This window comes from Bacillus sp. ISL-39, from assembly GCF_018613295.1.
In the GTDB taxonomy this organism is placed as follows: Bacteria; Bacillota; Bacilli; order Bacillales; family Cytobacillaceae; genus Mesobacillus.
In genome coordinates this window covers 1-57671 of record NZ_JAGGQM010000002.1, presented here as the reverse complement: position 1 = coordinate 57671, position 57671 = coordinate 1, and the positions used below count along the sequence as shown (strand labels likewise).

The window sequence follows — 57671 nt, the reverse complement described above, 5'->3', positions numbered from 1 at the left end:
TTTCAAATCTATTTAACTGTGTCAAAAGGATTGATGCTGCAGGGGAAGCTGTACCGAATGTCGGTGAAGGATGTTGCCACTCTCTATGAATATTGGACTTTCTTGAAGCTCGGACAGATTCTTGACCGCAAGTATAAACTCATCAGCCAGGATATTGTTCAGGTTAACAGGGAGGGTTTGTTTGTAAACCTGGAAGCAAATAAAACCGCAAGAAGAATATTCAGGCACCCTGTCACAAATGAAGAAATCATTTTAGCGTATCAAAAACGGGAGACCAGCTTGCCGACTGTTTCGCAAATACCTGATACAATGCTGAGCATTGAGAAAAAGGGAAAGGGATACAAATACCATTATATTTTTGATGCTAAGTATCGAATTGATTATGCTCAGGAAGACAGCTATTATCAGAAACGATATAAGACACCCGGTCCGATGGAAGATGACATTAATACAATGCATCGCTATCGGGATTCGATTGTTGCGACAAATGGGGGTCCATTTGAAAGAACCGCTTTTGGAGCTTATGTATTATTCCCATGGTTTGACGAAACAGTCTATGAAGAGCACCATTTTTACAAGAGTATCGATAAAGTGAATATAGGCGGACTGCCTTTTCTTCCGAATGCCACGAATATGGTTGAACGGTTTGTAGAAAGATTGATCGATAAGAGCCCGGAGGAGATTCAAAAGGAAGGGATCCTGCCAAGGGGTGCACATGAAGAATGGAAGTCGAGCTTGGATCAAATGGTTTTGGTAGGGCTTGTTTCCGATCAAGAGAGTTATGATCAATTCACCAAGGAAACCTATTATCAAATTCCTGTAAAGCAATTAAGGAAAGGCTGGAAGGATGCTGAGTATATAGCCTTGTATGTTAAAAGTAGCTTAAATACTGATAATGGCGTTCAGCTTTATGGGAAGATTTTAGATCTCCGGCCTTCTCATGATGGTACTGATGAATATATGCGTTTTCAGGTAGCACCGTGGTCTAGGCTAAAGCAGAAAATAAGGCCCGTTAATTATGGCATATCAACTTATATGATGACGACCTTAAATACTCTAAGGGAAGCGCAGGAACTTCCTGAATTATTCATGAAGTCCAAGGAAGAGCTGAGCATTTGGCGAATGCTTAGAAGGGTATCTGATCAAATTAGGGTTGACCTGGATCATGAGAATCTTGACCGGGCTTCTAGAATTTTAGATTATAAGATTAAGGATATCAAAGTAATCATGGATAAGCAGGAGAGAGAAATCCGGTTTATTCGAAATAACGCAGAAGAAGCAGTTTTGATTGATCAATTAGAGAAAAATCCTTCAGGAGTTTTTAAAAAATTGATGGAGATGCTTCAACAAATAGGGTTATTGAAGGCAGACTAATGGGTCTGCCTTTTGCGTTATATTAGCTTTATAACTTATGACGAAGTGCCAAATGGGTTACCTGTGAGCGTCAAGTTAAAATGAACAATTTCGCTGATTATTTTTGAACACTTTCTCCATCAAAAATCCTTTGTCTGTTCTTCATTCTATGACTATCGTCTACGAAACTTACTATCTCAGCCCGATGAATTAATCTGTCTAAAATAGCTGTTGCTACTCCTACATCCCCAAGCAGTTCTGTCCATTCCTTTGGAGATCGGTTAGATGTTAGAATGATTGAGGAATGGTTATATAAATCGTTGACCAGCTGAAAGAAGAGGTTGGCTTCTCTTGGATCCATTGCTGCGTACATTAAGTCGTCAATGATAACTAAATGTGAATCCTTAATCCTTTTTATCCTGGTTTGCGATTTCCGCGTTATATCCAGCGTTTTCAGGGTGTGAACCAATTCCCCCATGGAAATAAATGAAACCTTATAGCCCTTTTGAATGGCCTCCAACCCTAGACCGACTGCTAAGTGAGTTTTACCGACACCTGGGGGTCCCAAGAGTATTACGTTGAAAAGCTGTTCAACCCATGTTAACTCCTTCAGTTGATTGAATTCCTTTCGGCTCAATGACTCTTGCTCTTCCAAATTAAACGTTTCTAAAGGAGTAATAGATGGAAAAGAGGCCAGCTTAAGCCTTTTTTCCATGTTCTTTTCATCTCGTTTTTCCCGTTCATGATTAACCAAAGTTTGAAGGAAGGAAAGGTAGCTGACTTCTTCCTTTTCGGCTTTGGCAAGTATGGCCGGAAGCTCTTTTGAAACCTCGGAAAGACGGAGGGATACTAGGGCATCCTGAAGCTGCTGGAGCTGTTTCATTTGACTCCCTCCATGATTTCGACATATTGGTCAAGTGGACGGTGTTTCGCTTCTGCGCTTAGTAATGGCAATGTCTCCACATCGGCAGATGTTGATTGGGATTCAGCGATAGCACTTGGACTGTTCATGTTCACTTGGCGTTGGCGTTTTAATAACTGGACTACATCTCGGAAATCATTAGCACTAAATAGTTTCCTTTCCATACATAACACTAGGGAATCATCCAAAACGTCGACAGAACTCACATCTATACACTTTTTTATGATGCTTAGCTGGTCACGAAGATATCTAGGATATTTTCTTTGCAGCTCCTGAATATACATCTTTGCTCTCTCAGGATCGGTGAAATGACTGCTTATAGATTCTTGCAATTCCGTAAGTCCCTTGGATCGATCCCGTTGATGGGAAGTATTACGAATCAACTTACCTTTAACTGCCAAAATCTCTCCAGTTTCTTTAACAAAAATGATTAGTTTGTTTTCCTTACTAGGCTTTAACTGCACTTCGGGGTATTTATGGAAAGTGCCTAGTGGCACTGTATAACGGTTCGAATGAAACAACACTGTGTTGTCCTTCCTTACACTTCTTGTTATACTTGATTTAATGTTTTGTTTTAAAAGGTTGACCTGTCTCATGTGTTGCTTTTCCAGGAGAAACACATCGGCGGGTCTTCTTTTTGTTCCATTATGAACTTTTCCATTGCCAGTCCTATCCAACCAGTGCTGGCATTGCTCGTTCCAGGAGTCAATATTATGATAGATTCTGTGTTGAACGAAGTTCTTCTTGACGAAACCTACTACGTTTTCTACTCTTCCCTTACTTTCAGGGTCTGCCTTTCGGCATAAAACTACTTTAAACTCCACCCCGTTGACAAACTGCTGAAATTCCTCGGTAAGAAGAATATCTCCTTCATTTTCTGCTACTACCAGTAGCCGATCCTGGTCGTACACAATTTCTTTGGAAACTCCGCTGAAAGCAATAAACGCTTTTTTATGTGCCTCTACTACATCCTTAGTCGTAAATGGCCTATTTTGGAACCAAACATATTTGAACCTCGAGTGCGCTAACACAAATACGATGAACATGAGTTTGACTGGCTTACCAGCTTTATTCCTTACTGTCACGAAACCGAAATCTGCTTGTATTTGTTCACCCATTGGCGGATCAGGAATGGCTTCGTATTCCCTTTTGTTAACCTCTTTAGGGATTGCGAACTCTTCCCGAATATCTTTTACATAATTTCTTACTGTACTTTCTCCCACTTTGAAAGTAGGAAACTTTTCTTTCAGCCAATCATATACTTGGGCTGCCGTCATGTCTGGATATTCCCTCAACCAATCCAATATCAACTCTTTATGTACATCTAATTTTTTTGTTCTAGCCATCGTAGATGCCGTCCATTCTGCCATTTCATCAGGTGTCTTCTGTAGGTACTTATAAACTGTATTTCTTGATAAATTCATCTTTCTTGCAATAGCTGAAACGCTGTACTTCTGCTTGATCAGTCCCCTAATCTCTATATACATTTCAAACTTATCCACCTTTCAATTCCTCCTGCCTATATCTAAGAAGCTAATAATCTATGATATAGCCAAGGGTCTCTGTAGTAAATAAGTGTTCATTTTTATTTTTAGCGGAAACTGTTCACTTTATTCTAGCAGTCACATTACCACGTGTTCTAGTAATTTTTACCAGTTACAGCCAGGAAGTTTACCACCGAATGCCAGAGGTTTTACCATGATTTTGGTCAGACTTGATCGTCAATCTTATTAATTGCAATCAGGTTTGCACACTTTGCATGGTTTAACGGATGGATCATTGAGTTCTTTAAGGTGTTCCAGAGGCAGATAGTAACCGTTCTTCTCCTGATTAATGATCACTTTCAGATCAAAATTCTTTTTTGTGATATAGGAACAGGTTGTCTTATGAAGCTTGTTTCCATTAGCTGTGTCATAAACGATTACATATGGAAATTTCAGTATTTCAGCATACATCTTTATAGCCATAAATAACACTTCCTTTTTCTATGAATATATCACTTAGAATAGCTGAATGGTATAATTTAACTAAAATATATTCTGAATTGAGGGAAAAAGACATGGCATCTTTTACTCAGGAAAAATTTGATTTGCCAGGAAACTTAAGAGGCAGAAGTATTCATCTAAATGTCATTCCAACTGTGTCCAATTTGAAGAATGTGATTGATAAATTGATTGTAGTTGAAGGGGATGTAAGTCAATTAAAGCAATGGGAAAAGAGGAGTTATGCAGCTTATCAGATTAGTAAAATCAAAAGAGAAGTGATGAATGCACCGACAAAGGAGCGCAGAACGAATCTTGTGAAACAGCATATTTTAAACCAGGACCCAAATGATTTAGGTGCCAGCTGTATTGATATATATTTAGTTGCCTACGTTGCGGAGAGCGTTAAACCAGGAAAACAAGCATTTATAGAATATGTAATGCATCACGGAATCACGGATAAGCCCAACTCGGCTCAGGCGATTTGGCAGGTAGGAAAAGGGGATGGAACGTATCTGGGAGTTTTACATGAAGATGGTTCAGTCCGGGATTGGCACTTTTTCAGGAAGTGGGTTAATGGTCCAAGTATGGGCAAATCAAAGATGTATAACAAGCTAGTCCGAGACAGAATACCTGAAATCATTCACCAGTCTGGAAAATCATTTAATACGAGAAAATTAGTACATGAGGATTATATCAAAGAGTTGAAAAATAAAGCATTTGAAGAACTGAACGAGTATGTTCAGAGTAATAGCAATCAAGAAGCAGCTGAGGAATTGGCGGATTTATTAGAAGTAATGCATTCATTAGCAGAAGTTCAAGGTTATACAATTGATCAGATTGAGGAAATACGTAAACGGAAAGCAGAGGTTAGAGGCGGGTTTAGGGAAAGGATTTATTTGATTAATGTAGAAGAATAGTTAAAGATAATTAGGGAGAAAAAATGATGGATAAAAAGACATTTAAGATAACCTTTAATAGACTGCTGGAAGCGTCAGTAGATGGACTTACAAATAAACAAAAGATCAAGTATATGAAAAAATGGATAAGAGATCACGAGAAGATGGAAGGAATCCAACCCGAAAAATCCATTTCACTGCCAAACTCTATACATGTTAAAAGCAGTGAGAAGATAGGTGAATTGGTAAGAACAAAATTAGCCCAAATAATACGAAACGACTTACTAAGTCCCGAAAAGATAAGAGTTTTACAGGATGCAAGACACTGCAAGAATTTATTTGACATAAATTATCCGATGCTTAAAAAGGTTACATATGACCGTCCGTTAATAGAACAAAGAACAGTGAATGGATATTTCCGTTATTGGGCAAAGCCGGTTACTATACATAATGAAAAATATCTTGTGTGCAATGATTGGTATGAGAGGAATAGAACCAAGTTCATTTCATGGTTAGAGAGTCTGAATTAAGTTTTTTTTCTTAGAAATCTCTAATACTTGTATAAAGATTTTAAAAGGGCGCTTAAGTGAAACAATTAATTCGAGTCATCTACTTATCGTTCGGCCTACTTATTATTTGAGATAGAACCGGTTTTGCTTGAAGCCAAAAATGAGAGTGAAAAAATTGAATTATAGCAAATTCATACAATTTATTACTCCTCTCGACATTATTTGTGTATAATTAAAACCAGCGGAAAATTTAATACATAAAGAATCTGGTGTCTTCTAAACCAATTAGTAGTTTAGAGACTTAATAGGGAAGTTGGTGAAATTCCAACGCGGTCCCGCCACTGTAACTGGGAGCTTCAAGCCTGATGCCACTGTACTTTTTGTATGGGAAGGCGCTTGATTGCAATGACCAGAAGCCAGGAGACCTGCCTGATTCTTCGCGCCACAACCTACGAGGATAGGAGGTGTTTGGGAACGATTCTGGCTTTTTATAAGAGGAACCGACACAAACATCTCCATGAGTAAAATGGAGGTGTTTTTTTAGTTTTATAGACAGGTTTTGTTTTGTTATGCAAAAAGTGAGGACTATTACAAAAGATAATTCGGAGGAATGAAAGATGAAGAAATTGAATGCATTTTTATTTGCTTTATTATTAACGATTGGTGCGCTGGCTGGGTGTGGCAGCGACAATGCTGATAAGACTAAACAAGAAGATACAAAGAAAACGGAAACAGCCCAGCAGGCAGAAGCGAAATTCCCTGTCAGCATAACGGATGGAACAGGACAGGAAGTGACCATTGAATCGAAACCGGAAAAAATCGTTTCCCTGATTCCGAGCAATACGGAAATTGCCTACGGATTGGGTCTTGATGAGCAAATTGTCGGAGTTTCTGATTTTGATAATTTCCCAGAAGAAGTGGCGGAGAAAGAGAAAATTGGCGGCATGGAGTTCAATGTCGAGAAAATCATTTCTTTAAAGCCTGATTTGGTTCTTGCGCATGCTTCAAGTGCTCATTCCTCTGAAGCTGGACTTCAGCAGCTTAGAGATGCGGGTATTACTGTGCTTGTCGTTAATGATGCGACGACATTCGATCAAGTTTATGAGTCAATCAGCATGGTTGGTACTGCGTCAGGCGAAAAGGAAAAAGCAGATGCTTTGATTGCGGACATGAAGGAAAAAATTGAAGTGGTCAAAACAAAAGCCCAGGAAATAAAAGAGGAAGATAGAAAGTCAGTATTCGTTGAAGTTTCGCCGGCGCCTGAAGTTTATGCTGCTGGGAAAAATACTTTCATTGACGAAATGCTGCAGATCATTAATGCGGAAAACACCGTTAAAGAAGAGGGATGGCCTAAGCTGGATTCAGAGGCCATTATTGAAAGCAATCCTGAGGTAATTGTCACGACCCACGGTTACTATACACCTGAGCCGGTGAAAAATGTAACAAGCCGTGAAGGATGGGACAAGATTACGGCGGTCAAAGAGAACCGTGTAGTCGATGTTCATTCAGACAAGGTGACGCGAACAGGCCCGAGGCTGACAGAAGGAGTAGAAGAGCTTGCAAAAGCGGTTTACCCGGATGTTTTTAAATAATAAGGTGATTTCCCGTGTCTTGCGGAGGAGCAATAAAAAACAGCCTCAATATAAGGGAGCGTCGCAGGAAACAAGTTTGTTTCCTGCTGCCCACCCATACAATGCAACACCAGTGGAAATAGGAGAAAGCTATCTGAAAATGACAGAAGACTTCGTTGTCCTGCATTCTCCTATTCCTTTAAGAACGATGTCTTCGGGAGTTGTCGGAGCGGGCACCGGCTGGCACAGCACCTTCGTGAACCGGCATGTGGATAAGAGTTATGATTGCAGTGATCACCGGGAAGAAATGATCCATTATTTGAAGGAACAGGGATTCGAGCCTGGGGAAACGGTCGGGATGATGACTGCCGTGATGGTGGAGGATGTATATTATAAGCACTATCAGGATGAAGAGTTTTCAGTGTTTATCGTCGTTACGGCAGGTACCGGCAATGCGGTGGACGCCTCGAAAAGCAGCAAGTATTATTCCTATGACATCTCACCTGGCACCATTAACATTTGGATATTTGTCAACGGAGAAATGACGGAGGAAGCTTTCATCCAGAGCATTATGACAGCTACTGAAGCGAAGACAAAGGCTCTGCACGATCTGGAAATAAGGGATAGTCTGTCAGGTTCAGTGGCAACGGGTACATCCACCGACAGTATCTTGGTTGCTTCAACCCAGCGGGGACAAATGCTGGAATACGCTGGCACGATTACTCCTCTTGGGCGGACTATTGGCAAGGGTGTCCATGAATGTACAGTTGAAGCAATCACGAACAGCAAGAAAAGGGTGAAGATATGATTCTGAACCACCTTATCGCGGTGACACTTGCAGTCATCCTTGATTGGTTTGTTGGTGATCCGCCGGACTGGCCGCACCCTGTGAAGTGGATGGGCACGCTTATTTCGAAGTTGGACAGGCGAATGAATAAAGGAAGCGGCAGAAAAGCAAAGGGAATTGCAATGGTCGCTTCCGTCCTGCTGACTGTCGGAAGCATCGCTATCCTTATCACATCATTATTTTACTTCCTGCATCCAGTAGCGGGAATCCTGATGGAAGCAGTGCTGATTTCGACTGCGATTGCCCAAAAAAGCCTTAAGGAAGCCGGGCTATCCGTCTATGAGCCGCTTGAAGACAATGATTTGGGAGAGGCGAGACACAAGCTGTCCTGGATTGTTGGCCGCGATACAGAGCAGCTTCAGGAACCAGAGATTGTCCGGGCTGCTGTCGAAACGGTAGCAGAGAACACGAGCGATGGCATTACTGCCCCGCTTTTCTGGGCAGTGATAGGAGGAGCTCCGCTTGCGCTTTTATATCGGGCTATCAATACCTGTGATTCGATGGTCGGCTATAAAAACGATAAGTATTTTGACTTTGGCTGGGCGTCAGCAAAACTTGATGATCTGGTAAACTGGGTGCCAAGCCGGATTACTTCGCTTTGTATGGTAGTGATGAACCGCCCGCTTTACACTACAAGAATTGCCGCCTGGAAAATGGTCAGACGCGATGCTAAAAAGCACCCGAGCCCAAACAGCGGATGGGGAGAGGCTGCTGTGGCGGCGATACTGGGTGTCCAGCTCGGAGGCATAAATTATTATAAAGGTGTCATTTCTAAACGCGCCACGATGGGTGAAGCACTTGTTACCCTCGAGAGAAATCATATTCTAGCAGCAAACAAAATCGTGACAGCGACTGTTCCGCTCTTTTTGGCAGTGCTGTGGCTTGGGGGGATTTTCATTGAAATGGCCGGCTCATGGTGCCAATCCACATTATTTATATGAAGCAATGAATCTGCCAGTTCCGGAAGAAAAGCTGGATTTCAGTGCCAATATTAATCCACTGGGTCCGCCTCTTGTGTTAAAAGAGAATTGGGGCCAGCTCCTTGAGTCGGTCACTGAATATCCGGATCCTAACGGAACGATTTTAAAAAGAAAGATCGCTGAAACGGTAGGATTGCAGGAAAACCAGATCCTCCTGGGGAACGGGGGCGCTGAAATCATTTCCCTGATTGGCCGGATGCTTGCTGGAAAACAGGCGGTGATTGTCCAGCCTGCTTTTTCGGAATATGAAGAAGCTTGCAGGGTAAACGGCTGCCAGGTACTGCACCACCACCTGCAAGCCAGCTGGGCATGGATGGAAGAGGGTTTAAGTGACAAGCTCCAGAAAGCGGATGCTTTATTCCTTTGCAATCCTAATAATCCCACCGGTGCCTACTATCCAAAATCGATCATTGTTCATTTGCTGGAGGAGTGCAGAAGGCATCAATGCTTGCTGATTGTCGATGAGGCATTTTACGACTTCCTCGCAGAATACGAATCGATCACCCATTACATAAAGGAATATCCGAATTTACTTATCATCAGGTCGATGACAAAAATGTTTGCTATACCTGGCTTGAGGCTTGGCTATTTGCTCGCAGACCCAGCAGTCATCAGGGAGATTGCAGCCTTCCAGCCGCATTGGAGCACAAATGCGATTGCCTTGAAGGCAGGTGAATGGTGCCTCGATAGTGAATCATACATAAAAGAAACCATTGCCTTAATCGAACAGGAAAGACAACGTCTTTTCCGTTTTTACAAAAAACGGGACCTGCTGGTTTCTCCATCCCGTATTAATTTTTATCTTCTAAAGGACCCGTCTCTTAAAGGCCAGTATCCATTCCTGCAATACCTTCTTAATAGGGGAATCATCCCAAGACATACTTTGAACTTTCCTCGACTTGAGGGTGAATGGCTGCGATTTGCCATCAAGGGACCTGAAGCCAATGACAAATTGATGGGGGCGGTGGCTGAATGGCTGGACAGTCGTCTTTGATTTTTATCAGCGGTGGTGTCCGCAGCGGCAAAAGTCGTTTTGCCGAGATCCTCGCGGGGAAATCGGAAGCAAAATATTCCGGACAGCTCCACTACGTCGCTGCAGGACAGCCAAGCGATCATGAAATGAAAGAGAGAATCATGCGCCACCAGCAGGACCGGGAACTCAGCGGGCTGAATTGGAGAACCTGGAAATCCCCAGGAATCTTTCCCCGTTTTCTACCGTTCTGACAAAAAATGATATCGTCCTGCTGGATTGCCTGACCACGCTGTTGAATAATGAATTTTTTCATGAAGATGGGCAGTGGGAAAGTGATGGTTTCCCAGAAATGATCGTAACTAAGATCATGAATGAGCTGAATCAAGTGGCTCAACAAGCAAGAACATTTATCGTTGTCAGCAATGAGGTCCATGGGGAAGCGATAGCGGATGAAGCGCTTGTATTTACTTATGCTAAAGTGCTCGGCCAGCTTCATCAAGCTATTGTAAAAGAGGCGGATTATGCTTATTTAGTTGAAGCTGGGGTGCCGATTATGATGAAGGGGGAGGGTTCTCCGTGAATGGAATCATGGTTCTTGGTACAGCCTCTGATGTTGGGAAAAGTCTGATTGCCACTGCCATCTGCCGGGCCTATGCAAATGAGGGCGTACGGGTAGCGCCGTTCAAGTCGCAGAATATGTCCAACAATTCGTATGTCACCGCTGATGGAAAAGAAATCGGCAGAGCCCAGGGAATCCAGGCAGAGGCTGCTAGGACAGAGGCAACGGTTTGGATGAATCCCGTTCTGCTAAAGCCGAGGTCCGACCAGGACGCGGAAGTGATCTTATTTGGGAAGGCGATTCACACCTTGTCAGGGAAGGCATATAGGGATGTTTTTTACGAACAGGGACTTGAAGCAATCCGTTCAGCTTTTGAAAAGCTTGGCCAGGAGTATGAAATGATTGTTATGGAGGGTGCTGGCAGCCCTGTGGAAATCAATTTGAAGGACCGTGAGCTAGTCAACATGAAGGTAGCGGAAATCGCCGATGTACCAGCTGTTCTGGTCGCGGATATTGACAGAGGCGGGGTATTTGCCAGCATTATCGGCACGTTGGAACTAATGTCCCCGGAAGAAAAACAGCGGGTAAAAGGATTGATTATCAATAAATTCCGCGGTGACCAATCCTTGTTCGAAGAAGGGATTAAATGGCTGGAATCCAGGACAGGGATTCCCGTTCTCGGTGTACTCCCTTTTCTCGAAAACCATATGATTGATGGCGAGGATTCCTTATCGATACCAGCTTCCAAATACAGGGCGGGTATTGATATTGCGGTGTTCAAGCCGCCGTATATTTCAAACTACAGTGATATAGAGCCTTTCTACCTTGAGAACGATGTGTCGGTCCGATGGGTGAGTTCTGTTGAAGAAATCGGAGAACCTGATGCCGTCATCCTTCCTGGCACAAAAAGCACAATCAAGGATCTTCAATATTTTAAAAAGGCAGGGCTTTTCAGCTGGCTCCGCGATTATGCTGATAACGGCGGTTTTATCGCCGGGATTTGCGGAGGCTATCAAATGCTTGGTGAGAAACTCATCGACCCGTTTGGGAGTGATAGCGGCACTGTTTCTTCCGCGGAAGATGGGTTCGGGATCATTCCTGCTGTCACTGCTTTTGCCAGGGTAAAAACAACTGCCAGGGCAGAAGGAAGGCTTCATCCATCCACAGATACCGCTCTTTCAGTGGCAGGGTACGAAATCCATCTAGGTGAAACTGACATGATTGCACCCCGGCAGCCGTTATTATTGTTAAACAAGGATAAAGAGGAAGGGTTTTACGGACAAAATGGCCGCATCATAGGCACCTACCTGCACCATCTTTTCCACAATGATGAGTGGAGGAATCACTGGCTTAATTCCATCCGCAAGGCCAAGGGGGAGCCAGAAAGAAACCCGGTTTATATCAGCAGGCTAAAGGACCAGAAGTACGATGAACTGGCCAGCCATCTTATGAACCATCTCGACTGGAACAAGCTGAAAGAAATTCCGGAAAAATGGAGAAGCAGACATGAAATGGTTTAAGGGTTTCCTGATCAACCTTCAGTTCTTCTCCACAATCCCGATTCCTTTTGAGCTGCCGATGGATCGAAAGCATCTCGAGAGAGCAATCCAGACATTTCCTTTGCTTGGGATTCTGCAAGGCGGCATTTATGCAAGCATTCTTTTTGCTATTGTCGAGTGGACACCCTTTTCAGCTCTGACTGCTGCTATTGTATTGTGGCTTGCTTCGATTCTCTTAACTGGAGGAATCCATCTTGACGGCTGGATCGATTCCAGTGATGCCTATTTTTCTTATCGGGATCAAGAAAAACGATTAGAAATCATGAAAGATCCGAGGACCGGGGCGTTTGGTGTTTTGTCTGTCCTTGTGCTGTTAAGTACGAAGGTTTTCTTTCTATATGAAATTGTCGTTATGCTGCAAGACGCTACCTATCTGCTAGCGCTCGCTATCCCAATTCTCAGCAGAATGGTGATGGGGATTCTGCTCGTTACGGTCAGGCCTGCAAAAAACGAAGGGCTCGGGGCGATGTTCCATAATGCTTCATCAAAAAGCACCTTATGGATCTACCCTGTTTTTCTATTGGGTTTAGCAGGGGTACTGATTTTAACCGGCTTATATATTGGCATGGCCGTCTATTTTCTTGCAGCCATTTTCATTGTCCTTTTTCTAAGGAAAAAAATCGTCGAATGGTTTGGAGGAATGACAGGGGATACTCTCGGAGCGAGTGTCGAACTGACGGAGGTGTTGTTGTGGATGACATTGTGGCTATTGCATTATTTCGCCATGGGATGACAGAGGAAAATAAACGACAGGCCTATCTGGGATGGACAGATTCCCCTCTAGTGGCTCTACAAAACTTTCCTGAGATTCCTGACAGCTTCGGACAGATTTATTCTAGCGATCTTGGCAGGTGCAGGGAAACTGCGAACGTTCTTTTTCCAAAAGCAGTGGCGGAAATTGTACCAGAGCTCCGTGAAATCAATTTTGGCGACTGGGAAGGAAAAACCTATGAAGAGCTGAGGAACGAGGAAAAGTATAAAAAGTGGCTATCTGAACCTTTTAAGATATCCCCGCCGAATGGGGAATCCTTTGATGCCTTTACCCATCGCGTGGAAAAAGGGTGGGAGAAAATTACCCGGAATATGGTTGGACTTCAAATCAACACAGCAGCAGTGGTCACTCATGGGGGAGTGATTCGCTATTTATTAACTGTGTATGCTCCTGAAGAGAAAGATTTTTGGGAATGGAGCATTCCGTATGGCCGCGGTTATCAATTGACCTGGAGCAGAGAAGGTTTAAGGAGGGGAGAACGGTGCATTTCGTTACAGGAGGTGCCTTTAATGGCAAATCAAACTGGGTCAGGAAGCACTATCAGTTAGATGACCTTGAGCACTCGTGGAACTCAGCATATAAAGGGGATGAAATCCCGAAGCTGAATAGGCAGCAAATCATCGTTTTGGAAGGCCTCGAAGTGTGGATCCGGCAAATGGCTCAGAATGTCCAAGCAGATGAGAGCCGGCAAAATTTGAAGGAACTTATTCGAAAGTGGTTGAAATGGGAAAGTGAGGATCAGCAGCGGAAGTTGGTGCTGATCGGCAGTGATATTTCAAAAGGAATCGTTCCCATGGCAGCTGAAGATCGAGTATGGCGTGACATTACCGGCTGGGTTTACCAGGACATTGTTTCAGCTGCTGACCGGGTAGACGTGATTTGGTATGGAATCAGTCAAAAACTAAAATAAAGGGGTATGGACATGAGACTATATACGAGGACAGGCGATAAAGGGAAAACGAGCATTATCGGAGGCAGGGTAGAAAAAGATGATATTCGTGTTGAAGCATACGGCACCGTCGATGAAGTGAACTGCTTTGTCGGCCAGGCGGTTACCCAGCTGGATACTTCAATTTTTGCGGATATCCTTGAAGATCTTGAAAAAATTCAGCATGAGCTTTTTGACTGCGGCGGAGATTTAGCAAATGTAACGAAGAGCCGGGCGCTTAAACTGACAAAGGAATCAGTTGAATATCTTGAAAAGAAAATCGATGAGCTGATTGTCGAAGCTCCGAAGCTTGAGAGATTCATATTGCCGGGAGGAGCCCCTGCTGCCGCTTCCATCCATCTAGCACGCACGGTCACAAGAAGGGCTGAAAGATTAGTCGTTTCATTGTTAAAAGCTGACCCGTACGTTTCAGAAACCGCCTTGCAATTCTTGAATAGATTGTCCGATTATTTCTTTGCTCTTGCCAGGGTAATCAACTCAAGACTCAATCTGCAGGATGTTGAATACGTTAGAAGTGCCAAAGTATTCAGGGGGGGTAAACGCAAGGAGGATCAGCAAGGTGAAGAATAGGAAACGATCCTGGCTTGCCATGTTCATCGCCCTTTCAGCGGCGGGCGCATTCATTAAGATTCCAGCCGTGATTGGGAGTGTAGCTTTGGATGCCTTGCCTGCGTTGGTGGCAGCAGGACTTTTGGGTGGACCGGCAGGAGCGGTCGTCGGCGGAATTGGCCATCTGTTATCTGCGATGGCTGCCGGCATGCCGCTCGGACCTTTTCATTTCCTGGTTGCCGGTGAAATGGCCCTGCTGGTATATCTGTTCGGCATCTTATATAAAAATGGTAAACGCTGGCCAGCAGGCGCACTATTTATTATGGGCAACAGCTTCGCCGCCCCGCTTCCGTTTATTATGTTAATGGGAACGTCATTTTACATAGCTATTGTGCCATCCTTGTTTCTCGGTTCCATTTTAAATACAGCGCTTGCTTTTGTTATTTTGCCGAGGATTGCTAGAGTAATTGGTGACAGCCTTCCATTTTCAAGACAGGCATGAACGAAGAAAAACTTGGCAGCTAGGGAGGAAAAAAGCAGGTGAGAGACACTTTAATGATTCCTTTAACTGAAGAAGAAAACCTTGTGATCGCCAGTGATAACAGCGGCAGCATAGGGATGAAGGATGGTGACGCGGTTCATGTTCCGTATAAGACCGTTGCATACTATTCTTTCAGGGTTGCTGTCATGGAGTGTCTAAGTGCGGGTGGGGAACCATTTGCTGCAGTCGTCCAGAATTTCTGCAGTGAAGATGCCTGGGATGAATTATTGCTTGGGATTGAACAAGGAATTAGTGAGCTTGGAAGGGTGGACATAAAGGTTACCGGGAGCACGGAAAGCAATTTTATGTTAGACCAATCTGCTGTTGGCCTTTCGGTACTTGGAAAAAGAAAGGCAAATGCAAAAATCGAAAAGCTGACTTATGATTCCCAAACACGGATAGCTGTCATTGGCTCCCCTCTGGTCGGATCAGAGGTGATGGAAAAGGAAGAACAGATTGTGCCCTTGCCGGTTTTTAAGGAAGTTAGCTGCATGGAAGAAGTCGTCACGATTCCTGTTGGCTCCAAAGGAATTCTTCATGAGCTGAATACTCTGTTTGAGAATATAGAAGTTACTGAAGAAAATGTGGAAACAACTGTTCCACTATTGAAATCTTCCGGGCCATCGACCTGCTTTGTGGCGGTTTATCCGATAGAAACCCTCCATAGATTAAAAGCGATTTGCGGCCGCTATTTTCATGAAATGAACTACTTGGGGTGAAACATGCTTCATTTATATGTAATCAGACACGGCGAAACAGAATGGAATAAAGAAAAAAGGAGCCAGGGCCGACTTGATTCTCCCCTTACTGATAAAGGGAAAGAAGATGCCCGCTCACTGGGAGCCAGGCTTCATGACACAGAGTTTCGCCAAATCATTTCTTCTCCAAGCGGCAGAACAATGGAAACAGCCAGGCTGGTAAAAGGGGAGCGGATGATTCCCCTGTTCACCGACGAAAGGTTAATGGAAATTGACTTAGGGTCGTGGCAGGGAAAAACAGAAAACGAAATTAAATCTCTGTATCCTGAAGAATTCGATGCCTACTGGAACGAGCCTGAATGCTATATAAGCGTTGGCGGGGAAACCTTTTTACAGGTCCAGCATAGGCTGATGGAGTTTTTGGACGATTTGGAGAAGACCGTGAGAGATGGAAATGTCCTCATTGTTACCCACGGCGTTGTGATTAAGACTTTATACTTGCTAAGCAGGGATTCTTTATTAAAACACTTATGGGAGCCGCCATTTATCCATGGAACAAGCTTAACGATTTTAAAACTGGATGCTGGAAAAAAAGAACTGCAGCTTGAAGCTTGTGTTTCTCATTGTTCCTAATAATGATATCACTAGTGGAGGGTGTAAAACTTTCATAGGAAATAGGTATATTGACCATTAGAAGTAATCATCGCCTCGATGAAATTATTTCCCATATTAAAAATAGGATTCGGGTAATTTTCTTAGAAAAAAGTCAGGTACTCTTTAGAAAAGGGTGCCTGGCTTTTTTTGTTAGGCACTTGACGATGCAGTGGAGATTCAAGTTGGGAACAGATTTAAAATAAATAATCCGGAAAACAGTTTTCTACTCAGTTACTGAAAAAGGGTTACCCTCCAGCAGTAAAAAAGTGCATTTCGAATTTCCCAATAAAAATGAGTCTAAAAGATCGTTTAGAAGATCAAACAGCCTTTTTTAGGAATAGTTTCCTATTTTTACAAAATTATCAAAAGGGTACTTTATATCCTTTTCCAATCTTTAATTCTACTATATCTTTAGTAAATAAATAGGAAAAGGTGGTTATATAATGTTTAGATTATCTTCAAAGGTTCTTGCCGGAACTCTGGCTATTACCCTGGCAGGAACAAGTCTTGCCTGGGCCTGTGAGGATGGGCAAAAAAGTTATATTGAAGCTGGAGTTTCCACATTTGGAGGAATTCCTCTTGTTAAGGGGACAAAAAACTTCATGAATCTGCAGGAAACAGCCGCAGTGCCTTTAAAAGAGCTGAAGGGATCTTCAGTGACGACTGCTGATGTGTTTGCCCATAAAGGATTTGCCTACCTCGGAACTCACAGAGGAAAGATGACAAACGAGGGAGTCAGAATTTTTGACATGAAAGACCCTGCAAATCCTAAGGAAGTAGCCGTCATCGGAAATGACATTCCAGGAACATGGCAGGAAAAAGTCATTGTTCGATCTGTCAGTACCCCGTCTTTCCAAGGGGATATAGCTGCTATCAGTGTCCAAAGAGTGGATAAGGAACGATATGGCTATGAAGGGGAAACATCTCCAAATGGCGGAGTGGTTCTTTACGATGTTACCAATCCTGCGTCACCGAAGAAATTAGGCTTTTGGAAAACTCCTTCTGAACTGCCAACTGGAACTCATGAATTCTGGCTGACAGAGCAAAACAACCGTTTAATTCTGCTGGCAACCAACTACCAGGCTAAAAGATATAAAGACAAGGGAGTTAAAGTGAATGACTTCTCCATTGTTGATGTAACAGATCCAACTCAGCCAAAAGAGTTGTCCAACTGGGATCCAACTGAAGTAGGCGGTGCTTTTGACGGCAATTATACATATAAGGATGAGACAGGAGCGTCAAGGACTGCATTCCTTCACAGTGTGATTGCGGACGAGACTGGTAAGTATGCGTATCTGTCCTACTGGGATCTGGGTACGATTATTTTAGACATTGAAGATCCGGCAAATCCGAAATTTGTGGGCCGTACCAAATTTGAACGTGATGTTCAAGGAGCTGCCCATTCAGCTGCACTTGCACATGGCGGGAATATTCTCATCGAAACAAGGGAAGTGTTTAATCCGGATCCACATGATCCAGCATTCGAGAGAGGATGGGGTTATGTCCGAGTCTATGATATTAAGGACAAGAGCAATCCAGTATTGCTGAGCACATTCCGAACATTGAATTCAGCTGTCCAGATTAAAGCAGGCGAAAGACAGCCAGGAACCTATACAGTTCACGATCCAAAAGTCAGAGGAAACACTCTTTATCTGTCCCATTACTCAGACGGGATTCGAATGGTCGACCTCACCGATCCAAGCAACCCGGTTGAAGTCGGTTCCTATGTATCCGATAAGGCAAACGTATGGGGAGTATTTGTCGACAGGAATTATATCCTAGCTTCAGATATGGGCCAAGGGTTGAAGGTGCTTCAGAAGAAAGGAACAGGGTTACGCTAAGAATGAACAGCAGTATAGCCAAATTGCTGATCTGCTGAGAAATACTAGGTAAAGTAGGATGATGATCTCTGTTTTTGACAGGGGTCATCTTTTTTATATCCCACCATACTAGTTAATGGGGGGGCTTGTAATTAACAGGCTGTTCGTAAAGATTGTTGTTAAAATCGGCGTTAGGATTTTAACAACAATATCTTTACGAAAACCGCCTTAATCAATAAACATATCTTGATTCTGAAAGGGTCAAGTGAATTTATAAAAAAAGAGGGTCAGTCACCGAATAAAATAGCGGCCTAAAAGATTGCCAACCAGGAAAACCAGGATCATGACCAAACTAACCGGAAGACTGGTGAAAAAGAAATGCCAGTCGATTTTTCCATTTTCGATTAAAAAATAATATGTAATGAGGCAGTAAGGGATAAGAAGGAACAGGGACGTTATAATGCCAGGCGTGTAGCCCCTGAACATAATGCTTTGAACAATATGCATGGATGCCTGCAAAACAAATAAATTAAGGATGGCTGTAAATAAAAGAAAACCCCCGCCGTTAGATGAAAACTGGGCTGTCATTATTGCAGTGAATGAGATGAATAGTAAAATCCATGTAGCCGAAACAGCAAGGTGAGCAGCGGTTGAACCTAGCTTTTCCCTCATTCTAAATGTCATCTCGACGAAGTTAGTCTTCGGATATTTGTTTTTGTTTGCAGCCATGGAAGATTCGATGGTGATGATTTCTTCTAAGTCATGGAAAATGAAAACGATGGGAAACAGCCAGATTAATGTTTTCAGATCTATAAATTGGTGGAGCTCCGCTAACATCTTTTGTCTACCTCCTTGTGGTTCCAAGACTGCCGTCTATTGTGTTTTGTTCATTTTATGGGACAGGATAGAATAATATGCTAAAGGCCAATCAAGAGAGGTTATGAACATACTAATATTGTTGGCTTATTTACCAGTCAGGAGTTCTCCACCAGCTAATTTTTGATAATGGGCCAGGGAAATCAATGGGAAAACATATTCGTAACAGTGATAATTGATATAAAAGGAGCCGGCCATTCCTCTTCCTTTTGGGTAGGCTGACGTCCAATCTTGTTCCTTCCGATCCACTAAAAAAGCTGCACCTTTTTCAATTTCCGGTGTAACTCCAGTTGCCGCTGAGATGAGTGTGTCAAGAGCCCAGGCGGTATGAGTGCGGGTACTTACGCCCAACGGCACATAAGAATTCTTGATATCACTTTTACAGGATTCACCCCATCCGCCATCAGGGTTCTGGATTTTCCGCAACCATGCCAGAGCTTTTTGAATAGCTGGATGTTTAGGGGAAACCCCAACTGCAATCATTCCCGTTACGGCTGCCCATGTGCCATATATATACACGCCCCAACGCCCCACCCAGGAACCATCTGACTGTTGATGCCGCAGCAGCCAGCGAACTCCATCTTTTATCATCGGATGGTGATTATCCAAGTTGGTATAGTTGCCGAAGAATTCTAAAGTCCTCCCGGTTAGATCAACCGTGGATGGGTCAATCAGTAAATCCTTTCCGCCCTCTATCGGTAACAAGTTCAACACTTTCTTATCCACATTCTTTTCGAATGCCGCCCAGCCTCCGTCATTGTTCTGCATGGAAATGAGCCAGTTTACTCCTCGATCCCATGCCTGCCGACAATCCATTTGTTCTGTGGCCAAAGTTCGGATTGCCCTCAGAGCAGCAGTTGTGTCGTCAATATCCGGGTGGAACGTGTTCAAGTCTGCAAACCCCCAGCCTCCTGGTAATACGTTTGGTTCATGAATGGCCCAATCCCCGTATTTGAGATGCTGCCGTGAGAGAATGTAATGATTTGCCTTTTGAACAGTGCTGGATGAATACGGAACACGGGATTCTTGCAGAGCATAACTAATTAATGTCGTATTCCAGACCGTTGCCGTTGTGTACTGGCAGTGAAGTTCTCCGTCAATCCGGGAGGCCATTGCTTTTAAACCTTGCACTGCACGAGTAATCACTGGGTGGGTATTATGATAGCCTCTCGCCAATAAGGCAAAAATCATCAGGGAGGTCGTGCTGAAATAATTTAAATAGGTGCCGTCCGGTTCGATTCGGTCCAGCATATATTTTTCGGCACGATATAATGCCATTTCGCGAAGGTTTCCATGGTATTTCAGACCCTGAATCCCTTGTTTAATCCATTTGATTAGCGAGCGGGCCTCTTCTTCTTGATCCTCTGTAAAAAAACGAACTTCTTTGTTTTGAAACAAATCGGAGAGATCGGGCGATCGGGGCGTTCTCTTACGAAAATTCGTATTGGCGAGAATCAAAAAAGGGATAATGTTGGCTCTTCCGTATACGGAGAGGTCAAAAAGATTGATTGGAAAGGAGTCCGGTATAAGCATCACTTCAATATTAATGGGGAGGTGGGGCCACTCACATTGTCCTGTTAAAGCCAACAAGATTTTCAAAAACATATGGACTTCCCCGGCCCCTCCGTTGGCCATAATAAACCGACTGGCTGCCTGGATATCCTCGTCTTTTCGATCCCGGTAACCTGAATAAAGAAGGGCATAATAGGCTTCCACAGTGGAGGTCAGATTTCCTTTTTCCTGATCATGAAACAGCTTCCAGGATCCATCTTCCTGCTGTTGTCCGGCAATACGTTCAACTAATTCTTTTATGAATCTTTCATCATCTATCTCCAATGTCCGTAATAAGATAATCATACTGCAGTCCGATGCGATTCCGGTCTCGAAAGGATAACGCCAGGCACCGTCTTCTGATTGGTCCTGGATTAACTGAGTGGCGATTCTTTCCATTTCCTTATGTACCCGATGCCTCATTTAACCCATCCTCTCCCAATTATTCATCTTTGTATTCATATTCCGTAAGCAAAATGAATATGCATTCCTTTGATGGGAATGACTGATCCGCTAAAAATGAACTTTTATGAAGGATGATGCCGTTTTTGCTGAACTCTTTCTCAGATGTGAAAAAAGAATTAAAAAACAAGATGAAAAAGAAAAATTCCAGCCATTTGCCCCGTTTGTCGGAAAGAGATAAACGATGGATTGACCTTATAAAAGAACAGACGAGACAGCTTAATCAGAACAATGTTACACGGACGAAAGCGTATTTTCAGTTTTACCTTAAGCACCCTGAAATACATTGGGCATTTCTCGGGCATATGGTATCACGAAACGTCGGATGGAACATGACGGATTTGAAAGGGGAGTTACTTACAAAGCTATTGCCTGAAAGTGATCAGAAAGATTTTTACTCCTTTTTGGAACGCGGCAGCTGGTTGATTTTTCAAGATGTGTTTCCACAATTTTTGATATATGAACTGAGTGTGAGGAGCAGGCAAGAAATGTTTCATCTTTTACCTCATTTTCACACTTCGACCTTCATGGAGACGATGTGGCGGTATTTTTGGAACAGTGGGGATCAATCTGCATTGGCGATTGCGATGGTGATAAATGAACAAAGCTATTTGGAAAAAAGATTGATTCAAAATCCTCATTATAAAAAAATCGTAACAGGTACGGTCAGCTTTAAGATGTATGATTTTTTGAACCTCAATAACACTATTTTTCCCTATCGCACAGGGGATAAGAGGGAGAAAGCATCGCTTGCCGGCGCTGCCTTACGGTATTTCACTTCTCTTCACGAAAGAATTTTATTCGGAAAAAAATTGTATTCGCTTCTTTTTCAACAGGAAAGGATTCTGTCTGGGGTCTTGAAATGGGCCCATGAACACCCTCACACCGGCTCACGAAAAGATTATTGGCCTGATTTGTTTAATGATGTAAATGAATCTTTTCCCCGGTCCCTTTATAAGCGACGGGTGAAGAATTGCGAGTTGAGAAAGGGTGCCGAGCGGCTGTACAGCCCGCCTTTAAAATACGCCTGGCCGAATACCCCTCATGAAGAGGCGGAGAGCGGAGATTGGTTTGAGGATTGGCATGTGCTGGATTATTTTCATAAAGAAGTCAGTTTGGATGGAGAGATTTTAAATAATTATTGCAAAACCATTGAAAAAATTGAACTTGCGGTTATGGCGAAGGAAGCCCTTCTGCTACGAGAAGAAGAATAATCCTAATATCTATTATTCGATTTGTGTACAATGGCTGCTGTGGGTTGATAAACGGAAAACGGCAGAAGATATGGTGCCGGTGTTTAGGTATTGGTTAGAAAACCTTGCTAATAACCAAGGGTTCGATGTTGGAATCAAGCATAATGGTGAGCTTGTTGGCATGATTGGCGTCCAGTTTGATTGGGGAAATCGGACTGAGAGCATTGGTTATTTTATTTCAAAGAATAGTGAAGGTAAAGGGATCATCACAATCAGCCTTAAAGAGTCTTATTAAAGAGCTATTTGTCACGTATTCGATGAATAGAATCGAAATCCAATGTGCGGCTAATAACTTGAAAAGCCAGGGGATATCTGAGAGATTAGGGTTCGAAAAGGAAGGAATCAAACCGGCGGGACAATTTCTATACGATCATTATGAGGATTTGATTGTTTATAGTCATTTGAGAAATGAGCAGCCCTAAATGCTATTAGATTATTATTTAATCCCCTCGGAAGCAGACGTGCTTCTGAGGGGATCTTTCAGTTTTTCAATAGAAAGACTCCATTTCTTTTAACTGTTTTAACACATAAGCTTCGCGCTTTAACCAGCTATTATGCTCAAATGTGTCAATTAGGCTTTCATTTTGAAATATGGCTTCGTCGAGTGTAACCCATTTGGGAGTGAAGTCGAGCTCGGCCTCGTATTTATCCAATTGGAGCCCGTCTTTTTCTTCTGTTGCCAGATCACAAAGGTAGTAGTGTGAAGTCATTTGAAATAATGTATCTTCTTCGGACTCGTCCTTTTTCCGTTCAATAATTCTCCCGACCTTGTCCATTACAACACAATCAATATAGCCGGCTTCTTCTCTTACTTCTCGTTTTAGACATTCCTCATAGCTTTCATTCTTTTCTACTCCGCCACCGGGAAATTTAAAATCTCCTCTATTTGATTGAACTAGCAGAATGTGATGATTCTTTATAATAACCGCTCTTACTGCTATTCTCTCGATGGTATTCTTATAGCTAATCCTGTTGGGTTCGCCTATTGTCATATTGAAGTTCATGGTTTTCATCTAAAGCATCCTTCCACTGTTTAATTCCCTTTAGAAAATTATACCAATTTTTATATAAATATATTATACTTTTAAAAATATCAAAAAAGGTGGGGTTCCTGTGAACGATTGTTTTATCTGTAATAAACATGCTGGTACTATCCAAACTTCCGGTGTGATGATTTATGAGGATGATTATGTGTATGTCGGCCATATTGACCGGAATGGGGATCCGAACTATTTAGGCCATATTATGATTGACTTAAAAAGGCATGTACCGACACTTGGTGACCTGAACATAGAGGAGGCAAAAGTGTTTGGCATGATGATGGCCAAAGTGGGTAAGGCTCTCATGGTAAGTGAGGGTGCTGAGCATATCTATTCCTATGTGTTGGGGGATGCCGTGCCACATCTTCATATGCACCTGGTTCCGCGCTATCCGGGCACTCCAAAGGAATATTGGGGACCGAATGCTGTGTATGACTGGGAAGGTGCGCCAATGGGTGACAACGATGATGTGGTTGCACTTTGTACCCGGATCCAGACATATCTGGAGAATCATGCAGATGAATAAGCGCAGCCAGGAGTTTAGCTGGGTAGGGAGTCAGGCAAACTTCGTTGACCAACTGAATACTGTTAAGCTTGGTGAGATTGTGGTTGGGCGTTACGGTGGTAACTCGAGCTCTGGCTCGTATAAAAATGAAGATGGGTGTTTGGTATGGTTGAATGAGCAGCAAGATTGGGAGTTTGCTATTCTTCTTGACGCTCATAATACAGCGGAAAGTGCAGAGTTAGTTATTAAGCTATTCGAAAGTGCGGAATCTGAAATAAAACATCTCTTGTCTCTGCCGGCAAAACATCTGACTTTTAAAAAGATTGAGGAGAAGGTATTAAGCCTATGTTTAGCAGAAGAAGTTCTGTCAGCTTGCCGAAATATTACAGGTGAAACAGCTTGTTTGATTGTCGCCAGGAAGGATCAGTATGTTTGGTGGTTTTCGGTTGGTGATTGTGTGCTCTATTTATTCCATGAGGAACTTGCTGCGATGGGCCAGTATCAGTTGAATCAAAGACAATTCTATGAATGGATCGGCGAGGTTAATACGTTTGAATTGGATGTTCCTTGTTACAGTGTTGGTGTAAGGGAATTAAGAACAGGGAAGAACCGCCTTTTCCTTACGACAGATGGGTTGATTGAATGTCCAAATGAACCTTACGCAGACCCTGCCAGCATATATCATTCCTTTAATGACACTCAAGCGGATGAAGGCATCATTACTTCCATGTTGGAAACGATTAAGGATCAGCAAGTCAGGGATAGCACGACTATCATTACCTGGAATGTGGATGTATTCAAGGAAGCCACCATGCCTAGTGATCAATAGATTTATTTCGGTATAGTTTATGCGCATTGATATAAAGGGAAGGAGGTACGATGAAAGTGGAGTATTTTATAGGCATAGTTCCACCGGAAGATTATTTAACAAAAATTATTCAATTCCAGAGTAAATGGGTTAGGCATTTAGGTGTGGAACCCCATATAACATTGAAAGCGCAAGGTGGACTAGCTCCTGACAAGAAGTGGATAGACAAAGTACAAAGAGTCTGTGAGAACTTCAATCCTTTTCAAGTATCGTTAGGTAAGCCAATGTATTTTGGTGATAACATTTTATATTTAAGTGTTAGCTCACATGAATTACATCAATTGCATGAAAAAATAGTGCAAGAGATATTACCTTCTGAGGAGCTAATACAACAGTATTTTGAGCTAGATGCCTTTGTACCCCACTTAACCCTTGGGAAAGAACAGTACGGCGGAAACATTTCTACCGGTCTCTCTAAGAAAGAGCTTAAAGAAATGGAGAGTTTGGCAGATATAGAATTGTCACCTTATCCCAAATTTGAAGTGAATTTTATAAGAGTTTATCAACTAAATAATGAAAAGCAAAGGTATGAAAAATACTTAGATATCACTTTAGGTAATTGACCTTATCATATGAGGTCTTTTTTTATTGCACTTTCAATATTTTTACTGTGTGGTGCAGGAAGCAACCATCTAAATAAAAATCATTTAATACACGTTCTCACATTAGTAGCTGTATAAAACCTTCATCTTTGCTTATGAAATAAATATCTGTTACGATTTAATCGTACACGATTTAATTAGTAAGAGGAGTGACTATAAATGAAAAATGTATATGATTTTACGGTGAAGAAGCCAAATGGACAGGAACAAAGTTTAAGTGATTATGAAGGAAAACCAATGTTAATTGTCAATACTGCAAGTAAATGCGGTTTGACTCCTCAGTTTAAGGGGCTTCAGGAAATGTATGACGAATACCAGGAGCAGGGGTTGGAGATTTTAGGTTTCCCATGCGGCCAGTTCAATGACCAGGAGTTTGATAACATCGAGGAGACGACTGAGTTTTGCCAGTTGAACTATGGTGTGTCATTCCCGATGTTCGCCAAGATTGATGTGAATGGAGCGAAAGCTGATCCGCTTTTTACTTATTTAAAAGAACAAAAAGGCGGAGTGCTGACGAAGGATATCAAATGGAATTTCACTAAGTTCCTTGTTGACAGAAATGGGCAGGTAGTTAAACGCTATGCGCCAACTACTGAGCCGGAAAAAATCAAGAATGATCTTGTTAAATTACTCTAATCATTGAAGGATGAGTTACTTGAACGACTTTTTAACATTGGAAAACCAGTTGTGCTTTGCAGTTTATGACGCGGGAAGCCAGTTTACCAAGCTTTATACAAAAGCACTAGATTCATTCGGACTAACTTATCCGCAATATCTGGCGTTATTGGCCCTTTGGGAGAAGGATGGGCTTACACTTAAGGAGCTGGGTGAAAGGTTAAATCTTGGCACGGGAACTTTGACACCAATGGTCAAACGGATGGAAAGCAATGGATGGCTGAAAAGGGAGCGTTCGATACAGGATGAACGGAAGGTTTCCATCACCCTTCTTCCAAAAGCGGTTGAGCAAAAGGAAAAGATCGTACAGAAGATTGCCGCAGAACTAAAGCTATGCAATATTGAATATGAAGAGTATGAACATTTGATGAAGCAGTTAAGCGTTTTGCGGGGAAAATTGAAAACGTATAACCGGCCTTAAAAACCGCGGGTATTCGACTAACGGGCTCGGGCTCCAAAGTCTATTTTGTAAAAAGTAATGTTATTTGAAGGAATGTACTTAAACACACGACTGCAATAGGCCAAAAAACAGGTGATCTAATAGTGAATATAACAATAAAACTTAATGATATAATTGAGGAAATGGAAGTACAGTTTGAAGAGTCACGCTCATTACTAAATATTAAAACGGGCGTAATCGTTTTAGTAACATCGGAGGACTTAAGAGCTGCAGAAGACGAAGAACCATTTGATCATTTACCTGAATGGGAACAAGAAAATAGAAGGATTGCAATGGATGTAGTAGAAAACTTTGAAAATTATATAGAGTTACCCACTAAATGGGAACGTCATGAATATCAAATAATGGAAAACTTGTGCTTAACAGTCAGTGATCAACGGAAACAGGAATCTTTATTAAGGGCAATTAGAGGCAAGGGTGCCTTTAGAAGGTTCAAGGATAAAATTTTAGATTTTGATATGGAAGAACAGTGGTTTTCATACCGTGACGAGTGTTTTAAGCAAATTGCGATTGATTGGTGTCAGGAAAATAAAATAAACTATACTGAATAGGTGTGATAGAGGGTGATTACTTATTAAATGGGTAATCCCCTTTTCTTATTAAAGAAAAAAAGCAGGTTAATAAATAATACATAAAGGAGAAAAGGAATTGGATCAAACGAAAGTAATGGTTTGTTTTAGCCTATTTGGTGATGACTTTCCTGTCGATTACGTAACGGATAAACTCAAAATACAACCCACTAATTCACATAGAAAAGGCGATATAATTCCCAATCGTTCAACTACGCTTTACCGAAAAGAGACGTGTTAGGAATATGGTACTGAGTACGAAGAAACAGAGGATGTAAATGACCAGCTCCAAAAAATTATGGAGCAGCTGCAAAATAAATCCTTATATATTCATGAATTAAAGAAGGCATACTCCCTAGATTGTAAATTCTTTATTGTCATTAAAATTGAGGCGGGAGAAACACCCGCTTTGTATCTATCTAAGGAATTTATTAAATTTGCTTCAATCGTTGAAGCTGAAATTGACTTTGATTTATATGCTAATCCTTTTTAAAGTTATGAAACTGGGTGAGTTGAGCCAGGCAGGATTAAGCGTCTTTTTTGTTGAAATGCTTATGAAGCGAAAGGGGTAAGGCGCAGAAAAAATTTTAGGGGAGGCGATATTTTGGAAATTAAGCGTAAATTAACTTATCTTTTTACCTTGGTATTTATGGCAATTGCAATATACCTTATTGTTGAGTCTATCTCATTTAAAGGGATATTTGACGAATTTGAACCAGTATGTATGCTACTTTCTCTAATAGCATCACATTTGATTACTACCAAGATTATTGAATAATCAGTATTTTGTATTTTAACTAATTGTGTGCATAGATGTAGAAGGGGTTAACGCCTTTTTTAAGAATATCCTTTTTTATTGAAGTTTTAATTGCGGGGGAATTAAGTGAAACAATCTATTAAAGTCATCGCATTTACTTTTGGAACACTCTTACTTATTGTAGGCGGAATAATTCACGTGCTATTTTTGTTATTTTCACCTGATGAATTCAACCAAGAGAAATGGATAAATAAGCCTGCGGAAAGAGTCGGTATGGTGGATAGTATGCTCTCAGAAGTGGAGTTAAAAGGAAAGACTAAATCTGAGATTATAAAGCTTCTGGGCGAGGAAGACGAAAGGGCGTATTTTAAGGAACCAAACAATATCGTATATTATTTAGGTGACGAGCGAGGTTTTATGAGTATAGACAGTGAATGGCTGGTTATTTGGTTTGATGATAAAGACAGAGTGACAGATTATGAAATTAAAACTGATTAATGAATAACAGAGATGGTTAAACAGCTTAGGTTTGAAATGTCGTCTGTGAAAAAAATCTGCTAGAACATTAGTTGAAGACCAGGAGTTCTTGTGGCAGCTTAATTTTTTAAGAAGAGAATTGAGATTTTAGATTTGGAAGAGTTTAAAATGCTTTATAAGTTTACTATTATGACTCAAGAGCAGGCTGAAGATATTGCGACTAACTGGCATTACGACGGTGAGTATTCGTTTTATAATATTGAAGCTAACAGAGAAGATTTTGAAGAATTTTTAGACCCTGACAAAAGAGGTAACTCTACGTTTGATGTAACAAAAGAAGATTAACTGATGGCTTTTTTTTCTGTTAATAAGGGTAAATGATGGTGTTTTTGATATCGGCTTAGGAATGAGACCAGATATAACCGGAAAAGGGAAGGGTTTTGAATTCTTAAAGGCAGTGTTGGATTTTGTCCAATCTGAGTATAGACCTGCGAAAATTACGTTATCAGTAGCAACATTTAATCAAAGAGCTATTAAAGTTTATAGAAAAGCGGGATTTTGAGATGATGGACCCTTTATGCAAGATACAAATGGTAGCACCTTTGAATTCTTAAAAATGACATATGAATGTTAATTTTATTCTTCAGCTAACGGGGGCGGTGAGCTAAAACGGATTAACCACCTTCTTTATTGAATTCCTTATTCAACGAGGCAGATTAGCTCAATAAGCAATTTGACTAAAAGGGGTTTTTATTTGAACATTGAAAAGCGAATTAAAGCAATAGTTCAACAAGTGAATGCTTGATTTTTGCCCCGTTTATTGTTGACACGATGATGAAAGCTATGTAACAACTAAAAAAATGTTCAGTTTGAGTCGGATGGAAAGGTGTGAAAAAATGGATAAAAAAATAGACCATATAGGAATAGCTGTACGTAATTTGAACGCCAGTATTAATCTTTATATAAATGTGTTAGGAGGGAAATTGCTAGAACGTTATAAAAACGAGGATAAAGGTGTTGAAAGTGAAATCGCTGTTATAGAAATCAATGAAGATAGAATAGAATTATTGTCTCCAACAAATAATGTCACATCACCTATTGCACGGTTCATTCAACAAAAGGGTAAAGGTGTGCATCATATTGCTTATCGGGTTGACAATCTGGAGATTGCATTAGAAGAACTTAACAAACAAGGTATTCGTACATTAGAAGGTACATTAAGAATAAACAAACACGGGAGAAGATTAATTTATCTAAACCCAGCTGATACAGAAGGAACAATTATTGAGTATTGTGATTATCCTAACCAAATTTGATTTCTTAATGAATGAATAAAACTCTAAAAATAATCAATTCATAGTTAATTTGATTTTATTTTTTTTATGAGTAGGGTAGTTGTATCAACAGCTCCTTTTCTTTTGTGCTAAAGGGTAGGTTTGTAATGGGGAAACATCTTACTGAAAAAGTGAAAGAGGAATTGGGTTGGGCATATACTGTCGTGTTTACTCCTGATTGTTGAGTGAGCTAGCGGCCAAGATCCATTAGATAAAGTTCAGCAAGCTATAAGCTAAAAATAAACGACAACTGACTTCAATAACGAATAATACGAAGACAAAATCTCTCCATACATTCGGGAGCATGAGTAATTGCATGGTAGTAATGATTAACAAGATTTAAATAGCGAGGCTCTAATGCAGTAAAGTTTATATATCTTTCTTTAAGTGAGGCATTGTCTAACTCACGATAATGTTGCAATCTTAAATTATTCACCGTTGATTCAAAGACAAACCGCTTTCGGTTTAATTTTATAAAACACTCTTGCTGTTTCTCGTAGGACATTGAATCAAAAGAAAGTGACAGACAAATGCTGTCACTTTTTTTTATTTATTCGGAATCTCTTTGACGGTTTGTTTTCCTGTTTTATGATTGTAATTCACGATATATAGGATCTTCTTATTTTTCTTTATATCGATAATTTTCACCGTTTTAGTGCCGTCTTGCTCCTGCCAGTTATCCATGATGACAGGTTCAATAAACTGGCCACTTTCAGTTAAGGACTTTACCCAATTTGTAGATGGAGAGTTATTCATTAGTTGTTCTAGTTGATATAGTGTTCCTTTAAACGGAAAAGTCTCTGTTGATGTGTGGGAATGGTAGGCTGTTACGTAATCTCCGACCTGAAAATTTTCTAGTTGTAGACTTTCTCCTTTTTGGTTTTTAAAATTGATCGACTTGTCAAAAGTAAAATCGACTCTGTTTATACGGAATCCGTTTGGTAAAACTTTCGTGATGTATCCAGTGTACATAAAATCTTTTTTATTTTTGAGCGCTTTCTCCTGTTCTTCTTTTAACTTCTCGGCAAACTCATTTTTGATCTCTATTACTTTTAAATCCTTATTTTTCAGATTAAGAGCAGCTTCGTATTTTTTTCCGTTTGGAGTCCTTTCGAAAAAATGAATGATTAGTTCATCATCCGTTATTTTTTGTAAGGATGGCGAAATGATTTTTCCCATAGGTTGATGTTCGAGAATGTAACGAACCGCTTTGCTTATATCCTGGCTTCTCTTATCATCATAGAGGATGATCCTAGTTGCTTCCCCTTGTCCCGGAAAGGATGTCTTTATTTCTCCTGTCGTTTTTAAACTAATAAGGCTCCCGGATTGAAGGTCTGTGGCAGTAATTTTTTCACCAGAAGTCGTACCAATTACAGCCTTATCGATTGAATAGTAGGTACTGCCAACAAGAATTCTGCCTTCACTTGTTTCTTGGATAATACTTGCAGAATTTACGAGACTATCATTCATGTTGACCTGGCCAACAAGTGTTGTTTTGGTTGGGATGCAACCAGTTAATGTAATAAGGAGTATAATGATGATAAATATATTAATCTTCTTATGCATTTTCTTTTCCTCCTCTATAGGATTCCCTAGAACTGTTTTGTTGGCATGCAGTTAGTATAAGTAAAATGAATAAAACAATTAACTTAGATTTGTTTTTCATAGTACCACCCTCCATAATTTTAGACGATACTTTAAAAAATTGGTTACGTTTGTATTAATATCGTATTATTTCGTCTCGATAATAAATTCAGATGCCTGTAAAAACAAGGGCCTTTATGGACCCTTTTTGTGGGGAAATTCTAATCAACTTAAGGGTAAAAGGAATTCATCGCCTTTTTTGTTGAATTCCTTATTAAACAAACGGAGTATAGTTGAATAAGCATTATTTTAAATCTATGTAAAAATGTAGTGATTACCCAAATTACAAATACTTACTCAGTTGATTTAATAAAAATTACGTTGAAATCATTAGGTGATATAAATGAAACAAACAATGATAACAGGGAATTTCTTAAAGAACAAAGTTTTCGTATAGCTTTTAATTTAGCAATGATAATTGCAATTTTATTGAAATGCATAGGAGCCATAGAAAAGAGTTTTAAATTTCTAATAATAAGTTTGCTTATTCTTTTAACCTGTTTGTTAATAGTTCTATTTATAAATAAAATAATTTTAAAACTAAATTTATTTAAAGGTTTATTAGAGGGAAAAAGTAAAAGAAAATTCATGCTAATAAATTGGCCTACTTGGATATTGGTGCTAATTGTGATTTTTAGAAGTTAATTTAGCTTTTTGATTTGTTACATATGCTACTAACGGATGCGTTGTTCAGAAAGGATTAACGCTTTTTGTGTAGAAATCCCTATTCAACAACGGGGCAGTTAGTTGAAGCAAAAAGATAGAAAAAGAGCAATGGAGGAGATTAAAGTGAAAATTGAATTTTTAGGAACTGCTGGTCCAATGGCTGTCCCACGACCTTTGTGTAAATGTGAGGTTTGCCACCAAGCAAGAGAAAAGGGTGTTCCATACAGTCGTTCTTGCCCTAGCTTATTTTTACACGGACCTAATCTTTTATTTGACACCTCAGAAGATATAAATATGCAAATAAATCGTTCACAAATTACAGAAATAAACGGACTATTTTACTCACATTGGCATCCAGACCACGTAATGGGGAGAAGAGTATTGGAACAGTTAAACACAAATTATGTTAATCACCCACCAAAGAATACGAGAACCGATGTATTCCTCCCTGAACAAGTAGGAATTGATATCAAACGTTTTCTAGGAACTGGAGACCATCTTGAATTCTTAAACGACAAGGGGTACATAAAAATTCATATTATAGCAGATGGAAGTTCTGTGAACTTTAATGATGTAGAAGTAACACCTTTTAGATTAGCTGAAGATTATGCTTATGGCTTTTTGGTACAGGATACAGATAACAAAATCTTGATTATTCCTGACGAACTGAGTAACTGGGACCCTGATAATAGATTTGATGGGCTGGACCTCGCAATTTTACCGATTGGTGTATTAGAATATCACCCTTCTACTAGAGAGAGATTTGTTGATGTAAATCATCCAGTTTTAAAAGAAGAATGTACTTTTTCTGAGACAATTGAAATTATAAAAAAACTCAATCCGAAAAAAACTTTGCTTACCCACATAAATGGCTTTAGTTTCGATGATTTAAAGGCTTTAGAAGATAGACTAGAGTTGGAGGGTCTGAATATTGAAATTGCCTACGATACATTATTAGTTGATGTAGAGTAGTCGTACATTTTTTGTTGTGCTAACGGGTGAAAGAGTACAGAAGCAACTCATTTTTGCGTTGCTTCTTCGCTTTGTTAAAAATATCCCTGGTAAAACCCTTTCTGAACCTTCTGCTTAGTTGAGCATAAATCCTAATGGTTTCGCTTTTCTCGTGGCCCAAAAGGCTTTGAATTACTTCTAATGGTGCTCCATTATTTAATAAATGGGTGGCATTGCTGTGTCTTAGTTGGTGGGGGTGAACTTCCTTATCTATGCCGGCACGAGCTGAGACTTTTTTATGTAATACCTCATTTGAGCAATACTCATTCTGTGTGGCTGCCTCTCCATTACGAAAATAGCTGTATCCTTATCTTGTCGGCTATCGAAGTATCGTTTAAGCCATAATTCAGCTCTGATATTAAAATTAAAGTAGACTTCCCGTTCCTTATCGCGCTTTCTCCTGACTATAGACCAATTAATGCAATTGCGATCCAGTGCAGCGAATTCTCCAATTCTGCAGCCAGTAGAAAACATCAATTCTAATAGTGCCTTTTCCATGGGGCTAATACAGGCTTCAAGTTAAGTTCAATCTCCCTTTCTGATAGAAACTTTGGGATTCACTTGCCGGCTTTAGGTTCCTTGATCTTTGCTGCTGGATTAAGGGGTATATGCCTTTCCTCGTGACACCAGCCAAACAATGACTTCATTAATCCAGTCCTGTGAGCTATAGGAGAAGGTTTTAAGTCCTTGCCTTGAGTAGCTAGATATTCCTTTAACCTTTCTGTGTCGAAATTATCAATATTCGGATCATTAAAATAACCAATTAGCAACTTAGCTTGGAGTCAATATGCTTTTATAGTATAAGGTGAAAAGCCTTCTATAAGTTTATCAGCTTCATAGGATTTCCACGCAGTTGATAATAACAAACAAATTCCTCCCATTTAATTGGATACTAAGAGGAATTATTGCATGTTTTATAGAAATTAAGACTCAAGGTATTCAATAGGAATGAAAAGATTTATTAAAAGATTTTTAATGTAAAGATAAATAGGAAAGTAAGGGGATACAGTAATGTCCTACTGGGAAACGAAAATAATTCATACCGCACGCGGACACTTTGAGGTTTTTGTTAAAGGAGAGGGCAATCCGGTTTGCGTCACTCACCATTATTCAGAATTTAACCATACGGGTGATTACTTCGCAGATACTTTTACAGAGAATAATATGGTCTACCTTGTGAATTTAAAACATACTGGAAATTCAAGTAAGGCAAATGAGGCTCATGAGTTGAGTATGTTTGATGCTGTATACGTCCTTGAAGCAATCAGAGAGGCCCTTGGTTATTCGCAATGGAGCTTTGCCGGACACTCGACAGGAGGAATGATAGGAGTCATTTACGGTATTCATTTTTCAAAGTCACTCACTTCACTAATAATTGTCGGGGCAGCTGCCAGGAAGTATGCTAATTCATCCTCTGAGTGTATCTATCATCCTGACCACCCACAGTTCGATCGAATGCAGCAACTTATTGAGACTTTAAAACGCACTGATTTATCACCTAGCGAAAGGGAGCGTTTCTCAAAAGAGAGAACGAAGCTGTCTTTGTTTCATCCGGATCAGTATGATGAATACTTTCCTTTAGGCATACATAAAAAGATGTCTGCTCCAAGAATGAATTTTTTTATCAGGGAAGAAATGATCTTTGATGTAACCCGTGAGTTAGAAAAAATCTCAACTAATACTTTAATAGTGAGTGGCCGATACGATGTACAATGCCCGCTTTCTTTCTCCGAAGAAATGAAAGAGTTAATACCAAAATCACAACTATTTGTTTTTAATGAAAGCAATCATTACCCTTTCCTTGAAGAAAAGTTGTTGTTTAGACAAGTCATCTCGACTTACTTAGAACAAACGGCTTCTAATTGAACGATGAGGAAGGATAGCATAATAAGGAATTAAATAAGGTAGTATTTAAAGATAGAATTTTATTGTTCCAAATCAAAATAGTTCAGTAAAGATTGATTAAGGGAGCTGGAAGATGGAAAATAAAAAAAGAAATAGAGGCGGCTTTTTTAAAGATACCCTAATTGAACTAATTGGTGAAGTCGTTTGGAACATTTTAATGTTTATACCAAGATTGATAACTCGCTTAATAAGCAACATTTGGTGAAGCAATTAGTCAAACTTGGACTATGGGGCTGCCTGCGAAAAGAACAATCAATTTTATAAAAGCGGGTGCGTCGGTCTAGAAGAATTAAGCCCTTTTAAAAGTCTTATTAAACGAACGAGGCAGTTTAGTGAAGAAGGAGATACTTCAAATTCAGCGAATTTATATACCATTGTTGATAAAAGTCAGGGGAGAAACTATGAATAGGGATAAAGATAGGTACTATTTAGAACTTGCACTAAAGGAAGCTGAACAACCATTGAAAGAGAACACCTATCCAATAGGCGCTATTATTGTTGATGAAAATTATAAATTAATTTCTAAAGGGCGAAATAGAGTTCATCCAAAACAAGATGCAACAGCTCACGCAGAAATTGATGCTATTAGAAATGCAGGCAATGTAATATTAGATGCGAAAGTTAAAAGAGAGAAATTTACAATCTATACTTCCTTAGAGCCATGCCCAATGTGCACAGGTGGAATATTGTTCGCTAACATAAAAAAAGTAGTTTGGCTATTAAATGACGATTTAGGTTTTGGTGGATACAGAAAAATAAAAGCTACAAATGCCTTTGAGCGAAGATTTAATGAAGTTGAGTTAATGGAAGAACCGTATGAGGATTTAAAAAAGAGACAAATAGAACTTATGCAAAAATGGGCAATGAACCCTAATAACGTTGTTAATTTACGAAAAGCTGTTAATAAATAAAAGTTCATTCAATTTTAAAGAGTGCATGAGTATACCCAATAGCTACTGTAACTACCTTACACATTACACAAAGGGACAGGTAAGGACTAAGATTACTTTTTTTATGAGAATACTCTACAGAAAATAATTTGAGTGGGTGTGTTTACTTTTGTTTAATTTTAATAAGGTCTCTCTATTGCATATGGAGAAAGTTATAAATTTGAGGTTGGCACTTCTAAAAGAATTAGGGGAATTGAACTCTCCCAGAGAGGAACAACTTATGGAAACCTCAACAAGGGAGTATTTGGAAAGTGCACTTTCAAAAAACGAATTTATTTCTTATATCGCTGAAAAGGGGGAAGAGCCCGTGGGTATCAGTGGTATCGTTATATTTAAGAGACCACCATACTTAGAGAACCTTAAAGGCATTGAAGCCTATATACTTAATATGTACACAGTACCTCTATATCGAGGTCTTGGTTTGGCAAAAGAATTGCTTGAATTGTGTATTGAAGAATGTAAAGAAAGTGGAGTAAAACGAATTTGGTTACACGCTTCTGAAGATGGTGAACCACTATACAAAAAAATGGGGTTCGTGAATAAAGATAGTGAAATGGAAATGTTCCTTTAAACCAGTTACTTATACAACTCTTTATGCGTGTTCCGAAGGGATATTCCCTCTATTTTATTTCGTTACTACGTGAATTAAAAGAAGAAACTGGCTCTACAGAATATAGGATAATAAAGCAATTGGATCGAAAAAAATGCTTTGATTTTCCTGATGTAATCAAAAAGAGAATCGGATATAAGAGACGAGGAACTATAATCAGATACAAAAGATTATTTTGTAAAGTATTTAAAGTATTAGTTTCCTTTTCTTTCTTCTTTATTATGAAACGCTTCCTAAAACAAATGGACAGTAATGATGAATAAAGATTAGTTTATCTTGAATATAAAATGAACCAATATAAGCTTCAAATAATAAGTCTCCTCCCTGTCTATAGAAATTAAGACTTAATGGAGAAATACATAAGCATCTTTACTTTATAAAAAGGGTGAGCTAGTATGATGTCTGCCAATTTTATCTCTTACAGCACAAAAAATAAAAAAACAGTTAAAGTTCGAGAAGTAACCATATTGGATGCAGAAAGGATGTTATTAGCTGGAACGAAAGCATTAAAGGATGCCCCGTATATGCTAAGTACTGCTGAGGAACTGCAGAAGCTTACTGTTGAAGATATGAAGAAGTTGTTAAAGACTTATGATCAAAATGAGAATAATGTCCAATTTGTTGCTGAAGTTGACGGTGAACTGGTAGGTGCTATTGAATTTAAAAGCGGTGATAAAGAGAAAATTAGCCATCAAGGTTCTTTTGCAATGACAGTGCTCCCTGAGTATCGTAATTACGGTATTGGAAGAGCATTATTAACAACATTAATCAATTGGGCTAAAAATAATACTAGAGTTGAAAAAGTTTGTCTAGAAGTAATGGAAGGAAACATTGCGGCAATCAATTTATATAAAACCATGGGATTTGTTGAAGAAGGAAGGAAAACAAAAGGTGTAAAGTTGGAAGACTGTTATCAGGATTTAATTTTAATGGCTATATTTGTTTAGGAATGAACTCAATAGGAAATGGCGAATTAACTCCCGCACAACAACTTGGTATTATAGTCAAACAATATACATAGAAAGATATATTTATTTCAAGAAAAAACCAATATTGAGGTTTTGTTTTTCTGGAATATTCCTAATATTTCGAACTGGATTTTGAATATGATGATAAAATTAAAAAAAGATAGAGGAGCGTAAATACTGTGTCTGAAACAAAGTTCGCTGAACTTCAAAAAGGTCTTTTTAGTCTATTTAAGCTGGGGAAATATAATGAAGTACATTCACTAATTGATAGAGCACAGGGGGAATTTCCTGAAAGACTACATAAAACAATCTTTTGGAGGGCTTGTGTTTATTCTTTACAAGGAAACCAAGAAAACGCCATCGCAGTTCTGAAAGAAGGATTAAAAAAGGGAATATGGTGGAACCCTTTGACTTTAATTCGTGACCCGGATTTAAATAACCTTCAAAACATCGAAGAATTTAAAATGATAGTAAATGAGTGCCAGCAAATTTTAGGAAATCATAAATATATATCTAAACCTCAACTGTTTACTTATGGAAATGATCAATCAAATACAGGAATATTTTCTTTGCATTGGCGGGGGTCTAATGTAAAAGATTTCGCTCCTTATTGGTTCGACGATGGTTTGTTAGACGATTATCTTTTTGCATTTCCGCAATCATCTCAGGTTTTCGGATACAATGCTTATTGCTGGAACAACCAAAATATTGCCGTTGAAGAGATATCGGTATTATTCAGCGATTTTAAAGAAAAATATAATACAAAACAGGATATTATTGCTGGTGCATCACAAGGCGGGAAATTAGCGATTGAACTAAGTTTAAATGGAAATATTCTTGGGACAAAAGGATTTATAGCAGTTATCCCAGCCATTCAGGATGTGGCTTCTTTAGAAAGTTTACTAATTGGAAATAGAAATAAAATTAAGGGTTGCATTATTACTGGAGATAAAGACCCTTTTTATAATAAAACCGTTGAGTTAGTAAAACTTTTTGAGGAAAATAACTTTCAATGCAAATTTATGGTTAAAGAGGGTTTAGGGCACTTTTTCCCTGCTGATTTTACAGATTTGCTAAAAGAAGCCGTTGAATTCATCAATTCATAACCTAAAAAGTTTCGCCTTGAAAGAGTAGCAGCTCATACATTTTATAGCAAAAATGGGTTATGAAACTAAGAGTACGGGCTTCTCCAAGAGCCTTATCTCACAATAGTTGCAGATTTGTTGAAGAAACAGTTGGAAAATAAAGGGTTTTTCAACCTGATACTCGAACTAATATAGATGTTTAACAAAAAAGGGGAGAGTAATCAGTGTTAAAGAATAATGAACTCGATTATAGGTAAATCTCCTACAATCTTAGATTTGGACGAGGAAACTTCCAGAGAGTTTGAGAAAATTTGTTCCTTATGTTTTAGGAGATAAGCACGATAGAAAAGTTCTAAATAAAAAACTTGAAGTTTTAAATATAAAGCAAATAATTGGTTATACAGAACATCAGTTGATCTTGGGATACAGAATATAAAACGAATTCTTAGAAAGCAAATCTTCAACTAATGGCTGCGGTTGATCCAGGAAGGATTAACTGGCTTTTTTTTGAATTCCTTAATAAGCCAAAGAAGCAGCAGGGAGTTGAAGAAGATAGCCCTTTTGGGTAGTCATATCTGGGGGATTATTATGAGTTATAAAATTGTGTTTTTAGATGTTGATGGAACTATTACAAATTACGAAGATGGCAGCATTCCTATTTCTACAATTGAAGCTATAAGATCTTTGAAAAGCAAAGGGTTAAAGGTTGTGGCTGCAACAGGTAGACCACTTTCAATGTGTAAGGAACTACAAGAATTAGGTATCGAAACATTTATAACAGCAAATGGCGGGTATGTGAAACACAATCAAGAAGTTATTCATAAAGTACCAATGGATAAAGGCATAATTAAAGAAGTTATGGAATTTGCGAAAATAGAGAATAACGGTTTGTCATTTTATACAGAAGAATTAAGTATGAATGGTGTAACAGAACTAAAAATCTTATCTGCCTTAAAGGAAACTTTGTCTCTAAATAAATATCCTGGAACTCAACCCTTAATTCATAATGAAGACGTATTCTTATTGTGTTTGTTTGCAAATGATAAAACAGTTGAGAAGTATATACAAAAGTTTCCGTATCTAAGATTTAGACGGTGGCATCCCTATGTGTTAAATGTTTTGCAGGAGGACGTTTCAAAGTCTTTAGCTATAATGAAAACTTTAGAATTCTTTGGTATTGATAAATCTGAAGCTATAGCTTTTGGTGACGGTGAAAATGATATTGATATGTTGGAATTAGTAGGGCTAGGTATAGCAATGGGAAATGGAAAAGAAAAATTGAAAAATATTGCGGATTTTGTTACTAAACCATCAAGTGAAGATGGAATTGACTACGCATTAAAAAGGTATGGAATTATTTAAATTATTTAGTTCTGCATTGGATGGCAATTGTTCTTTAAAGGAATATCGCTGTTTTTCTTTTTTTTAAACGAGGCAAGTAAGTTTATAAAAATGGTTTTTATTCCCTGTTATAAAATTATTCAGTATAATTAACTGGAGAAAAATAACTGAAAAACGGGGGGATATTATGCTTTTTATTTTTGTTTCTTTGGTTGTTGTAATTGTTTCTATTATAGTTATTCAAAGTAGAGGAATTGAAAATCCCTTTTCTAAAGGGATTGGCCTTGCTATTGCATTATCTATTTTAGCAGCCGTTAGTCTTTCACAAAACTATACACAAAGTCTAATTTCTGAAGCCAATGATGGGATTGGTATTTCAAATAAAATGGCTTATTGGATCATCGGTGAAGATGGTTGGTCCCAGGAAATGTTTAAATATGTCTTTGAACTGTCAATTCACATATCTATAATTTTGATTGCATCCTATCCAATTGTTCTAATGCTTGAATCGAAATTGGGTAGGAAAACTGCATAAAATAATGCTGCCCAAAGAGGCAGCTTTTCTTTCTTCTTTAACTAAAGGGCGGGTTAGGTTGAATAAGGAACAGCGGGAGCCTTTGTAAGTTAGCGCAAGTTATTGAACCTTGTAAATAGGGAGCGCATTTTAATAAATGAGGAGGAGGAGGAGAATCTTGAACAAGTTCTTTTTTATACCAATACTTATTATATTAGCAATAATGGTAATTGGTTTTGATGTGTTTAATTCGAAACAAGAAGTGCCGATTGAACTGGTGGCATTTGAAAGTCTAACGAATAAAGAAAAGGAGCGAATTCCTGTAAGTCCTAAAGATTCGTTTGTAAAGAAAGTTACTGTGAACGCGGAAATAAAATCGGAAATCGATAAAAATTATGATGAGAAAGAAGTATATGCCGTTACTTTTCGTCATTCAGGAGCTGATTCTTCTGGAAATCTAGAAGTTTATATTGGCCTGGATAAAAAGACTGTTGTTGGGAAGAAGCCTGATTAGAAACCATTTGTTTTTAGCCTAAATATAATATACAAAAAAAGGTACTTCAACAAACCATGCAGTAATGTTAATAAATAGTATAACTTTTCTTTATTAAGCGACAGTTAAGGAGTGGAGAAGTTGGCTAAGAAAGAAGATATTGTTATCCAAAGAGCGAATTTAGAAGATGCTTTAGCGATCTTACATATACAAAAAGAAGTAGTATCGGGAGGAGATTATTTAATAACTCTTTCAGAGGAATTTAATAAGACATTAGAACAACAAAGAGAATGGATAGGGAAGATTTTGCAGAACGTTAAAGAAACAATATAGGTTGCCGAAATTCCAAATGAGATAGTAGGCTGGATAGTGCTTTCTCACAACTTGATTTTTTTACTATTTTTAGAACTTTATAATATGTTATTCGTATATAAAGGATAAAGGTTTGAATTTATGAGAAAGGAGACTAAATGAAGAATTACTTAAAGTATCCTAACGTGTACATATTGTCTAAAGGAATTAAGCTCTTTTTTAAAGCATTATTGCTTTTTCTTACTGTACTTATCTTGGCTTCTATGAAATCTTTAATTTTCCAACAGAACATTTTTGGGTTTTATCCATTTGAGTTTTTCAATACAATTAAAACTACCATTGAAAATTTATACTCATTAAAAGATGGGCAAATTTTTATCTCTCATATGTTTAAAACAATTTCCATTTCTTATTTAACAAAGGCTTATAGCTACTCAATGACCGTGTTGTTCAGCGCATTATTTCTTGGTGTGATTTTTGCGTTTACTTTTTTTTATATGTACATTTGGCTCCCCTTAAAAGCTAAAAGGTTGGTAAGAAAAATTATTTCTATCCTTGAAACTTTGCCGGATGTTTTAGTTATTATGAGCTTTCAGTTCGGAGTAATTTATTTGTATAAAAAGACAGGGCTAAAGTTTTTGCAAATTTATAGTTTGAACACGGAAGTGTACATCATGCCCATTATTTGTTTAATGCTGGTGCCTCTTTTTATGCTGATTAGAATCATGATTACTTTGTTCGATGAAGAATATGGAAAGCAGTATGTAGACTTTGCAAGGGCGAAGGGGCTCAGTCATCTGGAAGTATTTACAAAGCATGTAGTAAGAAATATCATTTATTCTTTTACTCAATATTTATCAATCATATACTGGATGATGATTACGAGTTTGATTTTAGTTGAATACCTATTTCTAATAAAAGGGTTCACATTATTACTTTATAGGGTTTCCCCTGAAATATTTATACTGGGTGTGGGTTTGATACTTCTTCCTTACAGTTTCATAATACTTATTGTTAAGCTCATAGGCAGGAAAATCGGGGTGCCACAACATGGATAATTCTAAAAAAACATTGTTGTTAATCGCCGCTCTTTTACTTGTTGTATTGGCTGTAAGCATTATATATTCGGCTTTCTTTAAAACCGATGTTGAACCCGAACGCATTGCCTATAATAATCGCGGTGAGATTGTAGGAAAAGCTCCTTTTCCTCCTTCCATAGCTCATCCATTGGGAACAGATAAAGTTGGGAACGATCTTGGTTTGAGAATGATAGATGGTGCCAAGTATACGGTCATTTTTATTACCGGAGTTTCAATCCTAAGAATTATGATCAGTTTGATAATTGTTTATTTACTCATATTCCCATTCAAAAAAATTAGTGAATGGATTGAAACTGTCTTTATCCCTTTTAAATATATACCAGCTCTTGTTTTAGTTTTACTATTATCTCCTTATTTACAGGCAGCGATTGTTAATATGGGGTTCTGGAAACTAGTGCTGTACCAATTCTTCGTATTTGTTTTTATTGGAATACCTATTTTATCAGCGGTTCTGGCTAAAGAATCTCGAAATGTATTGAGAAATGAATACATCGCAGCTGCTAATCAGTTAGGTGCAAGCAATTGGCGTATTTACACAAAACACGTTATCCCGGTTTTAAAAGACAGGCTGTTGGTTACATTCCTTCAGCAACTATCCATCAATTTGTTGTTACTTATTCAATTAGGGGTTTTTCAATACTTTATCGGTGGATCAAAACCAGGAAACATTGCAGCGGTAGAAGAAGTAGTTCCAAAGTATTTGTCTGAATCAGGTGAGTGGGCAGGCATGATAGGCCAAGGCAAGGATGAATTTCTAACAGCACCTTGGATTTTCTTTGGTCCGCTGTTGATTTCAGTAATTTTTTTAATTTCCATCAAGGTTCTAACAAATAAGATTGATGATAACAAATGGGACCTTAACTAACAAAAGGAGATTCCATAACTTTAGGTATCTCCTTTTGTTGTTTATAGTTTATGAACTCCTATAAATTAGCAGCATTTCATCCAATGCCAAGGCGGTTAATATAGTTTTTAACCTTACTTTATAACATAGCCAATTTATTTAATCGACTTGGTTTATTCCATGATGACTTAAATGCATTTATACATGAAGATTATCTATCCTACAAACAGAAAAACAAATCATCTTTCAAGAGATGAATCCTTTCAAACGCTTAGATTTTATACAAATAAAATCTAAGCGTTTTTTCATGCTAATGAGCTTGCTAAATAGCTTGTTATTTACGCGGCTAATTAAGTTTTTCTCCTTATCAACCGAACGGGTTATTTTTAAAGTAAAGGGGGTGTTGATCCAGAAGGATTCACCGCCTTTTTTGTTGAATTCCTTATTAAACATAAGAAGCAGCATTCCTGTAATGTTGTAAAGTCTCTTCTTAAACAAACGAGGCAGATTGTTGAATAAGGAAACTTTTCGGAATAATGGAATTAATTAAGTTTTTAGTGTAAAATTACACTTATTGGTTGATGTTTTTGGGGGAGTTAATTTGTTAAAAGATAAAAATAGTTTTTTCATTGGGTTCTTCGTATACCTCGTTTTATCCTTATTACTGAATTTATTGTTTGTGTTTTTATTTAGCAAGCAGGCAGAACACTTAGCAGTAGATCTTTTGCATTTGATCCCTTCTCTAATGTTCAACGAATTGGTAGAATCGATTTTTCCTTCGTTTCCTGACATATTATTTCTTATCCCCATTACTTTAACAGATGGTGTAATCGGCGGGTTTATAGGATTAATATTGGGTGGGTATCTCAGGGATAAATCTAAGGGGATATTTTACATATCACTAATTGTATCTTTTGCTATTTTTGAATTTGTGGTTGTGCACTTCATTCCCATATTTACTTCTTAAAAATACTGTTCTTCTAAATAAAAGAAAGTGTTACTCATACATTAGTAATGATGTTTGAGTGTGTTATCAAAAAAGGTTCCTTTCCTAAACTACCTGAAAATCCCGACCCTAATCAAACAGGGGTTAAATGGATACCACTAGCAGAATTAGAGAAGATAGAACTTTATGCCAATATACAAAAACAATTAATGAATTATACTTTGGAAAAACGAAATATTGAGTTAATAGAAGAACACACTATCCAATGCGCCCCCAAGTAATTTTTTTTGTGAAATTAAGCTCTTCAACTATGTTTATTCAATTATAGATGCAGGATAGTGGAACAAACATAAAAAGTATTGGAGTTGAAAAGGTTGGAACAAGAATTAGATAAAGCTATTGATCTACGGAAAAGTGGGAGTCATAAAGAATCCAACGAATTACTTATGAAACTGGTACAGAAGTACCCTGAAAATGCTTTGATTAACTACCAATGTGCTAGGAGTTATGATTTATTAGGAGAAGAATCCAATGCAGTACCCTTTTACGAAACTGCAATCAAATTAGGGTTGTCTTCAAATGAACTGGAAGGAGCTTTTATAGGATTAGGTAGTACTTATAGAACATTAGGGGAATATGAAAAATCTAAAAAGACATTCCAAAAGGGAATTGAAACCTTTCCAAACAATAGAGCAATTCAAGCATTCTATTCAATGACCTTATATAATTTAAACGAGCATAATAAAGCGATGGAGTTGCTACTACAATGCTTAATAGATACAACAACAGACGATAAAATCTTAAGTTATAAAAAGGCAATTGACTTCTATTCGGATAAATTAAACGAAGTTTGGAAGTAGTTTGTGAAAAAACGTACTTAAACATAAGGGTGCGAAGAGTACAGAAGCAACGTATAACTTGCGTTGCTTCTACTCTTTGTTAGAAGTATTTCTGGAAAACTCCTGTCTCAGCCTTCCACTTAATTGAGCAAATATTCGAGTGGTTGCACTTTTCTCGTGGCCCAAAAGACCTTGAATAGCTTCAACTGGTGCTCCATTATTCAATAAGTGAGTGGCGAAGCTGTGTTTGAGTTGGTGAGGATGAATTTCCTTATCTATGCCGGCACGCGCTGAGATATTCTTAATGTAATACCTCATCTGTGCAATACTTATCCTGTGTGGTTGTCTCTCCGTTACAAAAATGGCTGGATCCTTACCCTGGCGGCTATCAATGTATCGCTTAAGCCATAACTCTGTCCGAATATTAAAATACAATTCACGTTCCTTATCACCCTTCCCCCTTACCATGGTTGAACGGTTAGACCAATTAATGCAATTTAGATCAAGTGCACCAATTTCTCTGATTCTTCAGCCAGTAGGAAACATAAATTCGAATAGTGCTTTTTCCATAGGACTGAGACAGGCTTCACGTAAAAGTTCAATCTCCTTTACTGATAGAAACTTTGGGATGCTCTTGCAAGGCTTTAGGTTCCTTGATCTTTGCAGCTGGATTAATGTTTAAATGACCTTCCTCGTGACACCAGCGAAACAATGATTTCATAAGCAAAATTCTGGGCCAAACATGAGGGTTTTAAGTCCTTGCCTTGAGTAACGAGATCTTTTTTCAATCCTTCTGTATTGAAGGTATCAATAATTGGGTCCTTAAAATAACTTATGAGTAGCTTTGCCTGAATACTATTTGCTTTTAAGGTATAGGATGAGAACCCTTCAATACGTTTCTCTGCCAAGCAGTTGATAGTAACAAACAAATCCCTCCCTTTTAATTAGAATACTAGAAGGTATTCTTGCCAGTTTTATAGAAATTTAGACTTGATGATGAGAATTAGATAGCAGCAAACAAACTTGGTTAATTAAAAGTAGTCCTAATAAGTCAATTTATTGGAGGTATTGAAATGGATGTTGAGAAGTAAAAATTAAAATCACTAACAATTATTACACTTGACTTATTGTACAATTTCAGACCCAGGCTTCGGAGTTGGATATTAAATGAATAGGTTCCATTGGTTGTTTAGTTAGATAATGAATACAATAGTATATAAGGGAATATTTTTAGAAATAAACTGCCTTCTATAAGGTTGATTACATAGGAGTAATAAGACTAATGAATAAACTTGGGATGTTTTTACATACCAGATATATAGACATAATAGAAGGAATAAAGTTAGCAAATAAACTCAAAGTAGACGGTATTCAAATTTACGCATTAAATGATAATTTCTCTTTAATCAATTTTTCTACAAAGGAAGTTTCCAACCTATTTCAATATATAAGCTCTCAAGGACTTGAAGTATCTGCTCTTGCGATTAACTTTGGTATCAATGGGTTATTAACCGAAAACCCTGAAAAATTAGTGGAACAGTATAAACGGATTGTAGATATCGGGAAGATGTTAAATTCAAATATTATTACAGCACACATTGGTGAGATTCCAAGGGATTCAAATCAAAAAGAGTATGAACAAATGTTTGAAATGTGTAATACTCTCGGAATAATCTCAGCTCAGATGGAAAGTAGATTTGCAATTGAAACAGGTTCGGAAGAAGTCGAAGTATTAATAAACTTCCTAGATTCTGTCAAATCAAGTGGTTTAGCAGTAAATTATGACCCAGCAAATATTATTATGAGTCAAAAGGGGGATCCCATAGAAAGTATAAAAGTTTTAAGAAGATATTTAGTTCATACTCATATGAAAGATTGCAAAAAAGGGGACAAAAGAAACCCAACAGGTTTTACAGAGACTTTACTTGGTGATGGTGATATTAATTTTCCTTCTATTCTTGAATCTTTAAAAGAAATTGACTATTCAGGGTACCTAACAATTGAAAGAAATGAATACATAAATATGGATACTGGTATGGAACAGTCAATGAAAAACTTTAGAAAATATAAACAAGCAGAGTGAGAGTGTTCATTCCATTTTGCTAAAAAGGAGAACCTGTTAAAGCCAGGAAGATTTAAGATTAATGCTTCTTTGTGTGCAACTTACTTATTGAATGTAGTATAGTGCTTTATTAGGCGAATAACTGATTTTGAAATTATTTTCAAATATTGTAAATCCCTCTATTTGAAAGTCAATAATAACAATTTGTCACTTTACTTGGGGCCTCTCCGGGCATGATTATGAGCTATGAAGCAAGGTGTATCAAAAGATCCTAGCTCAGCCAAAACGGGTTATCATACCCGCCTCTCCAAATAAAGTGCCCGTCTCTACAAGGAAAGAGTAGTGGTTTTATATTAAACGCTTATATATGAAAAACTTTATTTAACCACTTTTCTATGTAAAGCTCTACAGAAACAAACGGGGCAGTTTAGTGAAAGAGCATCTGTAATGAAGTTTTATCATTCGGCAAATACCAACTCAATAAGGGGTTCAAGTATGGTTACGGATATTAGCTTTAAATTCATTTCCTATTATGATACAGAGGATTACAGTCTATTTGATTATTGGGGTAAACTGGATATTTCAATTGACGATGTATCGTTTTTTAGCAACTATAAATACCGTGAAACTCAGGGGCCAATGGGTGATTCCACAATTACAAGAGAGGGGTTTGCAGCTTATCTTGATTCTTTTCTTTGGGAATTGCCATTTGTGCCTCGAAAATTATTGGAGCAAGAGACAGTAATTGTAGAGGGTGAAGGAATTGATAAGAGTCTTATTTTTTCCTTGAAGGACAATATTGTTACATTTGCAATCTGTAGAAAACACTCTTGTGAAATAGAAACAACTTACTACGATGGTGTAAGAGTTTCTGAATCAAAGGAAATTCCCCAAAATAACAAAAACATGATTGAATTTGGCAGATTTAAACAGGGATTAAAAAATGGGCTGCAAGGTTTTATACAAGAACTTATTGAAAACTACCCAAGTATCACTAACCAAGAAAGTTTTATAAACATAAGAAATACAATTGAGAGTATCAATTAGAATGGTTTTACTCGTTCGGCTATCGGTGCGTTTATCCAAGAAGGATTGAGGCACCTTTTTATAAGTTCTTAGATTTATTTGGAGAAATCTTATTGAAGAATGTTCGAGATGAAGCAATTGAGCAATGGGAATGACCATCCAAGGAAAAATGAAGAGTGAAGAAAGTCAATGTGTACATAACCTTATATCATTGAGCGTAAAAGTGAGTTAATCAATGATCTAGTACCTAAAATTGTTGATACCACCATACATCATTTGTTGTGGACATTAGAACAAGAGGAAGCTATAGATATAACCATAAATAACGGTAACAAACCAGTTAGTATTAAGGAAATGAGTGACGGTTTAGCTGGAGAACTGTATACAGAAAATGGATCGATAAACCGGTTCAGTAACAAGTCAATGTCATAAAAGTTTTACCTTTGCGTTTTGCGAAGGTGCAGTTTAGTTGAACAAAGAGGATAACAAACCATAAATGTAGAATTAATGATTCTAAATAATTCCCTAACACAATTGAGGTGTTTGCTTTGAAATGGTTCATTTTATTTATAATTTTAGGTTTCTTTTTAACAACGTCCGCTTGTACTGATAATAAGTTTGATAAAAAAGGAAATGAAGCTGTAAGTGCGGTTGAAGATTGGGGAGAAAGTCCAATGTTTAAAGTCGATAATTATCAGATGATTGGAGAAGAAGGACGATTAGGTTTTATTTATGATAACACAGAAGTAACAAAATTTTATCCAAATAAAAAACAAAAGTATATGTGGCACTTTTGGGGAAAAGAGGACGAGTTAGAGGGTGAATTAAAGGTTATGGCCTCCCATAAAGAGAGTGGGGAACAGATTGCAATATTAGAAGGCCACCCTTTGGCAGGTCCTAATAACGGAGCGGATCGGCACGTTCCATCCAATATGTCTCTTCCTAAAGAAGGTATTTGGAAGTTGGATGCATATATAGGAGATAAGTTATTTGGGACGATATTCATAAAAGTTTATGAAGGTTAAGAGAGATTTTATACAGAATCACTTTATATGTTAAAGGGTCAAGAGTTCTCAACCGTGCTGCTAGAGAAGGCAGCATTTTCTTGTTCGACTAACGGGGCAGGATGGTTAAAGAAGTTTTTCTTTTCTGGATAGGTGCAAACTGTGTAGGAGGACCTTATGAATGAATTGTATAAGTTGTTAGAAAATAGTTTTCATATAGAGGTGGAATTATATGCCTAAAATTGACAATATGTTAGCAATTCTATGGATGCTTCGTTCCGGTGAAAAAATTACTGCAAAACAAATTTCAGAAAAGTTAGAGATGAATATAAGGACTGTGTATCGTTATATTGATACAATTTCAACAAGTGGCGTACCTATAATTTCAGAACCAGGACATAACGGTGGATACACTTTATTGAACAATTTTATTGAGGCTCCTCTTTTTTTTGATTTTGAAGAGCAAACTTCACTTTTTCACGCTGCTGTTTTTGCAGAAGAAGCCGGATATTATGGAGGTGAAGCACTAAATAGAGCCATTTCAAAACTAAGTAAATACTCAAATCAAGAGCAGGTAACAAAGATAAACCAACATTTAACTAGTCTTGAAGTAATAAGTCGATTAAGTTCACTCTCTATGGAACCTTTTTTGAAGGAGTTGGAGCAGGCTGTAGCTGACGGGTACTCAGTAAAAATTCTTTATCATAAAAGTGGCGAAAAAAATTATAGATTGGTCGATCCGTACAGAATTATCTATTGGAATAATAAGTGGTATGTGATTGGATTTTGTCATCTTAGGAATGATATCCGTAGTTTTAGAGTAGATCGAATTGAAAGTCTAATGCTAACCGAAAATAAGTTTAACCGGCCAGAAAATTTTTCAGCACGTGACTTTTTTATGAAAAACCTCCTTCCAACTATAGAAGATAAGGAAGGGATTACTTCTTTAGTTATTAATGGAAATGAAAGTACGCTGAATGATGTTTGCCAACATTGGTTTTTAGGACATTATTTACATGAACGAAATTCAAATCAAGCAGTTTTCCTTCTTGAAAAAGATATAGTACATACCTATATACCTTATTTACTTTTACCGTACGGTAAATCTATTCAAATTATCGAGCCAATAAGTCTAAAGAAAAGACTTATTGAAGTTCTGTCGGAATTAATAAAATTTCATCAAGTATGATAACTTCCCTGACGTTAGCTGTCAGGGAAGTTTTATTATAATTGCTATATAAATTGTGATTGGGAGTGTTATTGGATGCAAACAAAAAAAGTTTATCTATATGTATTTAACACAATGTCAGACTGGGAATATGGATATTTAATTGCCGAACTAAACACAGGAAGATATTTCAAAAAAGATATAGTACCTTTAAAAGTAGTTACAGTAGGAGCTAATAAAGAAATGATTACTACGATGGGGGGACTGAGCATAAAACCAGATATTTCCCTTGATGAGTGTACTCTTGAGAGTAAAGATCTTTTAGTTTTGCCTGGAGGGACTACTTGGGGAGAAGTGATTCATCAACCAATCATGAAAAAAATTGGCGAAGCCTTAAAGCTCGGCACCATTGTTGCTGCAATTTGTGGTGCAACTGAGGCTCTTGCGAATATGGGATACTTAGATTCTCGAAAACACACAAGCAATGATTTAGAGTATATTAAAATGGTCTGCCCTAATTATAAAGGAGAAAAATATTATGAGATGAGACCTGCGGTATCTGGTGAGAATTTGGTTACTGCATCAGGGGTTGCGCCTCTGGAATTTACGATGGAAGTATTTAAAAAATTAGAAGTATTTGCACCAGATACTTTACATTCATGGTATAACCTAAATAAGACTCATAAACCTGAATACTTCTTCCAGTTAATGAATTCAATAAATAGATGAGCTAAAAAAACAACTTAGCAGATTTATATTAGTTTTAAAAAAAAACCATGCTTTAGACAATGTCAAAGCGTGGTTTTTAAAGAAAAAGCCCAATTTCTCTATTAATTAAAGGTGAAGTAGGGCTTTTTAGTATAGAAAATTCCTTAACGTTGTAAATCCGCATTTTCCTGACGATACCCCTTCTTCTTTCTATTTTCGGCAATTAGTAAAAACCAAAAAACAAAGGGAATTTTCAGCCTGTATATAAATAACTATTCAGATAGCATATATTTTCTTTGCAATTAGCTAATTGATTTCTATATTTACTATGATGAATTAATGGCCTTGATGGAATAAGAATTTTTCTTATTTAACATAAGAAGCAGGATAGTTAAACAAGGAATGAAAAAATTTTAAATAAATATTCAAAAATAATTGAATTTATAATTCGATAAAATTATAATTACTTTTAAATGAATGAAAAAACTTAAGGGGATTTCTATGAAGCAATTAGATTTGAAGAATTTAGATTTGAATCAGTCTGAGTCACTGACATTAAGGGTAGAAACTTCTTCTGTTTGGGAAGTTATTCTTGGAATTGCGGGATTCACACATAGACAATTAAGGCATACATTTGATTTAGATCAAGAATGGGAAAATTCTTTTGCCTCCATGTCTAAAACACTTAAGGATTTATTAAACGAAATTGAAAAAACGAATCTATGGTACGGTTTAATATTGTTACAGGAAAGAATATCTGCTGAAACGATTGAGGATTTTTCTAATGATCTATCCATTATGGATAACAAAACATTATATGGGACTCTTTTACCTTATAAAGACCGTTTAAAGGAGCCAATTCGTAAGTCTTTGATTGATGACTTGGGGGAGGATAGAGATTTTAAAGACTATGCTTCGTTTTTTGATGACCACGAGTATTTGAATGAATATGTCCTCGTTCTTGATAGTTATTCACGGGAAAAATTAATTGAAATTCTTGTTAGGGTAGTAAAGGAATGGCATGAATGGATTTCCCAGTTTGATGAATGGACGAAATGGAACAGAGCAATAGATTTTGAGGGAAAGCAACATCAATCAATTGATCATTCTAATCCAGTTGAATTCATTGAATTAGTCACAGGGGGAACTAAGTACTTTCCGGAACCATCAATTTGGACAGTCAAAATGGTCCCTCAAGTGTCCTACCGTCCGTGGACTCTAACAGTACGTACACCCGATACAAAGATCTTCTTCTATCCAATGAAGGAAGAATATTTACTTGAACCAGGGACTCCTTCAATGGAATTAATTCGCGGACATAAAGCATTAGGTGATGAAACACGTTTAAAGATACTACATCAATTGACGAAAGGGTCTTCCTCTCTTCAAGATTTAAGTATCCAATTCAATATATCTAAACCAACAATTCATCATCAGTTATCCCTACTAAAAGCAGCAAAGTTTGTTCGAGTCGATAAAGGAATTTATTCAATAGATAAAACTCAAATAAGTAGCTTTTCTGAACGTCTTTCCAAATTCCTTGGAGAAACATTATGAGAAAGTTTACGAAGTCTTTCCGTGCACTCTGGATTGGACAAGTTATTTCGGAGTTTGGTGGTGCAGCAGGTGGAATTATCAATGGATTGCTGCTTTATGAGTTAACTGGTTCAAAGGAATGGATGGCTACAATATGGTTAGTCTACTTTATCCCATCCTTACTTTTACAAAGTATAAGTGCCCCATTCCTAAATTATGTGGTGAAGGAAAAAATGCTCCGAAATATCCAATTGATTCGGGCTGGGGCGTACCTTCTGCCTTTAATAGGGTATCTAATGGGATCAGATATAGGAATAATGATTGGCCTAGTATTACTTCAATGTGTTCTTGGCTTGTTACAACCGATTTTCTCAAGTTTATCCTTTTCACTAATACCTGAGATTTGCAAGGAAGATAAGTTAGTTGAAGCTAATGGGTTATTAGATACCACACTAAGACTTATGAGCATAATTGCACCAGGTGTTACATCCTTACTACTTTTGGTAATTCCAATGCAGTACATATATGTAATTTCCTCAGTAATGTTTTTGATTAGTTTTCTTTCTCTCTATAGAATGCCGGCTAAAAATATCGAAAAAATTGCAACATGGACCAAAAAGTTTTGGTGGGAAGAACTTAAAGAGGGCTATAGGATCTTCTTTCAATATACATATCTACTTAGGTTAACCGTACTTTCTTCAACAGTACAATTCGCGGTAGGGGCAACAATGGTTCTAAGTATACCTTTTATACAGGGAGAACTTGGCGGACAACCCTGGGAGTATGCCATTTTCAAGGGGGCGTTCCCCGTTGGGTATGTATTAGGAATGATTTTACTTACTAAACTGCCTAAAACAACAACGATTATGTACCTTGGCTTATTTGGAGGAGGGTTATCATTTATCCTGTTGTTTTTTGTTCAATCAATCCCGTTCGCATGGAGCTTTGAGCTAATGGGAGGTATGTTATTCCCACTCTTTAACGCTCAAAGTGCAGCCATTTTCCAAAGGGAGGCACCAAGAGAGCGTTTAACTCAGCTAAGTACTGTACGTCTCTTCATCTTTAGAGTCTCCATGCCAATTGGGATCTTATTTGCTTCGTCAGCATTATTTGATATTAGTACTCGTAATACTTATTTAGTAATAGGTTTACTGATTGTCCTTCCTGCATTGTTCTTTATGATCAAATCAGCAAAGAACCCCAATAAGGTATTAGGTACCACGGTTAATTAAAATGATTTTAATTTCTACAAACAGAGGCACTAATCCAGCAGGATTAGTGCCTCTGTTTGTAGAAGTGTTAATGAACTAAAGGGGCAGGATAGTTTAACAAGCATTAATAATCAAAAGGTGTTGAATTATATGAATCAATGGAAATTCGACAATAGATCTAAAAAGAAGATAAGAGGTCTTCGAAGAAGGAAAAAGGATTTAATAAACAGCTTATATGAGTTAACAGAACAATTGCCTAACCCAAATGATTATGGCCTTGGCTATTGGCATTTACATTTGCCGTTTGCTCAAGAATATATAGATTCCAAAAAAGCTCCAAATAAATTAAGACGGGAAATAATGCAAATTTTGATAAATAGGGTTAGCCATTTAAAGAAAGTAAAAACACCAACTCAAGAGAGATATAGAATTTATACTGTAATAAGTTTACCTAACTTATTTGATTCCCAGATTGCAGTTATACCCGATAGAAGTTGGTTTGATGGATTTTATGAAAGAGATAGCGAAGAACAGAAGTGGCTGCCTTTGAACCCGCAAAGAGACCTCGCTAAAGAATGGATGCTAAATCTACCTCCCGATTTAGAAGTGAAAGGGTTTAAAGAAATTATCTCTGAGGAGGATTATTATTGCGAAGGAGAAATTTGGTTTATAGGTGAGTTAAACTAAAAGTTTTCCTTATTGTACTAACGAAGCAGGTTAGCTCAATAAGGAAATTTTACAGACGATATTAAAGGTGCAAATTAAACTAAATTAGAGGATTACTAATGAGAAAAAGATTAAGAAAAAAAATCTGCCAAAAGCAGATATTTCAACTTGCTGGTAAAGGGCAAGTTGAAAGGATCCGGGAGTCGTTAGATTTAGGAATAGATATTAATGCAAGAGATCACGGTGGATATACGCTTCTTCACTGGGCAGCACAGGAAGGTCACTTAGAGGTAATTCGGCTACTGTTATCACTAGGTGCAAATATCAATTTAAAGGATGAAAATGGATTTTCGCCATTGTATATAGCTGCTGGAGAAGGTCATACGCAAATTGTTGAGGCTTTAGTTAAAAATGGTGCTAATATTGACGCAAAAAGTAATAATGGTTGCACTGCATTGATCATAGCTTGCTGCTATCACCATAAAGATACAGTTGAATTGTTGATTAAAAGCGGAGCCAACGTTGATGTGGAAGATGATGAGGGGAAAACTGCTTTGGATTATGCGAAAGAATATGATTGCAAGGAAATTGCCAGCCTTCTAAGGAAGTGAGTAAAGGGTTGCAGATGCAGCCCTTTTGCTTATTCGACTAACGAAGCAGTTTAGTGAAAGAAGAAAATTTGATATGAATATTATTTAACCATTAGCTTTTTTAGGAAATGAGTTGAAACTATGAATGAATTTACTATTAAAGGCAAGCAAGGCTTTATCCGAATTGAACTACAAAATGCAAGTGGTTTTCCTAAAGACATCAGTCATTATGGTGGCTATGATGCTGAGGGCATCGTTGAAATCAAGAGTGGAAATTATTATGTTTTAGGTGAGTTGTGGTTTACGACTGGTGATGTATATGAGTTTTATCAGCAATTAGATAAGTGCTATCGTGAACTTAAAGGAATGGCAACTTTTTGGAACTACGAAACTTCTCTTAAATTAGAAGTAGTATTCAATCACTTGGGACAAGTTGTATTACAAGGTTAGTATAAAGAAAAAGCACATATGGAAAATGAATTACAATTTGAAATGGAAAGTGACCAAAGTTTTTTATCCTCAACATTAGAGGACTTGAGAAAATTTGTTGACCATTACGGAAACTCAAAAGGAGTAAAAAAATAAGCTTGTTCTTTCACTACCGATACTTGAGTTTAACGTTGGGTTACTGAGGCAGCTCTTTTTTTCTAATTCAGCTAACGATGCAGTTTAGTTGCATAAGAATAGATTATAGAGGATTGTCATCAGAGTCGATCTTATTCTCACTGTTTCGGAAAAGAAGTTACTTTTTGGAAGCATGTTGGAACAAAATTTATAGTGATAATATTATATGCATTAGAGAAAAATAGTGTTTAGGAAAGGAGGATTGGAAATGTCTGTGAAAAAGTGTGTAACAAGATTGGTCGGTGTTCTTGTAATGGTTATGGTTGTGACAAATCTAGGATCATTCGGCGTATTTGCCAAATCTAGTGTTGTACCTCAGCCTATGGAGACGGTGAGATCGATTGAGGTCGAGTTGAACGATGATTACTTTAATCCGAAAGTCATCACTATTCCGAACAGAACAACCACTACGTTGATTTTGAAAAATAAAGGTAAGAAAGAGCACACCTTTACTGTCGAAAAGCTCGGAATTGACGTCGAGGTTCAGCCAGGAAAAGAAAAAAGCATTACCGTGAAACCGAAACAACCCGGTACATTTGAATTGATTTGCCGGTACCATTTCCAGGAAGGAATGGTTGGAAAAGTAATAGTCAAATAACAAGCAGGTCCATCAGGACTTGCTTTTTTAACGCTGCAGTTTAAGGTAAAAAGAGTGATAAGAAAAAAAGCTGATAAATGAGGTTGCCCTTTTCTTTTTTGTTCTAAATGGCCTGTTTTCAAAAGGTGAACTAAACTCTGTAAGACTCCCTCTATTCTGAATTGCCAGGTGATAATTTCACAAAAGTAATAGTGGCATATGTGAAGGATTGCACTTAAACAATCGGGTGCGTTGATCCTGGAAGGGTTACCGCTTTTTTGTTGAAACCATTATTAAGCTAACGGAGCATTTAGTGTAACAAGACATAAAAAATAGCTTTGGATATAGGATGATGTCCAAAGCTTTTTCTTAAAATTATAATGTTTTAACTTGCTCAATTTTTAATCCGAAAATTTGAGGAGGTTCAAGTTTGTTTATTTGCAAATAAGTAGAGATTTGTCCACGATGATGGATTTCATGTTCCGGGATTGCCATAAGTATCCTCCAAACACTAACTTCATGACCATGAAGGGTTTGAACCTTTTGTGTCAATGCATCGTTGCCAACTTTTAATAGACCCTCTGTTAGTTTAATCTGACATACCTCTAAATAATTTGAAATATCCTCAATAGAAGCTCCCTTACTAGTATCATGTCCTGTGTATGTCCACGAACCATGTTCAAATATACCTAGAAACATCAACCGAGATGAGGCGATATGTCGCAATAAATCACCTGTAGAAAATTTATCTTCAGAAGGCTTCCAATCTAGGAGTTCATTAGGTATTGCTTTTACATATTGCATCGTTCGCTTATGAATACCATCTAAATATTTTACATATTCCTTAATATCACGAATCATGTTTTCACTCTCCAATTTTTCAGTCTTTTTTACTTAATATTCTTAATTCAGTGGAAATAATCCTTTAACGAAATCATTAACGACTGATTTTGTTATTTAACTAAAGGGGAGTCTAGTTGTACAAGGAATTTAAACTATGACAGAAGAAGTAGTAATAGCGTATCTCATAATATATCTTTGATTAATTTGAATAAAGAAAAACTCATGGCTTAAAATAGGGATGCCTTTTTATTACAAACAAGAGGTAAGTGTTCCTCTAAAAGCTAATTTTGTTAAAATCTTCACTTATACTAACGGGTGCGTTGATCCTTGAAGGATTAATGCCTTTTTTGTTGAACTTGTTATTAAACAAATGATGCAGGTTAGTTGAAGAAAAAGATGCTAATAGTAAATGTTTGAACGGTTCCTTCGACGAATAAATAATGAGAGGAAGAAGCCTTAAATGGATAAATATGAGGAATCGAATTTACTTTATGAACAAGGATTGGAGCATTTTAGGGCTGGGAGTTTCCAATTATCGTTAGATTGTTTCTTAAAGTCAAATCAATTAGACGAGCATTCAAGAACATATGCCAGAATTTATGAATGCCTCACGATGTTAGGAAAGACAATTGAAGCGAAGCCGTATATAAAAATTGCTTACGAAATGAACCCTAACCACGATAAAGTGATAATGCAGTATGTGGATACTTTACTTCAAGAAGATAAAGTTGAAGTAGCTAAGGAACTTTTAAATAAATTACTTCTTCGGAATAAAACCTATAATCCTGCGAGAAGGCTCCTTGAAAAAATTAAAAGTGATACTGATTCGTAGGTACTCATCAACTAACGATGCAGGTTTGTT

The 57671-nt window shown here is 37.9% G+C and carries 63 protein-coding genes, 4 pseudogenes and 1 riboswitch (1 of these 68 running past the window's edge); of the genes and pseudogenes, 57 read left to right on the top strand and 10 right to left on the bottom strand.

Annotated features, from left to right (window positions below; genetic code table 11):
- A protein-coding gene (locus tag J7E37_RS01995) for a restriction endonuclease-like protein (RefSeq protein ID WP_215022139.1) crosses the window boundary here: on the top strand, positions 1-1374 show its 3' portion. Its footprint begins 1119 nt before the window's first position; the window shows 1374 of its 2493 coding nt (coding positions 1120-2493); the start codon falls outside the window, past its left edge; the stop codon is at positions 1372-1374.
- Positions 1375-1471: 97 nt separating this feature from the next.
- On the opposite strand, the gene istB is transcribed toward J7E37_RS01995, so the two are convergent.
- From istB to J7E37_RS01980, 3 genes are all read right to left on the bottom strand, one after another.
- Positions 1472-2236 carry an IS21-like element helper ATPase IstB gene (gene istB / locus J7E37_RS01990; protein WP_215022137.1) on the bottom strand — a complete coding sequence of 255 codons (765 nt, stop codon included), beginning with the start codon at positions 2234-2236 and terminating at the stop codon, positions 1472-1474.
- Complete coding sequence (gene istA, locus J7E37_RS01985; protein WP_215022135.1) at positions 2233-3777, bottom strand: IS21 family transposase; 1545 nt, start codon at positions 3775-3777, stop codon at positions 2233-2235. Before istA ends, istB begins: the two co-directional genes overlap by 4 nt.
- Before the next feature lie 228 nt (positions 3778-4005).
- Entirely contained in the window at positions 4006-4242 is a 237-nt protein-coding gene (locus J7E37_RS01980; RefSeq protein WP_215022133.1) for a hypothetical protein, read from the bottom strand.
- 617 nt (positions 4243-4859) lie between these two features.
- Here J7E37_RS01980 and J7E37_RS01975 point away from each other — a divergent pair.
- The 16 genes and pseudogenes from J7E37_RS01975 to J7E37_RS01900 all read left to right on the top strand — a co-directional run bounded on the left by J7E37_RS01975 (position 4860) and on the right by J7E37_RS01900 (position 18158).
- A complete protein-coding gene (locus J7E37_RS01975; protein ID WP_215022878.1) occupies positions 4860-5177 on the top strand; it encodes a nucleoside triphosphate pyrophosphohydrolase in 318 nt (105 codons plus the stop codon).
- A gap of 26 nt (positions 5178-5203) precedes the next feature.
- Positions 5204-5686, top strand: coding sequence for a hypothetical protein (locus J7E37_RS01970; RefSeq protein WP_215022131.1), 483 nt, complete (start codon positions 5204-5206; stop codon positions 5684-5686).
- A 229-nt stretch (positions 5687-5915) separates the two neighbouring features.
- Positions 5916-6112: riboswitch (cobalamin riboswitch) on the top strand.
- A gap of 170 nt (positions 6113-6282) precedes the next feature.
- Entirely contained in the window at positions 6283-7257 is a 975-nt protein-coding gene (locus J7E37_RS01965; protein WP_215022129.1) for an ABC transporter substrate-binding protein, read from the top strand.
- Positions 7223-8044 carry an adenosylcobinamide amidohydrolase gene (locus J7E37_RS01960; RefSeq protein WP_251009414.1) on the top strand — a complete coding sequence of 274 codons (822 nt, stop codon included), beginning with the start codon at positions 7223-7225 and terminating at the stop codon, positions 8042-8044. The genes J7E37_RS01965 and J7E37_RS01960 overlap by 35 nt, the downstream gene beginning before the upstream one ends.
- The gene (gene cbiB / locus J7E37_RS01955; RefSeq protein WP_215022127.1) at positions 8041-9024 is read left to right on the top strand and encodes an adenosylcobinamide-phosphate synthase CbiB; all 984 of its coding nucleotides are present in this window, start codon (positions 8041-8043) and stop codon (positions 9022-9024) included. The genes J7E37_RS01960 and cbiB overlap by 4 nt, the downstream gene beginning before the upstream one ends.
- A complete protein-coding gene (gene cobD, locus J7E37_RS01950) occupies positions 8981-10057 on the top strand; it encodes a threonine-phosphate decarboxylase CobD (protein WP_215022125.1) in 1077 nt (358 codons plus the stop codon). The genes cbiB and cobD overlap by 44 nt, the downstream gene beginning before the upstream one ends.
- Positions 10036-10616, top strand: a pseudogene (locus tag J7E37_RS01945) (bifunctional adenosylcobinamide kinase/adenosylcobinamide-phosphate guanylyltransferase). The gene cobD and the pseudogene J7E37_RS01945 overlap by 22 nt, the downstream one beginning before the upstream one ends.
- Positions 10613-12115: a cobyric acid synthase gene (locus tag J7E37_RS01940; protein ID WP_215022123.1), complete on the top strand. Its 1503-nt coding sequence runs from the start codon at positions 10613-10615 to the stop codon at positions 12113-12115. Before J7E37_RS01945 ends, J7E37_RS01940 begins: the two are co-directional and overlap by 4 nt.
- Positions 12102-12887, top strand: coding sequence for an adenosylcobinamide-GDP ribazoletransferase (gene cobS, locus J7E37_RS01935; RefSeq protein ID WP_215022121.1), 786 nt, complete (start codon positions 12102-12104; stop codon positions 12885-12887). The genes J7E37_RS01940 and cobS overlap by 14 nt, the downstream gene beginning before the upstream one ends.
- Entirely contained in the window at positions 12845-13474 is a 630-nt protein-coding gene (locus tag J7E37_RS01930; RefSeq protein WP_215022119.1) for a histidine phosphatase family protein, read from the top strand. Before cobS ends, J7E37_RS01930 begins: the two co-directional genes overlap by 43 nt.
- Positions 13408-13836, top strand: a complete 429-nt coding sequence (locus tag J7E37_RS01925; RefSeq protein WP_215022118.1) for a bifunctional adenosylcobinamide kinase/adenosylcobinamide-phosphate guanylyltransferase — start codon at positions 13408-13410, stop codon at positions 13834-13836. Before J7E37_RS01930 ends, J7E37_RS01925 begins: the two co-directional genes overlap by 67 nt.
- Positions 13837-13848: 12 nt before the next feature.
- Positions 13849-14445: a cob(I)yrinic acid a,c-diamide adenosyltransferase gene (locus J7E37_RS01920; RefSeq protein WP_215022116.1), complete on the top strand. Its 597-nt coding sequence runs from the start codon at positions 13849-13851 to the stop codon at positions 14443-14445.
- A complete protein-coding gene (locus J7E37_RS01915) occupies positions 14435-14926 on the top strand; it encodes an ECF transporter S component (RefSeq protein ID WP_353049975.1) in 492 nt (163 codons plus the stop codon). The genes J7E37_RS01920 and J7E37_RS01915 overlap by 11 nt, the downstream gene beginning before the upstream one ends.
- 38 nt (positions 14927-14964) lie before the next feature.
- Positions 14965-15684, top strand: coding sequence for an ATP-binding protein (locus tag J7E37_RS01910; RefSeq protein ID WP_215022111.1), 720 nt, complete (start codon positions 14965-14967; stop codon positions 15682-15684).
- Between the two features lie 3 nt (positions 15685-15687).
- Positions 15688-16296 (top strand): histidine phosphatase family protein, encoded by a 609-nt coding sequence (locus tag J7E37_RS01905; RefSeq protein ID WP_215022110.1) that lies wholly within the window; start codon positions 15688-15690, stop codon positions 16294-16296.
- A 464-nt stretch (positions 16297-16760) separates the two neighbouring features.
- A complete protein-coding gene (locus J7E37_RS01900; protein WP_215022108.1) occupies positions 16761-18158 on the top strand; it encodes an LVIVD repeat-containing protein in 1398 nt (465 codons plus the stop codon).
- A gap of 270 nt (positions 18159-18428) precedes the next feature.
- Here the strand turns inward: J7E37_RS01900 and J7E37_RS01895 are convergent, their stop codons facing one another.
- Positions 18429-18974 (bottom strand): HXXEE domain-containing protein, encoded by a 546-nt coding sequence (locus J7E37_RS01895; protein WP_215022106.1) that lies wholly within the window; start codon positions 18972-18974, stop codon positions 18429-18431.
- Between the two features lie 126 nt (positions 18975-19100).
- On the bottom strand, positions 19101-20987 hold the full coding sequence (shc, locus tag J7E37_RS01890; protein WP_215022104.1) for a squalene--hopene cyclase: 1887 nt from the start codon (positions 20985-20987) through the stop codon (positions 19101-19103).
- A 116-nt stretch (positions 20988-21103) separates the two neighbouring features.
- Here shc and J7E37_RS01885 point away from each other — a divergent pair, with 116 nt between their 5' ends.
- From J7E37_RS01885 to J7E37_RS22405, 3 genes are all read left to right on the top strand, one after another.
- Positions 21104-22240: a DUF2515 family protein gene (locus J7E37_RS01885; RefSeq protein WP_215022874.1), complete on the top strand. Its 1137-nt coding sequence runs from the start codon at positions 21104-21106 to the stop codon at positions 22238-22240.
- 70 nt (positions 22241-22310) lie between these two features.
- On the top strand, positions 22311-22514 hold the full coding sequence (locus J7E37_RS21975; RefSeq protein WP_353049974.1) for a GNAT family N-acetyltransferase: 204 nt from the start codon (positions 22311-22313) through the stop codon (positions 22512-22514).
- The gene (locus J7E37_RS22405) at positions 22468-22701 is read left to right on the top strand and encodes a GNAT family N-acetyltransferase (protein WP_353049973.1); all 234 of its coding nucleotides are present in this window, start codon (positions 22468-22470) and stop codon (positions 22699-22701) included. The genes J7E37_RS21975 and J7E37_RS22405 overlap by 47 nt, the downstream gene beginning before the upstream one ends.
- A 66-nt stretch (positions 22702-22767) precedes the next feature.
- Here the strand turns inward: J7E37_RS22405 and J7E37_RS01875 are convergent, their stop codons facing one another.
- The gene (locus J7E37_RS01875) at positions 22768-23292 is read right to left on the bottom strand and encodes an NUDIX hydrolase (RefSeq protein ID WP_215022100.1); all 525 of its coding nucleotides are present in this window, start codon (positions 23290-23292) and stop codon (positions 22768-22770) included.
- Positions 23293-23392: 100 nt separating this feature from the next.
- Here J7E37_RS01875 and J7E37_RS01870 point away from each other — a divergent pair, with 100 nt between their 5' ends.
- The 11 genes and pseudogenes from J7E37_RS01870 to J7E37_RS01820 all read left to right on the top strand — a co-directional run bounded on the left by J7E37_RS01870 (position 23393) and on the right by J7E37_RS01820 (position 29548).
- On the top strand, positions 23393-23845 hold the full coding sequence (locus J7E37_RS01870; RefSeq protein WP_215022098.1) for an HIT family protein: 453 nt from the start codon (positions 23393-23395) through the stop codon (positions 23843-23845).
- A complete protein-coding gene (locus J7E37_RS01865; RefSeq protein ID WP_215022096.1) occupies positions 23838-24653 on the top strand; it encodes a PP2C family serine/threonine-protein phosphatase in 816 nt (271 codons plus the stop codon). The genes J7E37_RS01870 and J7E37_RS01865 overlap by 8 nt, the downstream gene beginning before the upstream one ends.
- 50 nt (positions 24654-24703) lie before the next feature.
- On the top strand, positions 24704-25255 hold the full coding sequence (locus tag J7E37_RS01860; RefSeq protein ID WP_215022094.1) for a 2'-5' RNA ligase family protein: 552 nt from the start codon (positions 24704-24706) through the stop codon (positions 25253-25255).
- 198 nt (positions 25256-25453) lie between these two features.
- Positions 25454-25930, top strand: a complete 477-nt coding sequence (locus J7E37_RS01855) for a glutathione peroxidase (protein WP_215022092.1) — start codon at positions 25454-25456, stop codon at positions 25928-25930.
- 19 nt (positions 25931-25949) lie between these two features.
- On the top strand, positions 25950-26390 hold the full coding sequence (locus J7E37_RS01850; protein ID WP_215022090.1) for a MarR family winged helix-turn-helix transcriptional regulator: 441 nt from the start codon (positions 25950-25952) through the stop codon (positions 26388-26390).
- Between the two features lie 122 nt (positions 26391-26512).
- Entirely contained in the window at positions 26513-26980 is a 468-nt protein-coding gene (locus J7E37_RS01845; RefSeq protein WP_215022088.1) for a UPF0158 family protein, read from the top strand.
- Between the two features lie 115 nt (positions 26981-27095).
- A pseudogene (locus tag J7E37_RS01840) lies at positions 27096-27491 on the top strand (DUF4279 domain-containing protein).
- Positions 27492-27602: 111 nt separating this feature from the next.
- Entirely contained in the window at positions 27603-27776 is a 174-nt protein-coding gene (locus J7E37_RS01835; protein WP_215022086.1) for a hypothetical protein, read from the top strand.
- A gap of 105 nt (positions 27777-27881) precedes the next feature.
- Positions 27882-28253 carry a hypothetical protein gene (locus J7E37_RS01830; protein WP_215022084.1) on the top strand — a complete coding sequence of 124 codons (372 nt, stop codon included), beginning with the start codon at positions 27882-27884 and terminating at the stop codon, positions 28251-28253.
- Positions 28254-28400: 147 nt separating this feature from the next.
- A pseudogene (locus J7E37_RS01825) lies at positions 28401-28866 on the top strand (GNAT family N-acetyltransferase).
- A gap of 262 nt (positions 28867-29128) precedes the next feature.
- Complete coding sequence (locus tag J7E37_RS01820; protein ID WP_214783065.1) at positions 29129-29548, top strand: VOC family protein; 420 nt, start codon at positions 29129-29131, stop codon at positions 29546-29548.
- A gap of 564 nt (positions 29549-30112) precedes the next feature.
- Here the strand turns inward: J7E37_RS01820 and J7E37_RS01815 are convergent.
- A complete protein-coding gene (locus J7E37_RS01815) occupies positions 30113-31132 on the bottom strand; it encodes a hypothetical protein (protein WP_215022082.1) in 1020 nt (339 codons plus the stop codon).
- An 825-nt stretch (positions 31133-31957) separates the two neighbouring features.
- Here J7E37_RS01815 and J7E37_RS01810 point away from each other — a divergent pair.
- Positions 31958-32848 (top strand): MBL fold metallo-hydrolase, encoded by an 891-nt coding sequence (locus J7E37_RS01810; RefSeq protein ID WP_215022079.1) that lies wholly within the window; start codon positions 31958-31960, stop codon positions 32846-32848.
- 19 nt (positions 32849-32867) lie between these two features.
- On the opposite strand, the pseudogene J7E37_RS22400 reads toward J7E37_RS01810, so the two are convergent.
- Positions 32868-33361 (bottom strand): annotated as a pseudogene (locus J7E37_RS22400) (tyrosine-type recombinase/integrase).
- Positions 33362-33898: 537 nt separating this feature from the next.
- On the opposite strand from J7E37_RS22400, the gene J7E37_RS01795 reads away from it, so the two are divergent.
- From J7E37_RS01795 to J7E37_RS01735, 13 genes are all read left to right on the top strand, one after another.
- Complete coding sequence (locus J7E37_RS01795) at positions 33899-34753, top strand: alpha/beta fold hydrolase (protein WP_215022075.1); 855 nt, start codon at positions 33899-33901, stop codon at positions 34751-34753.
- A gap of 440 nt (positions 34754-35193) precedes the next feature.
- The gene (locus tag J7E37_RS01790) at positions 35194-35703 is read left to right on the top strand and encodes a nucleoside deaminase (RefSeq protein WP_215022870.1); all 510 of its coding nucleotides are present in this window, start codon (positions 35194-35196) and stop codon (positions 35701-35703) included.
- Between the two features lie 148 nt (positions 35704-35851).
- On the top strand, positions 35852-36313 hold the full coding sequence (locus J7E37_RS01785; RefSeq protein ID WP_251009410.1) for a GNAT family N-acetyltransferase: 462 nt from the start codon (positions 35852-35854) through the stop codon (positions 36311-36313).
- 434 nt (positions 36314-36747) lie between these two features.
- Positions 36748-37299, top strand: coding sequence for a GNAT family N-acetyltransferase (locus J7E37_RS01780; RefSeq protein ID WP_215022073.1), 552 nt, complete (start codon positions 36748-36750; stop codon positions 37297-37299).
- A 200-nt stretch (positions 37300-37499) separates the two neighbouring features.
- Positions 37500-38426, top strand: coding sequence for an alpha/beta hydrolase (locus J7E37_RS01775; protein WP_215022071.1), 927 nt, complete (start codon positions 37500-37502; stop codon positions 38424-38426).
- Positions 38427-38993: 567 nt separating this feature from the next.
- Positions 38994-39767 (top strand): Cof-type HAD-IIB family hydrolase, encoded by a 774-nt coding sequence (locus J7E37_RS01770; RefSeq protein ID WP_214783079.1) that lies wholly within the window; start codon positions 38994-38996, stop codon positions 39765-39767.
- Positions 39768-39933: 166 nt separating this feature from the next.
- Positions 39934-40281, top strand: a complete 348-nt coding sequence (locus tag J7E37_RS01765) for a hypothetical protein (protein WP_251009409.1) — start codon at positions 39934-39936, stop codon at positions 40279-40281.
- A gap of 157 nt (positions 40282-40438) precedes the next feature.
- Entirely contained in the window at positions 40439-40774 is a 336-nt protein-coding gene (locus tag J7E37_RS01760) for a hypothetical protein (RefSeq protein WP_251009408.1), read from the top strand.
- 120 nt (positions 40775-40894) lie between these two features.
- Positions 40895-41086, top strand: coding sequence for a hypothetical protein (locus J7E37_RS01755; RefSeq protein ID WP_215022067.1), 192 nt, complete (start codon positions 40895-40897; stop codon positions 41084-41086).
- A gap of 137 nt (positions 41087-41223) precedes the next feature.
- A complete protein-coding gene (locus J7E37_RS01750) occupies positions 41224-42123 on the top strand; it encodes an ABC transporter permease subunit (RefSeq protein ID WP_215022065.1) in 900 nt (299 codons plus the stop codon).
- On the top strand, positions 42116-43030 hold the full coding sequence (locus tag J7E37_RS01745; RefSeq protein ID WP_215022063.1) for a hypothetical protein: 915 nt from the start codon (positions 42116-42118) through the stop codon (positions 43028-43030). Before J7E37_RS01750 ends, J7E37_RS01745 begins: the two co-directional genes overlap by 8 nt.
- Positions 43031-43610: 580 nt before the next feature.
- Positions 43611-43976, top strand: coding sequence for a hypothetical protein (locus tag J7E37_RS01740; protein ID WP_215022061.1), 366 nt, complete (start codon positions 43611-43613; stop codon positions 43974-43976).
- A gap of 353 nt (positions 43977-44329) precedes the next feature.
- Positions 44330-44815, top strand: a complete 486-nt coding sequence (locus tag J7E37_RS01735; protein WP_215022059.1) for a tetratricopeptide repeat protein — start codon at positions 44330-44332, stop codon at positions 44813-44815.
- 69 nt (positions 44816-44884) lie between these two features.
- Here J7E37_RS01735 and J7E37_RS22395 read toward each other — a convergent pair whose 3' ends face one another.
- Positions 44885-45262 carry a tyrosine-type recombinase/integrase gene (locus J7E37_RS22395; protein WP_353049972.1) on the bottom strand — a complete coding sequence of 126 codons (378 nt, stop codon included), beginning with the start codon at positions 45260-45262 and terminating at the stop codon, positions 44885-44887.
- Positions 45263-46076: 814 nt separating this feature from the next.
- Between J7E37_RS22395 and J7E37_RS01725 the strand changes: the two genes are divergently transcribed.
- From J7E37_RS01725 to J7E37_RS01675, 11 genes are all read left to right on the top strand, one after another.
- Positions 46077-46877 carry a sugar phosphate isomerase/epimerase family protein gene (locus tag J7E37_RS01725; RefSeq protein WP_215022057.1) on the top strand — a complete coding sequence of 267 codons (801 nt, stop codon included), beginning with the start codon at positions 46077-46079 and terminating at the stop codon, positions 46875-46877.
- Between the two features lie 474 nt (positions 46878-47351).
- On the top strand, positions 47352-47903 hold the full coding sequence (locus J7E37_RS01720) for a hypothetical protein (RefSeq protein WP_215022055.1): 552 nt from the start codon (positions 47352-47354) through the stop codon (positions 47901-47903).
- 527 nt (positions 47904-48430) lie between these two features.
- Positions 48431-48907, top strand: a complete 477-nt coding sequence (locus tag J7E37_RS01715) for a DUF4871 domain-containing protein (protein WP_215022053.1) — start codon at positions 48431-48433, stop codon at positions 48905-48907.
- 211 nt (positions 48908-49118) lie between these two features.
- Positions 49119-50075: a helix-turn-helix transcriptional regulator gene (locus tag J7E37_RS01710; protein WP_215022051.1), complete on the top strand. Its 957-nt coding sequence runs from the start codon at positions 49119-49121 to the stop codon at positions 50073-50075.
- 75 nt (positions 50076-50150) lie between these two features.
- Positions 50151-50783: a type 1 glutamine amidotransferase family protein gene (locus J7E37_RS01705; protein ID WP_215022049.1), complete on the top strand. Its 633-nt coding sequence runs from the start codon at positions 50151-50153 to the stop codon at positions 50781-50783.
- 480 nt (positions 50784-51263) lie between these two features.
- On the top strand, positions 51264-52319 hold the full coding sequence (locus J7E37_RS01700; RefSeq protein ID WP_215022047.1) for an ArsR/SmtB family transcription factor: 1056 nt from the start codon (positions 51264-51266) through the stop codon (positions 52317-52319).
- Positions 52316-53530 (top strand): MFS transporter, encoded by a 1215-nt coding sequence (locus J7E37_RS01695; RefSeq protein ID WP_215022045.1) that lies wholly within the window; start codon positions 52316-52318, stop codon positions 53528-53530. The genes J7E37_RS01700 and J7E37_RS01695 overlap by 4 nt, the downstream gene beginning before the upstream one ends.
- Positions 53531-53659: 129 nt before the next feature.
- The gene (locus tag J7E37_RS01690; RefSeq protein ID WP_215022043.1) at positions 53660-54196 is read left to right on the top strand and encodes a DUF3916 domain-containing protein; all 537 of its coding nucleotides are present in this window, start codon (positions 53660-53662) and stop codon (positions 54194-54196) included.
- A gap of 98 nt (positions 54197-54294) precedes the next feature.
- On the top strand, positions 54295-54786 hold the full coding sequence (locus tag J7E37_RS01685) for an ankyrin repeat domain-containing protein (RefSeq protein WP_215022041.1): 492 nt from the start codon (positions 54295-54297) through the stop codon (positions 54784-54786).
- A 120-nt stretch (positions 54787-54906) separates the two neighbouring features.
- Positions 54907-55215 (top strand): WapI family immunity protein, encoded by a 309-nt coding sequence (locus tag J7E37_RS01680; protein ID WP_215022039.1) that lies wholly within the window; start codon positions 54907-54909, stop codon positions 55213-55215.
- 382 nt (positions 55216-55597) lie between these two features.
- Positions 55598-55987, top strand: coding sequence for a cupredoxin domain-containing protein (locus J7E37_RS01675; protein ID WP_215022037.1), 390 nt, complete (start codon positions 55598-55600; stop codon positions 55985-55987).
- A gap of 354 nt (positions 55988-56341) precedes the next feature.
- Here the strand turns inward: J7E37_RS01675 and J7E37_RS01670 are convergent, their stop codons facing one another.
- A complete protein-coding gene (locus J7E37_RS01670) occupies positions 56342-56827 on the bottom strand; it encodes a DinB family protein (RefSeq protein ID WP_215022035.1) in 486 nt (161 codons plus the stop codon).
- Between the two features lie 442 nt (positions 56828-57269).
- Here J7E37_RS01670 and J7E37_RS01665 point away from each other — a divergent pair, with 442 nt between their 5' ends.
- Positions 57270-57641 (top strand): tetratricopeptide repeat protein, encoded by a 372-nt coding sequence (locus tag J7E37_RS01665; protein WP_215022033.1) that lies wholly within the window; start codon positions 57270-57272, stop codon positions 57639-57641.
- Positions 57642-57671: the final 30 nt, after the last annotated feature.

Coding starts and splice junctions, on each gene's coding strand:
- istB (WP_215022137.1), bottom strand. CDS start 2,236: ATGAAACAGCTCCAGCAGCTTCAGGATGCCCTAGTATCCCTCCGTCTT.
- J7E37_RS01980 (WP_215022133.1), bottom strand. CDS start 4,242: ATGGCTATAAAGATGTATGCTGAAATACTGAAATTTCCATATGTAATC.
- J7E37_RS01975 (WP_215022878.1), top strand. CDS start 4,860: ATGTATAACAAGCTAGTCCGAGACAGAATACCTGAAATCATTCACCAG.
- J7E37_RS01970 (WP_215022131.1), top strand. CDS start 5,204: ATGGATAAAAAGACATTTAAGATAACCTTTAATAGACTGCTGGAAGCG.
- J7E37_RS01965 (WP_215022129.1), top strand. CDS start 6,283: ATGAAGAAATTGAATGCATTTTTATTTGCTTTATTATTAACGATTGGT.
- cbiB (WP_215022127.1), top strand. CDS start 8,041: ATGATTCTGAACCACCTTATCGCGGTGACACTTGCAGTCATCCTTGAT.
- cobS (WP_215022121.1), top strand. CDS start 12,102: ATGAAATGGTTTAAGGGTTTCCTGATCAACCTTCAGTTCTTCTCCACA.
- J7E37_RS01920 (WP_215022116.1), top strand. CDS start 13,849: ATGAGACTATATACGAGGACAGGCGATAAAGGGAAAACGAGCATTATC.
- J7E37_RS01905 (WP_215022110.1), top strand. CDS start 15,688: ATGCTTCATTTATATGTAATCAGACACGGCGAAACAGAATGGAATAAA.
- J7E37_RS01900 (WP_215022108.1), top strand. CDS start 16,761: ATGTTTAGATTATCTTCAAAGGTTCTTGCCGGAACTCTGGCTATTACC.
- J7E37_RS01895 (WP_215022106.1), bottom strand. CDS start 18,974: ATGTTAGCGGAGCTCCACCAATTTATAGATCTGAAAACATTAATCTGG.
- shc (WP_215022104.1), bottom strand. CDS start 20,987: ATGAGGCATCGGGTACATAAGGAAATGGAAAGAATCGCCACTCAGTTA.
- J7E37_RS01885 (WP_215022874.1), top strand. CDS start 21,104: ATGCCGTTTTTGCTGAACTCTTTCTCAGATGTGAAAAAAGAATTAAAA.
- J7E37_RS21975 (WP_353049974.1), top strand. CDS start 22,311: ATGGTGCCGGTGTTTAGGTATTGGTTAGAAAACCTTGCTAATAACCAA.
- J7E37_RS01875 (WP_215022100.1), bottom strand. CDS start 23,292: ATGAAAACCATGAACTTCAATATGACAATAGGCGAACCCAACAGGATT.
- J7E37_RS01865 (WP_215022096.1), top strand. CDS start 23,838: ATGAATAAGCGCAGCCAGGAGTTTAGCTGGGTAGGGAGTCAGGCAAAC.
- J7E37_RS01860 (WP_215022094.1), top strand. CDS start 24,704: ATGAAAGTGGAGTATTTTATAGGCATAGTTCCACCGGAAGATTATTTA.
- J7E37_RS01855 (WP_215022092.1), top strand. CDS start 25,454: ATGAAAAATGTATATGATTTTACGGTGAAGAAGCCAAATGGACAGGAA.
- J7E37_RS01820 (WP_214783065.1), top strand. CDS start 29,129: ATGGATAAAAAAATAGACCATATAGGAATAGCTGTACGTAATTTGAAC.
- J7E37_RS01815 (WP_215022082.1), bottom strand. CDS start 31,132: ATGCATAAGAAGATTAATATATTTATCATCATTATACTCCTTATTACA.
- J7E37_RS01795 (WP_215022075.1), top strand. CDS start 33,899: ATGTCCTACTGGGAAACGAAAATAATTCATACCGCACGCGGACACTTT.
- J7E37_RS01790 (WP_215022870.1), top strand. CDS start 35,194: ATGAATAGGGATAAAGATAGGTACTATTTAGAACTTGCACTAAAGGAA.
- J7E37_RS01780 (WP_215022073.1), top strand. CDS start 36,748: ATGATGTCTGCCAATTTTATCTCTTACAGCACAAAAAATAAAAAAACA.
- J7E37_RS01770 (WP_214783079.1), top strand. CDS start 38,994: ATGAGTTATAAAATTGTGTTTTTAGATGTTGATGGAACTATTACAAAT.
- J7E37_RS01765 (WP_251009409.1), top strand. CDS start 39,934: ATGCTTTTTATTTTTGTTTCTTTGGTTGTTGTAATTGTTTCTATTATA.
- J7E37_RS01750 (WP_215022065.1), top strand. CDS start 41,224: ATGAAGAATTACTTAAAGTATCCTAACGTGTACATATTGTCTAAAGGA.
- J7E37_RS01745 (WP_215022063.1), top strand. CDS start 42,116: ATGGATAATTCTAAAAAAACATTGTTGTTAATCGCCGCTCTTTTACTT.
- J7E37_RS22395 (WP_353049972.1), bottom strand. CDS start 45,262: ATGGTAAGGGGGAAGGGTGATAAGGAACGTGAATTGTATTTTAATATT.
- J7E37_RS01725 (WP_215022057.1), top strand. CDS start 46,077: ATGAATAAACTTGGGATGTTTTTACATACCAGATATATAGACATAATA.
- J7E37_RS01720 (WP_215022055.1), top strand. CDS start 47,352: ATGGTTACGGATATTAGCTTTAAATTCATTTCCTATTATGATACAGAG.
- J7E37_RS01710 (WP_215022051.1), top strand. CDS start 49,119: ATGCCTAAAATTGACAATATGTTAGCAATTCTATGGATGCTTCGTTCC.
- J7E37_RS01705 (WP_215022049.1), top strand. CDS start 50,151: ATGCAAACAAAAAAAGTTTATCTATATGTATTTAACACAATGTCAGAC.
- J7E37_RS01700 (WP_215022047.1), top strand. CDS start 51,264: ATGAAGCAATTAGATTTGAAGAATTTAGATTTGAATCAGTCTGAGTCA.
- J7E37_RS01695 (WP_215022045.1), top strand. CDS start 52,316: ATGAGAAAGTTTACGAAGTCTTTCCGTGCACTCTGGATTGGACAAGTT.
- J7E37_RS01690 (WP_215022043.1), top strand. CDS start 53,660: ATGAATCAATGGAAATTCGACAATAGATCTAAAAAGAAGATAAGAGGT.
- J7E37_RS01685 (WP_215022041.1), top strand. CDS start 54,295: ATGAGAAAAAGATTAAGAAAAAAAATCTGCCAAAAGCAGATATTTCAA.
- J7E37_RS01680 (WP_215022039.1), top strand. CDS start 54,907: ATGAATGAATTTACTATTAAAGGCAAGCAAGGCTTTATCCGAATTGAA.
- J7E37_RS01675 (WP_215022037.1), top strand. CDS start 55,598: ATGTCTGTGAAAAAGTGTGTAACAAGATTGGTCGGTGTTCTTGTAATG.
- J7E37_RS01670 (WP_215022035.1), bottom strand. CDS start 56,827: ATGATTCGTGATATTAAGGAATATGTAAAATATTTAGATGGTATTCAT.
- J7E37_RS01665 (WP_215022033.1), top strand. CDS start 57,270: ATGGATAAATATGAGGAATCGAATTTACTTTATGAACAAGGATTGGAG.